At 45.8% G+C, this 57,671-nt stretch carries 50 protein-coding genes and 4 tRNA genes (1 of these 54 cut by a window edge); 23 read left to right on the top strand and 31 right to left on the bottom strand.

The annotated features are described in order from the left end of the window. Nucleotides 1-115 precede the first annotated feature (115 nt). Nucleotides 116-192: transfer RNA gene (locus tag LFX25_RS15680), tRNA-Val, on the bottom strand. Between the two features lie 275 nt (nucleotides 193-467). Between LFX25_RS15680 and LFX25_RS15675 the strand changes: the two genes are divergently transcribed. Next, a complete protein-coding gene (locus LFX25_RS15675; protein ID WP_238731045.1) occupies nucleotides 468-1,298 on the top strand; it encodes a metal-dependent hydrolase in 831 nt (276 codons plus the stop codon). A gap of 100 nt (nucleotides 1,299-1,398) precedes the next feature. Here the strand turns inward: LFX25_RS15675 and LFX25_RS15670 are convergent, their stop codons facing one another. From LFX25_RS15670 to LFX25_RS15635, 8 genes are all read right to left on the bottom strand, one after another. Next, nucleotides 1,399-2,103, bottom strand: coding sequence for a DUF1569 domain-containing protein (locus LFX25_RS15670; RefSeq protein WP_238731044.1), 705 nt, complete (start codon nucleotides 2,101-2,103; stop codon nucleotides 1,399-1,401). 168 nt (nucleotides 2,104-2,271) lie between these two features. After that, nucleotides 2,272-2,763, bottom strand: a complete 492-nt coding sequence (locus LFX25_RS15665; protein ID WP_238731043.1) for an Mpo1 family 2-hydroxy fatty acid dioxygenase — start codon at nucleotides 2,761-2,763, stop codon at nucleotides 2,272-2,274. Nucleotides 2,764-2,814: 51 nt separating this feature from the next. Then, nucleotides 2,815-3,591, bottom strand: a complete 777-nt coding sequence (locus LFX25_RS15660) for a helix-turn-helix domain-containing protein (RefSeq protein ID WP_238731042.1) — start codon at nucleotides 3,589-3,591, stop codon at nucleotides 2,815-2,817. A gap of 94 nt (nucleotides 3,592-3,685) precedes the next feature. Next, nucleotides 3,686-4,093 carry an STAS domain-containing protein gene (locus LFX25_RS15655; RefSeq protein WP_238731041.1) on the bottom strand — a complete coding sequence of 136 codons (408 nt, stop codon included), beginning with the start codon at nucleotides 4,091-4,093 and terminating at the stop codon, nucleotides 3,686-3,688. 13 nt (nucleotides 4,094-4,106) lie between these two features. Then, on the bottom strand, nucleotides 4,107-5,090 hold the full coding sequence (locus LFX25_RS15650) for an LB_137 family protein (RefSeq protein WP_238731040.1): 984 nt from the start codon (nucleotides 5,088-5,090) through the stop codon (nucleotides 4,107-4,109). Then, the gene (locus LFX25_RS15645) at nucleotides 5,087-6,538 is read right to left on the bottom strand and encodes a hypothetical protein (RefSeq protein ID WP_238731039.1); all 1,452 of its coding nucleotides are present in this window, start codon (nucleotides 6,536-6,538) and stop codon (nucleotides 5,087-5,089) included. Before LFX25_RS15645 ends, LFX25_RS15650 begins: the two co-directional genes overlap by 4 nt. Before the next feature lie 5 nt (nucleotides 6,539-6,543). Further along, the gene (locus LFX25_RS15640; protein ID WP_238731038.1) at nucleotides 6,544-8,025 is read right to left on the bottom strand and encodes a SpoIIE family protein phosphatase; all 1,482 of its coding nucleotides are present in this window, start codon (nucleotides 8,023-8,025) and stop codon (nucleotides 6,544-6,546) included. Nucleotides 8,026-8,328: 303 nt separating this feature from the next. After that, nucleotides 8,329-9,312 carry a c-type cytochrome gene (locus LFX25_RS15635; protein ID WP_238731037.1) on the bottom strand — a complete coding sequence of 328 codons (984 nt, stop codon included), beginning with the start codon at nucleotides 9,310-9,312 and terminating at the stop codon, nucleotides 8,329-8,331. A 263-nt stretch (nucleotides 9,313-9,575) separates the two neighbouring features. Between LFX25_RS15635 and LFX25_RS15630 the strand changes: the two genes are divergently transcribed. After that, the gene (locus tag LFX25_RS15630; RefSeq protein WP_238731036.1) at nucleotides 9,576-10,190 is read left to right on the top strand and encodes a hypothetical protein; all 615 of its coding nucleotides are present in this window, start codon (nucleotides 9,576-9,578) and stop codon (nucleotides 10,188-10,190) included. Between the two features lie 102 nt (nucleotides 10,191-10,292). Here LFX25_RS15630 and LFX25_RS15625 read toward each other — a convergent pair whose 3' ends face one another. Continuing rightward, entirely contained in the window at nucleotides 10,293-10,925 is a 633-nt protein-coding gene (locus LFX25_RS15625) for an Lcl C-terminal domain-containing protein (RefSeq protein ID WP_238731035.1), read from the bottom strand. Nucleotides 10,926-10,938: 13 nt separating this feature from the next. Beyond that, nucleotides 10,939-13,119, bottom strand: coding sequence for an Lcl domain-containing protein (locus tag LFX25_RS15620; RefSeq protein WP_238731034.1), 2,181 nt, complete (start codon nucleotides 13,117-13,119; stop codon nucleotides 10,939-10,941). Between the two features lie 696 nt (nucleotides 13,120-13,815). Between LFX25_RS15620 and LFX25_RS15615 the strand changes: the two genes are divergently transcribed. Both LFX25_RS15615 and LFX25_RS15610 read left to right on the top strand, forming a co-directional pair. Beyond that, nucleotides 13,816-14,973, top strand: coding sequence for an AraC family transcriptional regulator (locus LFX25_RS15615; RefSeq protein WP_238731033.1), 1,158 nt, complete (start codon nucleotides 13,816-13,818; stop codon nucleotides 14,971-14,973). Between the two features lie 270 nt (nucleotides 14,974-15,243). Further along, nucleotides 15,244-16,437, top strand: coding sequence for a DUF1554 domain-containing protein (locus LFX25_RS15610; protein ID WP_238731032.1), 1,194 nt, complete (start codon nucleotides 15,244-15,246; stop codon nucleotides 16,435-16,437). Nucleotides 16,438-16,599: 162 nt separating this feature from the next. Here the strand turns inward: LFX25_RS15610 and LFX25_RS15605 are convergent, their stop codons facing one another. Next, nucleotides 16,600-17,574 (bottom strand): hypothetical protein, encoded by a 975-nt coding sequence (locus LFX25_RS15605; protein ID WP_238731031.1) that lies wholly within the window; start codon nucleotides 17,572-17,574, stop codon nucleotides 16,600-16,602. Between the two features lie 66 nt (nucleotides 17,575-17,640). Continuing rightward, nucleotides 17,641-18,144 carry a tellurite resistance TerB family protein gene (locus LFX25_RS15600; RefSeq protein ID WP_406600505.1) on the bottom strand — a complete coding sequence of 168 codons (504 nt, stop codon included), beginning with the start codon at nucleotides 18,142-18,144 and terminating at the stop codon, nucleotides 17,641-17,643. Between the two features lie 116 nt (nucleotides 18,145-18,260). On the opposite strand from LFX25_RS15600, the gene metG reads away from it, so the two are divergent. The 3 genes from metG (at nucleotide 18,261) to LFX25_RS15585 (ending at nucleotide 24,922) form a co-directional block, all read left to right on the top strand. After that, nucleotides 18,261-20,402, top strand: coding sequence for a methionine--tRNA ligase (gene metG / locus LFX25_RS15595; RefSeq protein ID WP_238731029.1), 2,142 nt, complete (start codon nucleotides 18,261-18,263; stop codon nucleotides 20,400-20,402). Nucleotides 20,403-20,479: 77 nt separating this feature from the next. Further along, nucleotides 20,480-23,110, top strand: a complete 2,631-nt coding sequence (locus LFX25_RS15590) for a [protein-PII] uridylyltransferase family protein (protein ID WP_238731028.1) — start codon at nucleotides 20,480-20,482, stop codon at nucleotides 23,108-23,110. A 114-nt stretch (nucleotides 23,111-23,224) separates the two neighbouring features. Beyond that, complete coding sequence (locus tag LFX25_RS15585) at nucleotides 23,225-24,922, top strand: acyl-CoA dehydrogenase family protein (RefSeq protein ID WP_238731625.1); 1,698 nt, start codon at nucleotides 23,225-23,227, stop codon at nucleotides 24,920-24,922. Here LFX25_RS15585 and LFX25_RS15580 read toward each other — a convergent pair. Beyond that, nucleotides 24,919-26,589, bottom strand: a complete 1,671-nt coding sequence (locus tag LFX25_RS15580) for a GGDEF domain-containing phosphodiesterase (protein ID WP_238731027.1) — start codon at nucleotides 26,587-26,589, stop codon at nucleotides 24,919-24,921. The two genes, LFX25_RS15585 and LFX25_RS15580, sit on opposite strands and share 4 nt — an antisense overlap. A gap of 444 nt (nucleotides 26,590-27,033) precedes the next feature. Between LFX25_RS15580 and LFX25_RS15575 the strand changes: the two genes are divergently transcribed. Beyond that, nucleotides 27,034-27,435, top strand: coding sequence for a hemerythrin domain-containing protein (locus LFX25_RS15575; protein WP_238731026.1), 402 nt, complete (start codon nucleotides 27,034-27,036; stop codon nucleotides 27,433-27,435). Between the two features lie 6 nt (nucleotides 27,436-27,441). Here LFX25_RS15575 and LFX25_RS15570 read toward each other — a convergent pair whose 3' ends face one another. Next, nucleotides 27,442-28,308, bottom strand: a complete 867-nt coding sequence (locus LFX25_RS15570; RefSeq protein WP_238731025.1) for an MBL fold metallo-hydrolase — start codon at nucleotides 28,306-28,308, stop codon at nucleotides 27,442-27,444. Between the two features lie 470 nt (nucleotides 28,309-28,778). On the opposite strand from LFX25_RS15570, the gene LFX25_RS15565 reads away from it, so the two are divergent. After that, complete coding sequence (locus LFX25_RS15565; protein WP_238731024.1) at nucleotides 28,779-30,443, top strand: hypothetical protein; 1,665 nt, start codon at nucleotides 28,779-28,781, stop codon at nucleotides 30,441-30,443. Between the two features lie 100 nt (nucleotides 30,444-30,543). Here LFX25_RS15565 and LFX25_RS15560 read toward each other — a convergent pair whose 3' ends face one another. Together LFX25_RS15560 and LFX25_RS15555 are read right to left on the bottom strand one after the other, a co-directional pair. Continuing rightward, the gene (locus tag LFX25_RS15560) at nucleotides 30,544-31,239 is read right to left on the bottom strand and encodes a TetR/AcrR family transcriptional regulator (protein WP_238731023.1); all 696 of its coding nucleotides are present in this window, start codon (nucleotides 31,237-31,239) and stop codon (nucleotides 30,544-30,546) included. A 7-nt stretch (nucleotides 31,240-31,246) separates the two neighbouring features. Then, nucleotides 31,247-34,357: an efflux RND transporter permease subunit gene (locus tag LFX25_RS15555; RefSeq protein ID WP_238731022.1), complete on the bottom strand. Its 3,111-nt coding sequence runs from the start codon at nucleotides 34,355-34,357 to the stop codon at nucleotides 31,247-31,249. 237 nt (nucleotides 34,358-34,594) lie between these two features. On the opposite strand from LFX25_RS15555, the gene sppA reads away from it, so the two are divergent. From sppA to LFX25_RS15520, 7 genes are all read left to right on the top strand, one after another. Beyond that, the gene (gene sppA, locus LFX25_RS15550; protein ID WP_238731021.1) at nucleotides 34,595-35,548 is read left to right on the top strand and encodes a signal peptide peptidase SppA; all 954 of its coding nucleotides are present in this window, start codon (nucleotides 34,595-34,597) and stop codon (nucleotides 35,546-35,548) included. A 5-nt stretch (nucleotides 35,549-35,553) separates the two neighbouring features. Then, nucleotides 35,554-36,153: a hypothetical protein gene (locus tag LFX25_RS15545; protein ID WP_238731020.1), complete on the top strand. Its 600-nt coding sequence runs from the start codon at nucleotides 35,554-35,556 to the stop codon at nucleotides 36,151-36,153. Continuing rightward, nucleotides 36,150-36,899 carry a 5'/3'-nucleotidase SurE gene (gene surE, locus LFX25_RS15540; protein ID WP_238731019.1) on the top strand — a complete coding sequence of 250 codons (750 nt, stop codon included), beginning with the start codon at nucleotides 36,150-36,152 and terminating at the stop codon, nucleotides 36,897-36,899. The genes LFX25_RS15545 and surE overlap by 4 nt, the downstream gene beginning before the upstream one ends. Continuing rightward, a complete protein-coding gene (locus LFX25_RS15535; RefSeq protein ID WP_238731018.1) occupies nucleotides 36,892-37,599 on the top strand; it encodes a tetratricopeptide repeat protein in 708 nt (235 codons plus the stop codon). The genes surE and LFX25_RS15535 overlap by 8 nt, the downstream gene beginning before the upstream one ends. Nucleotides 37,600-37,634: 35 nt before the next feature. Continuing rightward, nucleotides 37,635-37,706: transfer RNA gene (locus LFX25_RS15530), tRNA-Pro, on the top strand. 18 nt (nucleotides 37,707-37,724) lie between these two features. Next, nucleotides 37,725-37,801, top strand: a tRNA-Arg gene (locus tag LFX25_RS15525). A gap of 15 nt (nucleotides 37,802-37,816) precedes the next feature. Next, nucleotides 37,817-37,892, top strand: a tRNA-His gene (locus LFX25_RS15520). Nucleotides 37,893-37,995: 103 nt separating this feature from the next. Here LFX25_RS15520 and LFX25_RS15515 read toward each other — a convergent pair. Next, the gene (locus tag LFX25_RS15515; protein ID WP_238731017.1) at nucleotides 37,996-38,625 is read right to left on the bottom strand and encodes a hypothetical protein; all 630 of its coding nucleotides are present in this window, start codon (nucleotides 38,623-38,625) and stop codon (nucleotides 37,996-37,998) included. Between the two features lie 87 nt (nucleotides 38,626-38,712). Here LFX25_RS15515 and LFX25_RS15510 point away from each other — a divergent pair, with 87 nt between their 5' ends. Then, nucleotides 38,713-39,633, top strand: coding sequence for a TIGR01777 family oxidoreductase (locus LFX25_RS15510; RefSeq protein ID WP_238731016.1), 921 nt, complete (start codon nucleotides 38,713-38,715; stop codon nucleotides 39,631-39,633). Nucleotides 39,634-39,661: 28 nt separating this feature from the next. On the opposite strand, the gene LFX25_RS15505 is transcribed toward LFX25_RS15510, so the two are convergent. Genes LFX25_RS15505 through galK form a run of 3 tightly spaced genes read right to left on the bottom strand, consistent with a single transcriptional unit; the run spans nucleotide 39,662 to nucleotide 41,901 of the window. Then, nucleotides 39,662-40,279 carry a uracil-DNA glycosylase family protein gene (locus tag LFX25_RS15505; RefSeq protein ID WP_238731015.1) on the bottom strand — a complete coding sequence of 206 codons (618 nt, stop codon included), beginning with the start codon at nucleotides 40,277-40,279 and terminating at the stop codon, nucleotides 39,662-39,664. A 12-nt stretch (nucleotides 40,280-40,291) separates the two neighbouring features. Then, on the bottom strand, nucleotides 40,292-40,714 hold the full coding sequence (locus tag LFX25_RS15500; protein ID WP_238731014.1) for an STAS domain-containing protein: 423 nt from the start codon (nucleotides 40,712-40,714) through the stop codon (nucleotides 40,292-40,294). Nucleotides 40,715-40,749: 35 nt separating this feature from the next. Continuing rightward, nucleotides 40,750-41,901: a galactokinase gene (gene galK / locus LFX25_RS15495; RefSeq protein ID WP_238731013.1), complete on the bottom strand. Its 1,152-nt coding sequence runs from the start codon at nucleotides 41,899-41,901 to the stop codon at nucleotides 40,750-40,752. Nucleotides 41,902-42,098: 197 nt separating this feature from the next. Between galK and LFX25_RS15490 the strand changes: the two genes are divergently transcribed. The 3 genes from LFX25_RS15490 (at nucleotide 42,099) to LFX25_RS15480 (ending at nucleotide 45,096) form a co-directional block, all read left to right on the top strand. Continuing rightward, nucleotides 42,099-43,436: a glucose-6-phosphate isomerase gene (locus tag LFX25_RS15490; RefSeq protein ID WP_238731012.1), complete on the top strand. Its 1,338-nt coding sequence runs from the start codon at nucleotides 42,099-42,101 to the stop codon at nucleotides 43,434-43,436. A 124-nt stretch (nucleotides 43,437-43,560) separates the two neighbouring features. Then, on the top strand, nucleotides 43,561-43,896 hold the full coding sequence (locus LFX25_RS15485) for a hypothetical protein (RefSeq protein ID WP_238731011.1): 336 nt from the start codon (nucleotides 43,561-43,563) through the stop codon (nucleotides 43,894-43,896). A gap of 312 nt (nucleotides 43,897-44,208) precedes the next feature. Beyond that, nucleotides 44,209-45,096: a hypothetical protein gene (locus LFX25_RS15480; RefSeq protein ID WP_238731010.1), complete on the top strand. Its 888-nt coding sequence runs from the start codon at nucleotides 44,209-44,211 to the stop codon at nucleotides 45,094-45,096. On the opposite strand, the gene LFX25_RS15475 is transcribed toward LFX25_RS15480, so the two are convergent. The 4 genes from LFX25_RS15475 to LFX25_RS15460 are packed head-to-tail and all read right to left on the bottom strand — an operon-like array spanning nucleotide 45,087 to nucleotide 50,701. Beyond that, nucleotides 45,087-45,815 (bottom strand): NTP transferase domain-containing protein, encoded by a 729-nt coding sequence (locus tag LFX25_RS15475; RefSeq protein ID WP_238731009.1) that lies wholly within the window; start codon nucleotides 45,813-45,815, stop codon nucleotides 45,087-45,089. The two genes, LFX25_RS15480 and LFX25_RS15475, sit on opposite strands and share 10 nt — an antisense overlap. Before the next feature lie 10 nt (nucleotides 45,816-45,825). Continuing rightward, nucleotides 45,826-46,830, bottom strand: a complete 1,005-nt coding sequence (locus LFX25_RS15470) for an aminoglycoside phosphotransferase family protein (RefSeq protein ID WP_238731008.1) — start codon at nucleotides 46,828-46,830, stop codon at nucleotides 45,826-45,828. 6 nt (nucleotides 46,831-46,836) lie between these two features. After that, entirely contained in the window at nucleotides 46,837-48,348 is a 1,512-nt protein-coding gene (locus LFX25_RS15465; protein ID WP_238731007.1) for a hybrid sensor histidine kinase/response regulator, read from the bottom strand. A gap of 31 nt (nucleotides 48,349-48,379) precedes the next feature. Beyond that, on the bottom strand, nucleotides 48,380-50,701 hold the full coding sequence (locus tag LFX25_RS15460; RefSeq protein WP_238731006.1) for a PAS domain S-box protein: 2,322 nt from the start codon (nucleotides 50,699-50,701) through the stop codon (nucleotides 48,380-48,382). A gap of 181 nt (nucleotides 50,702-50,882) precedes the next feature. Between LFX25_RS15460 and LFX25_RS15455 the strand changes: the two genes are divergently transcribed. Beyond that, complete coding sequence (locus LFX25_RS15455; RefSeq protein ID WP_238731005.1) at nucleotides 50,883-51,746, top strand: alpha/beta fold hydrolase; 864 nt, start codon at nucleotides 50,883-50,885, stop codon at nucleotides 51,744-51,746. 12 nt (nucleotides 51,747-51,758) lie between these two features. Here LFX25_RS15455 and LFX25_RS15450 read toward each other — a convergent pair whose 3' ends face one another. Then, a complete protein-coding gene (locus tag LFX25_RS15450) occupies nucleotides 51,759-52,958 on the bottom strand; it encodes a DegT/DnrJ/EryC1/StrS family aminotransferase (protein ID WP_238731004.1) in 1,200 nt (399 codons plus the stop codon). A gap of 108 nt (nucleotides 52,959-53,066) precedes the next feature. Beyond that, nucleotides 53,067-53,243: a hypothetical protein gene (locus LFX25_RS15445; RefSeq protein ID WP_238731003.1), complete on the bottom strand. Its 177-nt coding sequence runs from the start codon at nucleotides 53,241-53,243 to the stop codon at nucleotides 53,067-53,069. 304 nt (nucleotides 53,244-53,547) lie between these two features. Between LFX25_RS15445 and add the strand changes: the two genes are divergently transcribed. Both add and LFX25_RS15435 read left to right on the top strand, forming a co-directional pair. Further along, entirely contained in the window at nucleotides 53,548-54,876 is a 1,329-nt protein-coding gene (add, locus tag LFX25_RS15440; RefSeq protein WP_238731002.1) for an adenosine deaminase, read from the top strand. 171 nt (nucleotides 54,877-55,047) lie between these two features. Further along, nucleotides 55,048-55,458, top strand: coding sequence for a VOC family protein (locus LFX25_RS15435; protein WP_238731001.1), 411 nt, complete (start codon nucleotides 55,048-55,050; stop codon nucleotides 55,456-55,458). 64 nt (nucleotides 55,459-55,522) lie between these two features. On the opposite strand, the gene LFX25_RS15430 is transcribed toward LFX25_RS15435, so the two are convergent. The 4 genes in view from LFX25_RS15430 to LFX25_RS15415 are tightly spaced (at most 7 nt apart) and all read right to left on the bottom strand, a layout consistent with a single transcriptional unit that may run on beyond the window. Further along, complete coding sequence (locus LFX25_RS15430; protein WP_238731000.1) at nucleotides 55,523-55,831, bottom strand: LA_3781 family PerA/PerB upregulated protein; 309 nt, start codon at nucleotides 55,829-55,831, stop codon at nucleotides 55,523-55,525. A 7-nt stretch (nucleotides 55,832-55,838) separates the two neighbouring features. Further along, on the bottom strand, nucleotides 55,839-56,219 hold the full coding sequence (locus LFX25_RS15425; RefSeq protein ID WP_238730999.1) for a Bor family protein: 381 nt from the start codon (nucleotides 56,217-56,219) through the stop codon (nucleotides 55,839-55,841). Continuing rightward, nucleotides 56,194-56,673 (bottom strand): LIC_10463 family lipoprotein, encoded by a 480-nt coding sequence (locus LFX25_RS15420; protein ID WP_238730998.1) that lies wholly within the window; start codon nucleotides 56,671-56,673, stop codon nucleotides 56,194-56,196. The genes LFX25_RS15425 and LFX25_RS15420 overlap by 26 nt, the downstream gene beginning before the upstream one ends. A gap of 1 nt (nucleotide 56,674) precedes the next feature. Then, nucleotides 56,675-57,671, bottom strand: the end of a protein-coding gene (locus tag LFX25_RS15415; RefSeq protein WP_238731624.1) for a beta strand repeat-containing protein. The gene runs 4,682 nt beyond the window's last position; only the last 997 of its 5,679 coding nucleotides appear in the window; its start codon lies off the right edge, out of view — the gene reads right to left on this strand; the stop codon is at nucleotides 56,675-56,677.

Below are 57,671 nucleotides of genomic sequence, written 5' to 3'. Positions count from 1 at the left end.
GGTTCGTCGATCGCCTTACGCGTATGTTCGAAAATTAACGATGAACGGAGCGCTCGAGGAAGACTCAATACAATCGCGAAACTCAGATCTCGCTTCCTACAAGGCGCTCGATAAGTGGTGGGAGATACTGGGATCGAACCAGTGACCTCTACCATGTCAAGGTAGCGCTCTAACCAGCTGAGCTAATCCCCCTTTGCCTTGTATTCCAGAATCTGCGTCGCGCTTTATTCGTAAAGAAGATTCCTTTTCTCCTTCCGGGGAAGAATCAAGGAAGAACGCGTTCGGATCCGAGAATTTCGAACGAAGTCCGCGTCTTTTCCGAAACTTTCTCCGAGAAAATCCTAGCCGATTTCAAAATCCATCAGGTGTTTCGGGATTCGGAAAGAACGAAAACGAAGGATCGGGTATCCTACTCGCCGAAATCGAAAAGAAAAAGAGTTCCGGTAAAAGAAGAAGAGGTTTGGAAAATGAAAAAGCCGTTCGCAAAAACGATTGATGGGCAATCACCTTCGGTCCGCAAAATGGACTTTGAAGGTTTGGAAAATCTTCCCAGACATTATTTCAACGATAACGCGATCATTACGCACGCGTTGAACAGTTTTCACGTGATCTTTCCGGAAGGGGAACGCTATTTTATCCGAAGCGTGAAACCGTTTCAAGACCGACTCAGCGAACCTTTAAAGAATCGCGTGAAGTCTTTTATCGGTCAAGAAGTGCAGCACGGAAAAGAACACGAACGGGTTTGGTTCGCAATCCGCAGATACGGTCTTCCGCTCGATAAGATCGCCAAGTTCTATTACACGACCCTGTATAAAGGAATCTTTCCGTTTTTAAGATTTTTATTCGGACCTAAGATCGATCTTTCGATCACCGCCGCTCTCGAACACTATACGGCCACGTTAGGCGAAATATCGTTAAAATACGATCTGGCCCGCGACGCTCACGGCGATATGAGAAAACTTCTCGTTTGGCACGCTTGTGAAGAGATAGAACACAAATCGGTCGTTTACGACGTTCTTCAGGAAGTCGCTCCGAATTATTTCTTGAGAATTTTCGGTTTTGCGACCGCGACCGTTCTGCTTTGGTCGTATGCGATTCTGTTTCAGTATTGGTTCTTGATCGCGGATAAGGAAGTTTCCTGGAAGAAGTTTCGAGCGGATCGTTTTTATGCCCGCAAACATCTCGGAGCTTCGGTGCCTCCTTTGTTCCAAGGATGTTTGAAATACTTCCGGCCGAATTTTCATCCGGATCAAATGGGCGGCTACGAATTGGCGGAAGCGAGTCTTTCCGCTTTGTAATCATTCATTTTTTTCACTAACGAATCCATCCGAAACACTTGCTCTCGGACTTCGGAGTTCCCCGGAATTCCGAAGTCTATTTTTTTTAACGCCTCTTAACTTAAGAATTGAAAGTCAAAAAACTGAAATGGTTCGCGATATGCATCGCATGCGCCAGATCGTATTCTTCCTTGGATAAACTTCCGTATGCGAAATGGGGTTTGAGTTCCCCGCCGTATGCTTGGAACTTCAAAATCGTTTCTTGTAAAACCCCGAGGCTTGCCTTCCAATCCGTATCGGAATGGATCGGAGCGGCGCCCGGAATCGGAGCCTCCAAGTCGTGCGACATCTTTTGCGAAGAAGCGAACTTTAAGAATACGAGTTTTCCGATCGTGTTTTGAAATAGAGCGCTTTTATTTTCGGGATAACCTTGGATCGAATATTCGATCGATTGAGCGCAGTGAAGAAAAACTTTTCCCGCGTCCCAGGTTCCGTATCCTTGAATCGAATTCGATTTTTTGAATGTTTCCAGTTCGCTTAACACTTGCGATAGGGAAGAAAAAGTCAATCCCTTGTCGACGATCCCTTTCGGACCGGAGCCGCATCCGTTTGCGGAAGAAAGGACCGCCGCACCCGTTCCGCTCAAAATGAAAAACTTCGCGGAAGAACGGAGGAATTCCTTTCTGGAAAAATTTTTGGATGTGAACGTAGTTTGGGTCGTTTTCAATTTTAATTCTCCGTGGAAGGCGAGTTTCGTCGTTTTTAAGGATCGAGTCAACCGTTTTGTAAACGCGCTAAGGATGCGGAGCGTGCGTAGCAGTTGCATCGCCGTTATTCGGCAAAACCTGTCAAACTTTGCTTTTGGTCATCTCGCCTTTACGAATCGCGATGCAACCGAAGGCGGTAGCCGAAGCGCGTAGCGAGCCTGGCCTGCGCCTTCTTAGTTCGTGATTCGTAAATCGTCGTATCGGCGCAGGAGCGCCCTAAATTTTTCTTAGTAGGAGATTCCTACCTTCTTATAGAAATAACTCAGGCACCAAGCGGGCCCGATCAAAAGAAACTGAAGGTCTTTGAAAAAAGAAGGCTTCTTCCCTTCGATCTTATGACCGATGAATTGAAAGATCCACGCAACGACGAACACTCCGACGGATATGCTGATCAAAGTGGAAATCCCGGAAAGAGAAATGAAATAAACGCCCGCGAGCATTACTGCGACCATCGTCATCATTCCGAGAAACATGGGGATGGAAAGTCTGAGATAGAAAATTCCGGTCACTAAAACGAAGATCGTAGCCCAGTTCAAAAACAATCTGCTCTGACCTAGGGATTCGGGAAGAAGGCTCTGAATGGAACCGGAAGGAATGGACCAAAGCATTCCGAGCAACGTAAACATGATGGTCGGCACGGCGATCCAGTGAATTCTTTTGTTAATGATATTTTGGTGACTCTCCGCGTATTCGGTCAACCACTGTTCGATCGTTTTCATATCAACTCCCTTCATCAAAGATTGAAGCCGTGTTTCGATTTTCGGCTCCGTTTAGAGTTGCACATCATCCCCGATTTTGCAGAAGATTACTTGAACGGAACTGCTATTTTTCAAAAAAAGCGAGGGTTTTAAACCGAACATTTCCCGGAAGGTCCGGCTCATGTGGGCCTGGTCCGCAAAGCCCGCCTCGTGGGATGCGACGGTCAGCGAATTTCCTTTTGCCAGGGAAAGCACGCAGGTTTTGATTCGCAGCCATTGAACGTATTTTCGGATCGGAATTCCGACCTCTTCTTTAAACAAATGCATCAGTCTGCTTTCGGACAAACCGGTGGATTGGGTCAATTCTTCGAGCGGAAGATTTTCGGGAATGGATTCGGAAATTTTTTTTAAGGCCTGCTTGATCCGAGGATCCCTTTCTTTGCGATCGGTTCCCTCTTTTCTAAGCACGTCGAGGGTTCTCTTCCAAAGTAGAACCGCTTCCTCTTCGTTAGCGGGAAAGGTTAAGAATTTTAGAATTTGTGAATATACTTCCGGTTTCAGTTCGAGAAAATCGGATCGGAAGTCGAAGATCGTTCCCTGAATTCGAACGCTGTCCGGATCGAAATGGAGAATGAAGATGTCTTTGTTCGGAGCTTCTAACTGCTGTTCGACGTTCGGACGGACGAGGACGGCTTTCGATTCCATCCAATCCGTGACGCCGGTTCTGAAACGGAACGGTTTTCCTTTGCTCAAAAGAAAAGAGGCGCTATAGTGTTCGTGAAGTTCGTTGGAGACCGGGACTCCGCTTAAAAGAACGTTGGACCCGATCAGAAACAGCTTTCCTGCCATCGCAGGAAAGCTTAGGAAGCATTCAACCCGTTGCAACTCATTTTGAGAGCCGGTTTACCGATCTCAAACGGCCGCGAATCGTTCCGCGGCCCGGTTAGGAAGCCATTGCACGGTCGATCGCCGCATCCAGATCGATGGTGATCCCGATGAGTTTGTCGAGTTTTGTAAGCTCGAAAATCTTTTGAAGGTGCATCGGAACGGAGAAGATCACGATCTTTCCCTGAGATTCCTTAAAAAGTCTCGCTTGCGTGCTGATAAAAGCGGCCAATCCGGAAGAATCGATATGAGTAGTGGAGGAAAGATCTACGAGGAAGATGTTTACTCCGTTTTCGATTCTGTCGTTCATCGCTTCCTTGAATTTTTTAGCGGAGAATAAACTGATTTCTCCCGTCGTCTTCAAGATCGCCATGTTCTTTTTGAGAACTCCCTGAACGTGAGAGTCCGTGATTTCCTGAACTAAAAGTTCGTCTTTGGATGCCAGTCCGCCGCCTGTGTTTTGCATAAGTTAATTCTCCCTAAAAGTTATACGTCATTTTAAATTCGATGTTTCGTTCCCTCACCGCCGATGCGTAAGGAATATTTCTTTCGGTCGCGGCGATCGAAAAAACCGCAGGGAAAGAAATCAAAGCCGTGTTGAAAATATAGCTCAACGACAAGGATATTAGAAAAAGATGATTGAGTTGTTTGTGTCTCGAATACTCGGAATTGTCCTGATCGAACAAAAGAAAGGTTCCGTTGTCCTGCGGAAGAAACATCGGCTGTTTCTCCTTTACGTTGATTCCCGAATAGTATTCGTAAGCGGCGCCCAAGGCGAACAATCCGGTGACTCCCATGAGAGCGTAACCGGACTTTGTGTGCTCCTTTCTTGCGAGGTAATAACCCGGAATCAGATAATCCCAGAGAACCAGACCCGTTTCCGGATTTTTCGGAGTTAGATCCTCCAGTTTATATACGATCTTTGAAATATTCTTATTTTCTAAAATAGTGGGAGCTTCGGTTTCTCCGCGCGTCAACATAATCGATTCGTCGTTTAGGATCGAAATCTTGGAAAGGATATCGTCTTCCGTTTCGGAGGAAACGGTGAACTTCAAATTCGTTTTGGAAAGCTGCTGGAGAATTCTCGGGGAAGGCTCGGTGATCTTGGCGTATTTTACCCGTTCGATCGCGACTCGGAGATATTCCCCTTCTTCCGTGACGTAAAACAAGGTTTGTGCGTTGATTCGAGTAAGCTTATGCGTGCAGGTCCGCTTCGGATCTTCGTCCAATTCCAAACAAAGGATGTTTCCGGCCTCTTCGAAACGCATTTCGGAAATTTCACTCTTTTTGATCTTTCGTTCACCGTCTCCGGTTTGGATCGTAATCTCTTCAAGAGCCGGATCGTTATCGGTAACGTTACCCGAAATCTCTTCCCCGGATTTTAAAATGATTCGATGCGCCGAAATCTCGAAGGATAACAACGGTAGAATCGTAATGGAAAGTAGAAAAAGAATTCTGCTCACTGAATAACCTCTATCTTAATCGCAGAATTGATTTGAACTTTCTTCTTGGAAACCTTGTCCATAAGAGTAATCGAATCGTCGTCTACGGAAGCTTTTAAAAAAGATTGCTTGTTTGAGTCCTTGGTCATGATCAGTTTGGAATTCTTCGTCGCGTTCTTATCCATCGAGATCGATTCGATGGAAAACGTGGGAAGGGTGATCGGAAAGTGGGATGAGAAAAGTCTCGCCTTGTCCCCTTCGATCACGACCTGGTTCGCATAAACGGGATCCGAATCGGATACGACGATCTTGATCATCGCTTTCGGAGGCGGAGGCGCTTCCGCTTTTTTCAGAAACTGATTCGATTTCTGAATCACTTCTTCCAGCATCGCTTGATTCTGTTTGGAAAGATCCCGTTCCAAGATTTCGTTTTTCGATTCGAAATCCCCGTTGTCTAAAAGGCGGCTCGGTTGTTTCAATTTTTCGGAAGAGGTTTTGATTTCCTTCGCTTCGGAAGCGTCTCCCAAACGTTCAGCGTTCTTATCGGAAAGAGACGCTATCTCCGAACCGGCGTTGTAATAATATCCGAGCATCAACAATCTTCGGTTAGCCTTGATTGCGATGTCTTTGTTTTTGTCCGAAAAGGCGAGGGCGGCGTATTCCCGGATCGCTTCGGATTGATGTCCCGTTTTTTCCAGAGAATAACCTTTGATATAATTTATTTCCGGGTTGTTGATCTTCGCTCTTTCGATTTCTTCGAGAGCCTTCGCATAATTCCCTTTTGCAAAATACGCCTTGGCCCTTTTTTCGGGATCGTCCAAATTGTTTTCGATTTCTTTTGCGCTCTGTTTCGCTTTCAGAATCAAAGAGATGAGAATTTCCGCGTCGCTGGAAAGCAAGGTGCCCGGATGATTCGCTTTCACCTCGTAGAGAGGACGCAGGGCGGAATCGAATTCTCCTTGAACCGCAAGGCAAAAACCCTGATGCAATTGGATGAATCCGCCTTCCTCCGATTGTTTACCGAATTGATCGAAGGATTCTTCGTAAGTGCGGTAGGCTTCCTTATAGAATTGATTTCTTTCCAAGGCGAACGCGTGTTCCAAAAGACGGATCTTGGATGAATTCATATGAAGATTGATTCCCGCTTTTAAGGAAAGGGAACGGACTGAGTTGATCAATACGGCGCCGGTTTCGTGGATCAAGTTCGGTTCCAAAGAAATGGTTGTGTTCGTGTTGTTGATCATGGAACTTTGCAAGTGATTCAACTTCATTTCCGCCTTGATGTTTTCCTTGTTCGAAATGATTCCTTCGAATTTGGAGCGGAGAATCTCGCTCGAAAAAGAGAAGTTAAGAATTTTACGTCTTTCTAATATGATTCTCAACTCGAAAAGTTTGGTTTCGAGTACGATAAATCCCAAAGGAAGAATCAATAGAAATCCGATTAGGGCTATGAAAACGCTCTTCTTCATGACGATTATTGAATTTCGATGATTCCAAAGGTGACGTCGTCCGGGAAACGGTCCGCGAACGCGTCCATTTCCTTTTTGATTTCGTTGGTGATCTGTTTTGCTTCCTGATGAACGTTCGCTTGGAATACTTCGAGAAGACGATCGTCTCCGAATTGTTCGCCCGTTGGAGCCGTCGCGTCCAAAATTCCGTCCGTATAAATGAGAACCTTATCGCCCGGTTCCGTTTTGATTTTAAGAACCTGATATTCCTCCGGAATACCGATGCCGAGGATATGTCCGGTGGAATTGAGAGTAACGATCTTATTTTTGCTCTTTCTGTAATAGTAGATCGGGTTGTGGCCCGCGCTGCAGAAATAAGCGAATCCTTCCTTATCGAACAACATAAAAATTCCGGTCGCAAAGAACGAACCTTGAAGCGTATCGAAAAGTTTTTCACTCAATCGGGTGAAGATGAAGGAAGGATTCACGGTTTCCTTCATGATGTTTTCGATATTGAAGTGGATGATCGATGTGATAAGAGCCGCTGAAACTCCGTGGCCGGTCGCGTCGGCCAAGAAGAATCCTGTGCGTTCGTCGTTGATCTCGAGAATGTCGTAGATATCCCCGCTGACCTCGCGCATCGGTTTGTAAAAAATATCCGCCGTGATCAGATTGAATTTTCTTCTACGACCGGGAAGCAGACATTCCTGAACGTTCTTGCCGATTTCCAATTCAGTTTGAATCTGTTGATTCTTATGTTCTAAACTTTCAACTTGCGAGGCGATTCTTTCCACCATTCCGTTGAAGGTGCTTCCCAAAAGATCGAGTTCGTCCTTGGAGGAAAAATTCCATCCGGCTCTTACGGTCAAATCTCCCGAAGCCATCGTCTCGCTCACTTCCTTCAGGATGAATAAACGAACGAAAATTTTTCTATAGAGAAAGATCCCGAATAGAATGTGAAAGACCACTCCCCAAAGAAGAAGAAGTGCGAGCTGTATATAAAGGGAATTGAGACGATCGAGGATTTCTTTTACGCGAACCTGCGAAACTAAAAAAGTTTTTTCAGTAAGATAGAAGATGAGATTTACGATGAAGTTTTTCGAATCGAGTTCGATGTCATAGGAACTGTTGATCGCTTCCTTCGCGTTGATGATCGTTGCAAGTTTTCCTTTCAGATAATCGATGGAAATTCTATTTCCGTGTTCGAGATTGATTTTGAATTTTTCGACGGAACGGTCTTCGACCGAGATTACGGAAAAATTTTCGATTCCGATACTGAGCAGTTTACTTTCGATGTCTGCGAGTTTGTCCGGATCCTCGTAGTTTTGAGATTCTAAACCTTCGATTTTTTTGAGAATTTTTCTCGCGATCTGATCCGACTCCAGAGTGAAATTATCGATGAGCAAGTCGGTTTGATTTTCGAAAATCATCACCGCAACAAACGTGAGATTGATCACTGTCAGCAAAGAATAAATGGAAATAATCTGAAGTCTCAGTGATCGTTTCATACTCAAACGAGTATACTCAACTAATCTTCTAATTTCTTCGTTTGTTATAATTTGATAATCGCCGAATATATAGTGCTACTAATGACTGCAAAGAGTGTGATACGGTGATCTTTATTTATAAAAAAATGGATCCACTCTCGAACAAATCGGAACATCACTCATTCAAGCGTGAATTGTTTCATTTTTATGGCATTTGAACTCTTTGCTTTTCTTTTAATACAGAAATTTCTTTCCTGAGCGGTTTCAAGAACGAAAGACGTACGCTTGTACGGTTTTCTTCTTCGTACAAGCAGTATGATTTCTTTATTTTTCGAAAATCGAAACGGAGTTCGAAACTGGTTTCAAACTCATTAAATAATCGAAGATCGCTCCTAAGTCTTGGTCATTCATTCCCGAATATTCCAACCAAGGCATAACGCTGTTGAATTCTCCCGCATGAATGATTGGATTGGTTTTTGCTCTGAGTTGGTTCGCGCGAAATCTTGCGATAAAACTTTCACGAGTCCAGTTGCCGATTCCGGTTTTTCGGTCGGGTGTGATGTTTGCTCCTCTTACTTTCCCTCCGGTCGAGAGCGGAAAGACGGTTCCTCCCGCAAACTCCATTCCTTCGACGACCTTGCCTTCGATTCTTTGCGTATGGCAGTCGTCGCAGCCGGCAAAGGTCGTTAGATATTTTCCGTAGGCAACTGAATCATTCGGATCGGGTCGTTTTTGAAACTCGGGAGATTTCGGAATCGTTCTTACGATGAGATTCATCGGAAATTTCACGTTCGACTTCTCCACTTTGTTTTCGATCGGTTGGAGAGTCCTTATGTATGCGATGATTGCGAAGATATCTTCCTTGTCCATTTGCGCGTAATTCGGATAAGGCATGATCGGAAAAAGAGGACTTCCGTCCTTGGAGACACCCGCCGTAATCGCGTAAAAGATTTCCGTATCGGTCCAATTTCCCAATCCGGTGGAGGCGGGGGTGATGTTTTTAGAATAAAAAGTTCCAGGTAAACCGAAATTATCTTCCGCCATGCGGAGATTTCCCGCGCCCACGTTATGCGTCACCGGATAGAAGAGTTGTTTTGGATCCCGATCACCCGTGTGACATCCCATACAACCCGCCACCGATTTCACGAGATATTCGCCTCGTCGGATTTGTTCCGGGGTATGAGCGATTTTGATTTCTTCCTTTTCACCGATGTCCGGAAATTTTAAAAAGAGAAAACTCAACGCTCCGAGCGCGATTAAGACCGCGGAGAGTAAGGTTCTCTTTATAATAATTCCTAATATTTTCATAATATTCTCCTGTTGATTATTAAACAATCGCAAGAGATGAATTTGAAATTATAAAAAGTAATCCTCCTCCCAGATTATAACTGCTTGCCTACTTGATAATTTTTGAATCTTTCCTAGTAAGAGTTCCTGATTCTCCTTTCGGCTGAGTAAAAGGAAGACATACATATCCGAATTGATTCGAAAGACGGACATTGAATTCGAAAAAAATAAAATGTTCCGCAAAATGTATTCAAAAACGTTGATGTTTCGTTGTTTCGAATTATATGATAAATAGAGTTTCCTACATTTTGCCGGCATTGATTTTATTCTACTGCGCGACCGCGCAGACCCAAGAGCCGGAAAATCAGAATCAAATTGAAAAGATACAGACCGCAAAGTCCGTAGTCGTGGAATCTTTTTCTCCCGCCTCGATCCGCGAAATTTGCGAGAAAGCGCCCGATCCTGCCGCCGCAGACGTAGAAAGCGAATCCTGTATTCACAAGCGACAACAAGAGTTGTGGAAAAAAGTTTTTGCGCCTTCTACGAAAGAGAAAAATCTTACGAAGGCCCTGGAATTGGTTTTAGTGCTGAAAAAAATATTTCCTAAAAAGAAGATGTTGATCGGAAAGGAAGCGGAAATCCACGTTAGACACGTTCAGCAGAGAGTGGAATACTGCGATCAGACCCAGGCCAATTGTGTTCCCGTTATCCACAATCTGATTTCTTTTTCCGATTCGGACATTCACGAAGTCAATAAGACGTATACTTTGATTCCTCAGTTGAGTTATCTCGAAAAGGAAGATAAGGTTCTTCCCGCAACAAAGTGGAACGAGCGTTTGGATTTGATTTCCAAAGAGAATATCGAGTTTATGCTGAACGCCTGTTTTGTCATTGAGTGATCGTTTGAATTTCGTGAAACTCGGCTTCCGCGAAAACGATCGGAAGGGAAGAGATACAGGAGAGCGACGCCCGCGATTTTTACGGACGTCGCTTTAAAAAGATCAGTAAGGTCCGCTCACGCAGCGAACGTATGCGTTGTTCGATTTTCCGTATTCCACCACGCCGCCTACGGTAAATTCCACGATGTAAGCCATTGATCTATAATTGGCGCCTTGCGGAATTTTATAGTGTTGTTCGGTGTTCCCCGGGTTGGTTACGTATTGTTTCGGATCCGTCGTGCCCGTTTCGTCGGTGGGAGTGCTCGGTAAGACAGGACTATTTCCCGCTACGAACGAATTTGTGGATGTCCAGAATCTTCCTTCCGCGGTATTCGGGAAAAAGGTCGGATTGATGATCGGTTTTGTCGATCTGCTGTAATCCACGATCGAGATGAGTTCCTTTACCGTGGGCAATCTCCATTGTCTTCCGTCGCCCAAAGTCGTTCCAAGGCTGCTACAATAAGCGACCGCTGTCGCCCAGTTGCTCGTTTCTGCCGGTCCCGAAACGACGCTACAGTTCGTGTAATTCGATCCCGCAGTTCCGCGTCCTCTGCCGCATTTTCTCCAGAGAAGACGGTTTCCCGTATCGTTGATCGTTCCATCGTTCGGATCCGTATATGGTCCTCCGATGGCGGTTAACGTTTCAATGATTCCGAGTAAAATGGTAAGAAGTATAAACGTTTTCAATAGTTTCATGTGATTCTTCTCCTTAATCCGCGATGCACATCGCAAGCGCCATATATCGGTTCGGCCAGTTCCAGGAAGTGGCTTTCCCTTTGCTGTTGATATGAGTTCCTCCGCCGAAAACGGAAATTTGCCAAGCGCCCCAAGCATTGGAACCGTTTCCTAATTCGCTTCCCGTATAACCGTTCAGAGCGATCGAAGCGCTGACTGCATTCGTAGAGGTCCAATATCTTTGGTAATCGTTTTTAATAAAACCGGGGAAACTCGTATTCTGGATCGTTTCGTTTCCGATAGATCCTTCATACGTAAGAATGCTCATCTGTTCGCTGAGAGTCGGAAGTCTCCACGTTTTCACTCCCGCAAATCCGGCTCCGGAGTTCGCGAGATTGAGTTGCAAACAATATTCCAGAGAATCTCCCCAAGTCAGATCCAAAATTCCCGATCCCATGTTTCTTGCGATGAGAGCGGCGTTGTAAGGATCCACCGCATCCTGAACGCAGGTCGCACCGGACCAAACGTAAGTTGGAGGACAGGTTTTCCAGATCACGTTGTTGACCGTATCTCTTGTAATTCGATCGTTCGGATATCCGGGGTTTGTCGTTGGAACTCCAAGACCGTAAGGCATAACGCTGAGTTCCGAATCTTGACCGGAGCCTGCGCAAGCAATGGCGTTTCCGGAAGAATCGTAACAGTTCGTTTGGGCCGTATCCGTAACAAGAGTGACTTTCGTTTCGGTTAAAGACTTATAGTTGAGTTTGAACACTCCTCCTACGATCGCAACGGGCGTTGTGCCCACTGCGTTTCCTGCTTTATCCTTAAATCCAGTAGCGGTGAATTGCAGATAAAACGTATGCAATTCCGGTAATTTACTGTTCAACGCTAATGAATAGGTTCTTGCATCCGTCCAAGTTCCGGCCATCGTAGGCCAAGCGATTTGAGGGTTGCCGCTTACTCCGCTGTCGTGATGTTCGGGAAGAGGTTTGAGACTTTGATCCATATCCTCGTTGAACGTAAAAACGAAAGTGTTTTGATCTACGCTCAAAGAGGTTGAGTTATTTGCAGGCGTGGCGGAAGAGAGAGTCGGCGCCGTATTATCGATGTTGATCGCGGTCGAGTTCGATCCTACGTTGCTTCCCGCGGTCGTAAGGCAGATTCGAATCGTATTCGCACCGACTGCGAGAGGGGCCGCACCGCTGATCGTAGTGGTGATTTCCGTGTTAGCGGCCGCAGAACCCGTGAGGGACAAAGAGCTTCCGTTTGTGCCGGAGTTACAATCTGTTCCACCGACTCGGATATCGTAATTACCTGCAAGATCCGATTGCCATTTTACGACGCTCGAATCCACGCTTCTCATATCGGCTTTGGAAACGGAATTGATCGTGATCGTAGGATTTCCTACGGCAACGACGTACTGACTTGTACTGACCGCACTTATGTTACCGGCCTTATCCACAGCGATTACTTTCACGTCGGTGGTGGCGTTGTTTGCAACGGCAAACGCGGAAGAATACCCGGTGGATCCGGATGCAACCGTTCCATCCGCGGCTATGCCCGGATTGGTCCCATCGTTTCGAAAAGCCATTCCAAGACAACCGGATGCGCCTGTGTCGGTGCAAGAAAGAGTGATGTTCGGAACGGATGAGCCGTATGTTCCTCCCGCAGGGGAGAATCCGATCGTAGGCGCGACGTCGTCCCGGATTCCGTTAATGCTAACGGTATCCCAAGCCAGAGTTCCGTCCGGACTTTTGAGACAAAGTTTGATTCCGTTACTTCCTGCGCTAAGATCGGATGCATTGATTCGATCGGTGTTGGAAGTGGACGCGGTCACGCTTCCGCTGGTATGAACGCTTCCGTCGCTACAATTGGTCGCGCCTTTGCGAAGCTCATAGGATGCTCCGAGGCTGGAAGACCAAGAAATATCATAATATTGAATTGCCCCTGCGTTGTTACTCACATAAAAAGTGGTCGCGGAACTGTAAGTAATACTTCCTTGAGGGGCGACCGGAGTCGTAAGGATCGGAGTATCTTGAATTCCGCCGCCAGGATTCGAAATGCTGGAACCTGGAAGAAAGAAAAAATTGAACCCTTTTTTTCCTTCACCTACCAAACAATTGGAGAAAGCGATGCCCCAGCAAAGGAAAAGAATGTATAATAAGCAAATTTCTTTTTTTAATTTCGCATGTTGTTTTTTGATTCCCTGACCCATAGAAGACTCCCACAACATTTTAATCCGGAGAATTTGAATTCACTTGAGAGTAATTTACTTCTTTTTTTTAAAGAATACGTCATTGCATATAAGTAAGGAATTCTTTGATTATAAGTTAGAGCTTAGTCCAAAATTTGGGGTGTGAGCCTACGATTTTGTTCGCAATACTCGTGAAAATTCTGTTCGCAACTAAAAAAAATATGGGAAAAGTATGTTCCGTGGGTTCCAAAAATTTCTTTGGAATGGCTTAAAAAGAATCTGCGTTAGGAAAAGATTGACTAACGTGCCTGGAAAAAAAATTTTCAAAAGAGAACGATCGTTTATTTTTTTGACTTCATTTCCGTACTTTGACAAACCCAACTTTCCTATAATTCAGGAGTTCAAAATTCTTTGTCAAAACGTCGATTTAAGGCATTTTAAGACACTCTTTTGTTCATTTGAGTATCAAACAAAAAATTCTAAACTGACTAGCTAATAAATTTTTTTCAGGAAATTACGAATTATAATTCTAAAAAAAATAAAAAATGAGCAAAAGCTCGGAAACCTTTTGTTGAGTAATCAAGGAAGCTGTGTATATGCATCTTGATTGCAGAATAAAAAAAGAGATTCTTCTTCGATCGAAAGGCAAGGGCTTTCTTACCGAAATAAAAAGCTGATCTGGTAAAAATACAAACAAAACGACAAAAGGATTCGGATGTGGAAGAGGTTAAATATTATTCATTAGCGGCAATGTTATACTTTATGATTGCCGCATTCGGAGTTTTCAAAAGGGATCGGCAAAAGAATTTAAGCGCCCCCGTGCTGTTTTTTCTGATGGCCTGTGTTTTTTGGTCGTTTACGGCCACGATGTTTATCACGGAAAACACTCTCGCAAAAAAATTAGCCCAATATTTTTACGCTTACTTTTCGGTAACAGTCGCGTTCTTTTTTATGAATCTCGCTTCAAACGTAAAGAGCGGTAGCTTTCAGTATATCGATTCTTTGAGCGCGTTCCGAAAATTGCTTCTTAGAAGTTTTGCGGCTACTGCGGCAATCGTGGTGCTTTGGGATCTGCTTGACGAATTCAAAATTCCGAATCTTTCGGAAATGGTTTCATTGGGAACCTTTCTGTTTTTTGTTTATCTGCTTTTTCAGATTCTGATTCCCTTGCGTTCCGCTAAAAACAAGGCGAATCTGGTAAGAATTCTTCCTTCCGTTTGCGTGTTGCTGATCATCAAGTTAACGGAAGTGTTCCGATATTTTGAAGGCGCGAAAATTATCGAGCCGATCAACACGATCAATTATTATTTTCTAATTCTTTCGCCGATTATCCTGAGCGAATTTATTCCGATCATTTCCGATTTGCAGAGAACGCAGAGCGAATTCCTGCTTGGCGATTCCGAAAACGAAGAAACGGATAAGAATCTTACCAATCGAGATTCCAGTCAGGAAAAACGATCCCTTTTGGAAGATCTTAACATCGAGAAGGTGGAGAGCAAGCTGACCGAGTTGATGCAAAACGAAAAAATCCATCTGGATGAAGAACTTCGACTTCCTTCTTTGGCTTCGGAAATGGGACTTTCGGTGCACCACCTTTCCGCTTTTTTAAACGAGCACATGGGAATGAATTTTAATTCCTTTATCAATCACCATCGGGTAAAAGAAGCAAAGGTCATGTTGCTTGAAGAACCGGATCGTTCGATTCTTTCGATCGGAATGGCGGTCGGTTTTAGTTCTTCATCTGCGTTTCATCGGGCCTTTTTGAAAGAGACAAAAAAATCTCCGAAAGCGTTCCGGGAAGAAAATCTTACGAACTACAAAAGTAAAGAAGACGAGATGGAAGATTTTGATTCTCGATATTCTCACACGATCTAAGATATTAAATCCCTGTTTTGTGCTATGGGCAAGACAGGGATTTTTTATCCCTTCAAGACATTGGATTCGGTGAGAACTTTGGAAAATTGTGGGAACTCCTACTTAAATCGAAACGTTTCGACAAGGATCATCCGCCAAAAAGCCTTGCAAAAAGAAAGAATTTCCTTTGATTTTGAATTCAAAAGAATGAAATCCCAATAAAAAGGAATCAAAAAATTTTTGAATCAGTTGTCTCTTGAATAGACCCAACGAATTCAATTCGCTGACGATATGAAGCCAATTGCTTTTTATAAATATACCGCAATCTTACTGACGATTCTCTTTTTTGCAGCGTGTGCCGAAGCGAGTCGTTTTGCTTTAGACGGTCAAAGCGGTGCGTTGATCAGCATTGTGGAAGACGTTTCCGAATCTGCGTCCCTTGGTGGGAACTCCTCAGGATTTCGAATCGGGGGGGCTGTTCAAGGATTGAAATCCGGAACTGTCCAACTCAAGTTAAACGACGAAATTCTTCCTATCTCGGCAAATGGAACATTTCAATTCAATTCTTCCGTTGCTCCAAATAAGAATTACCAGATCAGTGTGGCAAGCCCCGCAGCGAACCATTCCTGCAAAGTCTACTCCGATTCCACCGAAAATCCTTCGGGGACGGCGACTGCGAACGTTTCCAACTTAATCGTTTATTGCACGACGATTTTGATCAACGGTAAGGTTGCCGGCGACACGATCGAAATCAAAGAAGACGGAACCGCGTTGAACGTTCAGATTTCTTTGAGCGGTCCATGGGGGCCGAACGATCCGGTGACGCATATCGGGCTTTCAACGAACGCAACGATCGATCATTTTAGTCCCGGGCCGGAAAACTTCGACACGAACTTTGCCAATCCTGATACGGTTTCCGTGACCGCTTCGGATCTGACCCCTGCAAATGTGAGCGACTTCGGAGACAAGGTTCATACGTTATCCGTAACTGCGACTCCGATCGGACTTTCTTTGAGTTTTACGATGAAGATCTTGGACAACGATCGAAGAGTTCGGGAAGTCGTTCGGAACAGCGGCGGAAACATGCAGTACGGCGGAGCCACTTTCGGAGTGGATGGTGCGGATTCTTCTTGTTCCGGCAATGCGGGATTTGCTTCAAAAGCGTTGCTCGGTGTCGCGTCCCGCGTGCCTGGAAGCGCCGGTTGGCCGATCAAACCGAACACCCGCTATTACAATTACGATACTCTAAACGCGATCGCAACTTCGGACGTGAACGGTCTGATCCCGTATGCCACGATCTATGGAAGCACCGCGAATCCGGCTAATAATTTCTGGTCCGGATTTCTTACAAACTGGACCGTAGATACGCTGCAAAATTGCGGAGATTGGACGAATAATGCGACCGGAACCGGTTTATCGGGCGACGGTATGACGGGATATTTGTGTACTACGGCTCCGCGTTTGATTCTTTGTATCGAACAATGATAAAACGTCGCATAGGAAAAGAAGCCGCATAGCATATTTCGGACAAATTGAAAGTATTTGCGGTTTGAATCGCGATCTCTTCGTTTAACAATTCGTTTTAAAAAATCGGAATACGATTTTTGCGATTCGGTTTCGACGTTCTTGTGCGGAACAATTAGAATTCTATTTGTGATGATGGTGATGCGATCTGTTTCTTCCTATGATCGCGTATAATCCTTTGGCGACCGTCTGAAGGGCTCTGGTCATCACACCTTTCAATTTGATCTTCAGAAATAATTCCAAGACGAGTTCACGTAGAGCGAGATCGAAAGGAAGATTGTAATTCTTCCAGTCGATCGTAAAGTGAAACGGATAACTCTGTTCGGGTTTATCTTGAGAATGCGGTCCGAAATGAATCAGAGTTCCTTCGACCGCGGTTTGATCCGAATTGATATGTTTGAATTCCACGTAGATCTGCACCCTGTTTTTTAAAAACGGAAGGGGAATCACCTGCAGGCCCGCGAGTTCGGACCAAGTGATGTCGCTTAACGATAAGAATCCTCTCGTTTCTCCGCCTAAAACGCCGATCTTTAAATTCCCTCTTTTGCCGAGCCTGCACGATCCGCTTTTGGTTCTGAAAAGAATCTCGAGAGGCGATCCCGAGTCCATATATCCGCCGTCGATCGCGATGTCGTGAAGCTGAATCGAATACGTGGGCGTCAGCGTTTTGTCCACGATCGAAATCGATCCGTTTTCTATTTTCATATTTTGGAATACGATTCTTCCGCGTTTGGGCATAAGTCCGATTTTTTTATGCGGACTGATGATGTTCGTATAATCCATGTGAAAATTTTTAAAGAGAGAGGAGGGGATTCTCAACTGACCCTTGAAGAGAGAAAGAAAATCGATCTTGAAATTCAAGGACGAAACTCTGGCGTAAACCTGATCCGTTTTTAAAATTCCCGGAAATTCGATCGTGCAGTTCTTGGAAATGACGTAAAAGATCGGCAGAAGAACTCCTGAAGAAATCCAGCGAAACTTGAAGTGACGGAAGGAGAAAAAATTAACGAGAAGCTGCAGGATCGGGCCGGAAAACAAAAACTGAAGTCCGGCATACAGGATGAGAAGATAGAATAACGTTTCCCAAACCCAGTTCATGGAATCGATTCCTCAAAACGGGAAGATCGGAACTTTGGAAAGAAATTATTTCTCAAAAAGATGGATTTACTTCTTTTTCTCGAGAATTCTGTTCTCGATATTCTTCTTATCCATGGAAGAAATTTCGAGTTCTTTGGCGAGATCGTCCAGGAATTCCCTTTCCTTTTTCGTAAGGCCTCCGTCCATCGACACGATCACGCACGCGTCTTCGTAAAATCCGGCGGCCATAATCGGATTGCCTTCCGAAAAGTTACGAACCGTTTTTACGGGAAGAGGATTTTCGAAAACGTCCGATAACTCGCTGATGATGGAAGTTTTTTCTTCCTGATGATCGAAGAAAATACAACCTTCTTCGAAAAGAGCTTTGACCATCTGACCGACAAGACTTCCTTCTTTTTGATGAAAGATTCCATCGGCCATGCAGGAATAAGACCAGATGCTGACGAGAACCTTCGCGTAGTTCATCTTCAGATGGAATATCTCTTGTTCGGGGTTCATTTCTTCTCTGAACTTTTCATAGAATTCATGCCCCGGCAGGACTTTACTTGCAAGGGATGAAAGATTCTCCATTGGCATCGGGAGTTCCTCCAGGTTTTCAGAAAATTCTATCCGAACCATTGATTTTGCAATGAAAATCTGAAAAGAAAGACGTTGATTTTGACCTAAATTTTAGGAACCTGACTTTTGTGAACTCTTCTCTTAAAAGAATCCCAAGAAAGATACTGGTTACATCGGCGCTTCCCTATGCGAACGGTCCGATTCACTTAGGACATGTGTTGGAAGGAATACAAACGGACATCTGGGTTCGTTTTCAAAAGGCGAACGGAAACGAATGTTATTTCTTCTGTGCGGACGACACGCACGGCACTCCGGTAATGTTAGCGGCGCGTAAGGAAGGAATTACTCCGGAACAACTCATCGAGAGAGTTCAACAGGAACATTATAGAGACTTAACTTCTTTCGGAATTCGATACGATAACTATTATTCCACGAATTCGAACGAAAACAAGAGTATCTCCGAAGAAATTTATTTGAAACTCAAAGAGAGAGGACATATTTCGAGAAGAAACATCGAACAGGCTTACTGTGAAAACGATAAGATGTTTCTTCCCGATCGATTTATCAAAGGAACTTGTCCGAATTGTAAATCCAAGGATCAATACGGAGATAACTGCGAAGTTTGCGGCGCGACTTATAGTCCGAAAGATTTGATCGATTCTCATTGCGCTTTGTGCGGAACTTCTCCCGTTCGTAAGGATTCGGAGCATATCTTTTTCGAACTCGGAAACTTTCACAGAAAAAAAGTCGAAACTGCAACCGCCGAGGATCAAAAGAAGCGAACCGATGAGTTCTATTTGGAAGATTGGATTCGAAGCGGGACCGTCGAAGGCGTTCAAAAAAAATTGAGCGAATGGCTCGATAGCGAAGACGGTCTGCAGGCTTGGGATATTTCCAGAGACGGGCCTTATTTCGGTTTTGAAATTCCGGGCGAAAAGAATAAATACTTTTACGTTTGGCTCGACGCTCCGATCGGTTATATGGCTTCTTCCTTGAACTTTTTCAAAGGCGATCGAAAGAAGTTCGATTCTTTTTGGAAAGAACGCGACGCTGAAATCGTTCACTTTATCGGAAAAGATATATTATATTTTCATACTTTGTTTTGGCCCGCGATGTTGGAAGGAAGCGCTTATCGAGCGCCTTCCAAAGTTCACGTCCACGGTTTTATCACCGTAAACGGGGAGAAGATGTCGAAGTCGAGAGGAACGTTCATCAATGCGAACACGTACGTAAAACACCTCGATCCCGAACATCTTCGGTTTTATCTCGCAGGCAAGTTGGGTTCGGGAATGGACGACTTGGATCTTTCGTTCGACGATTACACTTCGAAAGTCAACGCAGATCTGGTCGGAAACCTCGTAAACTTGGTTTCTAGAATTTCAACGAGCATTTTGGATCAGTTGGATCGCACTCTTGGAGTTTTACCGGTCGACGGAAAGGAATTGTTAAACGAACTGCTCAATCAACCGATCAAACAAGGAACGGGCGAAGTCTCGGTTCAGGATATTATAAAAACCGCATACGAACAAAAGAACTACGCGAGAGTGATGCGGGAAATCGCGCGTCTCGGCGATACGGTCAATCGTTATGTGAACGACAACGCTCCTTGGAAACTCATCAAGGAGAATCCGGAAAAAGCGAGAGAGGTCGTAACTACGACCTTGAACGCAAGTCGTTTTCTTGCGGTTTACTTATATCCGGTCGTGCCTCAAATCTCGGAAAAAATTTATAAACTCCTGAATCTGGAAGGAGCTCCGAAGTTCGACGACCTGGATCTTGCAAACGTATTAGAAAAAACGAAAGTAAATCCCTACGAAATGATCACAAAACGTGTGGATGAAAAGGCAATCGACGCTATGTTAGAAGAAAACAAACAATCCGTGGAAGCTTCCAAAAAAGCGGAACCCGCAAAAACTGCCGAAACTTCTTCCCAAGAAGAACGACTTGAAATTTCGATCGAGGATCTCGCGAAAGTGGAACTGCGGGTCGGTCGGATCGTGGAAGCCGGACCGGTGGAAGGCGCGGATAAACTAGTGAACGTCAAGGTCGATCTCGGCGAACTCGGAATCAAGAACGTATTCGCCGGAATCAAAGTCGCTTATCAACCGGAAGATCTGAAAGGTCTAAAGGTTGTGGTCGTCGCCAATCTCAAACCGAGAAAGATGAAATTCGGCGTTTCGGAGGCGATGCTGCTCGCTTCCGGCGAGGGAGAAACGTTGAGTTTGTTTGTTCCTCACAAGGACGCGAAGCCGGGCGATAAGCTGAAATAAGATTTCGGTCGCTTCTGTTGTTAAGTCGGATTAAAATGTAAACAAAGTCGTTCGGACGAACTTTCAATTTTTATAATATGCCTCTGCAACTGGATATCACATACAGCTTTCAAAGACTTTTGGAAAAGAGCAAGAACGTGGGAGGTCGTCTCGTATCCAGACAGCTTACGCATATCGTGGATTCCTTTATTCTTTCCAAGTTCGAAAACTCGGGAGTCGAATTCAAATCCGGGGACGAACTTTGTATCATCGCGATGGGCGGCTACGGAAGAATGGAAATGGCTCCCCATTCTGACATCGATCTTTTATATCTTCACAACGGGATCAAGGTGCAAAGACTAGAGTCCGTAATCGGAAAGATCAACACCTATCTCTATGATTCGGGAAAGGAAGTCGGACATTCCTGCAGAACGATCAAGGAATGTTTTCAATATCTGGACGATATGTCCTCCTATCACGCGTTTCTGGACGCACGCTTCTTGGCGGGTTCGAGGGCTTTATTCGAAAAGTTTAAATCCGACTTTCTTGAAAAACTTCCCGCTAAATGGACGAAACGTTACAACGAGGCGAAAGAGGAGATTCTTTCCTCCCGCTTTCTCAACGAAGAACGCCCGATTTTGTTAAGCGAACCGAATCTTAAAACGGATCTCTGCGGTCTTCGGGACATTCAATATATGTTCTGGATGGAAAAGTCGGTCCGCAATCTTCCTTCTCTCGGCGGTTTATCGATTCTGCCCGTGTTTCAAAGAGGGGAAATCCAGCTTTTGCAGGAAGCGTATGATTTCATTCTTCGGACTAGGATCGCGATGCATAGGATCACTTCCCGTAAAACGGACCGTCTCGATCTCAATCTGCAGCAGGACGTCGCGGAGTCTCTGGGCTTCGGCAAAAAAGAGGAACTTTCCTCCGTGGAAAAGTTCATGCACGCTCTGTATCGTCATCAAAAGAACATCTACTTTATCATCCGTACGTATCTGGATTCCATCATCGAAAAAAGAAAAAGTTCCGAAGGCGAAAGTTTTCCGTACGAGGACCTTCACTTCTTTAAGATCGGGGACACGGTTTTTCCGCCGGTAATCGGCACTCTGTTTACGAATCCGCATACGATTTACAGAGACGTTATGCGCTCTTTTCGGATGATTCAGGAAAAGAATCTTCAGATTTCAGGCACGTTGCTGAACGAATTCCGATTCGCCTCCAATTTTTTGGACGACGACTTCAAATATTCTTCCGAAGTGAACGAGGAATTTTTGAAGATCCTGCGAACTCCCTCTCAAAGAGGACGAGTTCTCAAGCTGATGCACGAATCCGGCGTCTTGGCCGCGATTCTTCCCGAGTTCGGCGCCTGCACGAACTTTCCTTTGTTCAGTTATCATCACGAATACACCGTCGACGAACATACATTATTGATTTTGCATGAACTGGATCTTCTCGACGAGGGTAAGTTTCAGGATGCGGAAGTGCAGAAGGCGTATCGGGAATGTTCCAAGATCGAATTGCTCGCGCTCGCGATTCTTTTGCACGACGCGGGAAAAGTAAAGGAAGGCGATCATTCCGAATACGGGGCCGAACTCGTCGTGTCCGTCGGAGATCGTCTCGGATTAAGCGAAGAAGACACGGAGCTTTGCCGTTTTCTCGTGGAAAAACACACTCTCATGTCAGAGCTGAGTTCCAAACGGGACATCGGCGATCCGAAACTCCTTTTTGATTTTGCGAGAATCGTGGGAAGCAGAGAAAGATTAAGAAAACTGTATATTCTTACCGTAATCGACACGAAGTCCGTCGGAACGGGCGTTCTTACGAATTGGAAGAGTTCGATCTTGAACACTCTCTATCGGAATACGATTCCGTATCTCGTAAGCGATTCGGCGGATAACTTCGGCGAGACCGGTCCGGTTCGCGACGTTCAACTCGAGGACCTGAAAAATTATCTCGTAACAAAGGAGGGTTTGGACGAATCGATCGCGAAGTCCGTGGTTCAATTCGCGAACGAGGTCGTTCCAAACACCTATCTTCACACCGCTTCCAATCGAAAGATATTAAGAAATTTTAAAGCGATCGGAACGCTCGCACAGGATTCTTCCTTGCGGACGATCTTTGAAACGGAACAAGATCCCGCATTCGTAACGATCGACGTGGTAACGGTAAATCAACCTGAGATCCTTTTGGATTTATCCTGCGCGATTTCTTCCGAGGGTTTGAGCCTTTTGGGAATGAAGAGTTATACGATCGGAGAATATTGGATCACTTCGGTTCAACTGACGGATTCCGCGGGCGGCGGAAACTTACCGCAGGACAAACTTGATCGTGTCGAAGCGAAACTCAAATCGATCGCCTCCGGAAATTTGAAACGGGAAAGCATCGCCTTTCAACGAACGGGCTGGAATCCGCGCAAACCGACGCCGGAAAGCATCGTCAATCGTTCGGTGATGTTTTACAACGGCGATCTTCCGGACGTTACGATCATGGAAGTGAGAATGCCCGACGTAGTCGGCTTGGTGTATCGGATTCTTCAGGTGATTCTTCATTCGGATTTGAAAGTGCGTTATCTGAGAGTTTCGACAAGCGCCGATTATGCGTATGATTCTTTTTATCTGCAGACTGGAGACGGTTCCAAGCTGGAAGATCCGAATCTTCTTTTTAAACTGAGAGAAAAAATTCTCACCCTTCCTTTGGGGGAACAAATCCCCGAAGAAATTTCGATCTGATTGCGGATCTTTTTCGTTTTGTCGAACAAAAGTTCACGTTAGTTCGTTCGATTCTTTTTTGCTCGCTTGAAAACGCGGGTGGACTTATACTTTCCAAAGAATCAGGAGAGAATGATGCAGTATCCTTTAAACCAAGCCGCAAACCCGGCTCTCGCTCCGTTTGATATTTCCGATTACCGCGGAAATCGGGGAAAGAATTTTTACGATGAAGACAGAGTTTTGCAGACTCTCGTGGAAAAATATTCCAAAGGATACGATGCCGCGCATAAGAAAGCGATGATCGAACATCTGACGGGTTACGGTTCCTTGGTGGGAGGAATCTTGGACGAACTCACCGACGCTTCTCATAAGGAAGGAAAATACGGAGAGGTCGTCAAATACGATCGAACCGGAAACAGAATCGACGCGGTAGTTTATTCGAACGAACAAAAACTTTCCAGAAAACTTTCCTATGATTACGGAATCGTAAACTTAAACTATCATTCTTCCTGGAAACATCCTTTTACCGATCTGCATCGTTACTCGCTCGCATATCTCGCCAATCAAAACGGAGAAGGCGGAGTCACTTGTCCTCTCGCGATGACCGAAGGGATGATCAAGGTTCTCGAAGCGCTCGGAACTCCCGAACAAAAAGAAAAGTATCTTCGTCTCGTGGCGGGCGAAGGAAGCGAATCCCACTTTATGGCGGGTCAATACGTGACCGAAAGAGTGGGCGGTTCCAACGTAAGCGCGAACAGAACGATCGCGAGAAAACAGGAAAACGGAAAGTGGATTCTCACCGGAGAAAAATGGTTCTGTTCCAATCCCGGAGATCTTTGGGTCACGACCGCAAGAGTCGAAGACACGAACACGATCGGGATGTTTTTGGTTCCGCGCATCAAAGACGACGGTACGTTAAACGGACATCATATTCTCCGTAAAAAAGACATCATCGGTTCCAGGGGAAAACTCACCGTGGAAATCATCTACGACGGAGTGGAAGCGGAAGCGCTCGGACGTCCCGCGCACGGAATCGTGAATCTTATGAAATACGTGATCGGGATTTCCAGATTGCACGTATCGCTTGCGGCTTCCGGTATTTCGAGAAGGGCTTGGATGGAAGCCTACGAATACGCGAAGTTTAGAACGGCTTACGGAAGCAAAATATTAGAATTTTCTTCTTTACTAAAACAGTTGAGCGACCAAAGACTCAAACACACGGCGATGTTGACCTCCGTCTTCCGTCACGTTCATACGCCCGAACCTCTCAAACTCGCGGGAGAAGTGTTGGCTCCTCTGTTGAAATACAAATGTTCCTCCACTTCCACCGAGATCACGTACAACTCGATTTTGGTGTTGGGAGGAAACGGAATCGTAGGGGATTTTTCCGCGCTTCCGAGACTGCACAACGATTCCATCATCAACGAAACCTGGGAAGGAACGCATCTTTTGTTAAGCGAACACGTTTTGCGCGCGTTTAAACGGGAGAAGGTGGCAAAGACGTTTTTTAAATACGTGGAGGAAATCACCGATGCGAACAGCGAGGCCGCTGCAACGATCGGGAAAAAATCCAAACACTTGCAAAGTCTTTTGGACAACTCCGCTTCGGAAGAATTGGATTTGAATCGGATTTACATCGCCGATCTTGCTTTCGAGACGTTCGCACTGGCGGCGCTTTCCGACATTTCCGGTAAGAACGCTCCGAACGCACAAAAGGATTTGTCCCTATTCCGAGACGGTTATTTGGATCTTGTGAATTCTTCCCGTGAGTTCGCGCCTTCCGGAAGTTTTTCGGGAAACAACGAACGTTTAAAGTCGGTGATTCACTTTTAAGCTACGGGAAACGATTCGTTCTGCGCGATTTTCTCGGCGAGTTCGATTTCGACCGGATGAGAGTAGTAGTATCCTTGTCCGAAGTCGCAGTTGAGCTCCTTGAGAAGATCGTGCTGCATTTCGTTTTCCACACCTTCCACGATGATCGATTTGCCCATCGCCTGCACTAAGTTTACCATCGAAGTGATGACCGCGCGCGTGGAAGTCTGAAAGTAATTAAAAAGAAACATCTTGTCGAGTTTGATGTAATCGATCGGAAGGTGGATCAATCTTCCCAAGGAAGAATATCCCTTTCCGAAATCGTCGATCGCGAATTTAAAACCGTAATCCTTCAGTGAAGCGACAACCTTGCCGATCTGTCTTTCTTTCGCGTCGAAAGAATCCTCTACGATCTCCAGAATGATATGACCCGGTTGAATCTTATAAAAGTCGCTCGCTTCCTTCAGCAAAGGAAAGATATTCTTGTCGCTCAATTGTTTCGGAGAAATGTTCAGAGAAAGAGAAACGTTCTTGGATTTTAAGATCGAGTTTTCGTAATAACGAAACGTTTCCCAGATCATCCATTCTCCGATCGTTTTGATAAAACTGGAACTTTCCGCGATGGAGATAAAACTTCCGGGCAACAGCTTTCCTTTTTGGGGATGATTCCAACGAACCAGCGTTTCCATCGAGAAGATTCGATTCTCTTTGAGATCGATGATCGGTTGAAAATGAATTTCCAACTCGTTCCGATTCAGCACCTTTCTCAGATCGATTTCGATTTTGGCCTTTTCGGAAGAACGGCGGATCGCGCTGTGATCGTAGTAAAACAGGGAATTCGGCCCGATCAGACAGGACCGATGAAGCGCTTCCTTTAAAATTCGCAGACCGTTCATATCGGCTCCGGCCTCGGAATCGAAACGAGTATACCCGATGTTTACGTTTAAATGAAATTCCCGGTTTTCGTATGTGAACGGGAAATCGAAGAGCATTCGAAGGCATTCCGCAAACCATTCCGCTTTGACGTCTGAATCGACGATCGGAGAAGAAATCAGAAATTTATCGCTTTCGATTCGGAACAGATGATCGGTCGGATTCAGATATTTTTTCAAACGATCCGTGACTTTTACGGAAATCTCCTCAAAGTAGGAATTGTTTGCGCTGGATGCGATCGCGTCCGGATTGGATGCGGAAAGAAGGAAGGAAAAATGACCTTCGGACACCGATTCATCTTCCGCTAGAAGATTGCCGAAATGATGCAAATAGTATTTTTGATTGGGAAGGTTCGTATTACGATCCCAATGGCCGGCCTCGTAATCCTTGCGGGGCTGAACGCCGAGTTGCGGTTTGAAACGAATCATGTAAGAATCGTCGAAGTCGTGAACGCTCAGTTGCAGTTGAAAGTTGGTTTCGTTCAAAAAAGAATCTTCGGGTTCTTCCGTTTCCTGCAAAAGATGGGAGATGTTCGTATCGCTTTCTAATTTCTGTTTTTTTGATTTTAGAACCGGTATTATCTTTTCGTAAAGTATTTGGAAATTGGGAAACGACCAAAAATTTTGAAACTTATGATTTGCGTATACTTTCTTCCATTCGCGATCAACAACAACGATTCCTTCCGCAGACTGATCCGAAAAATACAGTAGCGATTTCTGTAAAGACGGAGATAGATTTTGTATTTGCGTTCCCATATTAAAATATTAACGTCAAACCGTAATAATGAAATCCGTACTATAATTCAAAATGTTCGCTATTATAACTATGCATCGAGAAACATTCTTTGCCTCGATGATTTCGCTGGTAAAAACAAACACAAATTGGAACGTTCAACGAGATTGTTTCGAATTTGTAAAATTTGTGATAGAAGCAAACGATCTTTTCTTACGCTCAAATGAAGAATTCAAGGAATAAACACTTGGCCTATAACCGGGTTTCGTCTTTTTGGATTTAGGATTCTTGCTTTCAATGTTTATATTGAACAAGTTGTAGAATAAGAACCTGTTCCCAAGGAAACGGATGACACCGCTCTTTACGGATCGCAATGTCAGGGACAGAACCTTGCAGCCTAATCTTTCTGATAAAGTACAGTCAGTTTGAGACCACGCTGTAAATTTTCTAAGTGAAGGAAAACGATTTTGAACATAGAATTCTATAAAGTTCAATACGCGGAAATTCAAAAACTTCTCACCGATCTTGAAAAAAGATTATACGGCGAAATTTCGGAAAGTATGGACGGATTGCTTCACGAACTTGCTAGCTTCTGCGCTCGATTGAAACTTCATATCAATGTGGAAGAAAGCGTGATCTATCCGAAAATCAAAGAAAGCGACGTGGAAAATTCCTCATCCATTGCGGAGGAATATAAAAAGCGTACGATGGAATTAAAGAGTTCTTTTAAAACATATCATTCCAAATGGTTATTGCCTTCTTCCATTTTAAAAAACGAATCTCAGTTTCGGGAAGATACCGAAAAACTAATCCTCGCTTTGCGAGAGAGAATTCGAAAGGAAGAAAACGAGATTTACATTCTCTTTTAAAGATGTCTAACGTTTCTCCATCCAAGAAACACAATCCTGCAACATTCTCCGCATCGTCTCGTATCCCTTGTTTGCGGGATAACCGTGACCGGGCAAAACCCATTCGAAAGAAGTATCCAACAAACGTTTCATCGACTTCGTTTGTTCCGGCCAGGAAAACCAGCAAACGCTTCGAAACGCGATCAATCGATCGCGGTTTGGATCGTATGCGAGATGATCTCCGGTAAATAAAAATCGATCGTCCAAAAGAAGAACCGCGTGCCCTTTCGTATGACCGGGAGTCGGAATGATCTTTACGTCCTCCGCCAACGTATAAACCGAATTTCCCGAAAGGAAAATTTCAGCGTTCGGAACAGCGCTTCTCTCGTCTTCGTGAATGATCCGTTCGCATCCGAAACGTTCATGAAATTTTTGATGATCGGCGACGTCGTCTCGATGCGTGAGAAAGTGATAACGGATACCGCCGAGACTTTCGATCTTATCGGCAAGTGACGGAACGAATCGGGGAGAATCCACGAGAATGTTTCCGTCCTTTCGAACAATCAGATAGGAAAACGCACCGTAAGAATCCTTGGAATGATAACCGCAATGATATACGTTCTTTTCTATCAACGACGGAAAGCCTTCTTTCGCTTCTTTTAGATCGGTTCGGTCTTCGGTTCCGATCGAGGTCGTCGGACAGGCGATTAAAGCCCGTAGGGCCGCATTCTTTTCGAGCACCGTTTCCGGTTGGCGTCGGACATACGAGGCTCCGTTTTTTTCGGAAAATGTCGAAGGTGCGAGAATCCTACAGGTTTCGCAGTCGATGCAGGTCGAATCTACGTAAAAGTTTCCCGGCGAGTTTTCAAGGCGCTTTTTTTGCAGAGTTGCCATGTGTTAGTTAGACCTTTCTTTTGTGAAATGCCGCATTCTTCCTTTGGAAGATCGTTTGTTCCGATCAACGTCTTTTTAACGGCGACGGAGATGCGAAATAAATTTCCCGCTTCTCGAACTGATTGGGTTGTAAAGACTTTCTTTTTCCGTCGTATCCTATCGTACTTTCCGGTCTTGCCGGATTCTTTACAGGTAAGGAATAGGCCGGTTGATTCTCCCGTAACGTTTTTTGAAGCCGAAAAACGTCCATACAAAGTCCGCGGATTTGTTTCCCGGACCATTCCTAAAAGAAAATATCTGGGCAAGCCGCCGTCTGAATCCTGCATGGGGCGTTTTATCGGATTTGAGCATTGTAATCAAAATGAAATAATTCTCTCATCTGATTGTAACGTAAATGAAATATAGATTTCGATTAAATTACAAAAAGGTTCAAACAGAGAAGGGGACGGATCTTGATCCGGTATCTTGAAATGGAAAAGAAAAAGAAACGTAATATAAGGGTTAGAAAATTACAAATCGGTTTTCAGATAATCGGGTTGGTTTTGTTAACCGAAGTCGGTTTATTCGCTCAGGATAAGCCCGTGGGAGACAAATCGGCCGAAAAAGCGAAGAAGGAATTTTACGAAGACAACGATACGGGTCTGATTTATACGAAACCCGGTCCGAACCGAACTAAGATCGATTCCTTGAACAAAGAAGGGGCTTTTCCGGAACGCAAGGATATGCAGCTCCCCAATCATTACAAACACAGACCCGACAACATCAATGAAGAGAAACTCGTGATCGCCGCAAGAACGCAGTTCCGCGCGGTCAGCGGGGATCGCCAATCTCCCTTTTCCGGGAACGAGGACTTTCATACCGCCGATGCGAACTTTCGAAGACTTCGTCTCGGATTCTTTTACCAAGGTGCGAAGTGGTGGGGTTTTGCGACCCAGCTTCGTCTCGAAAACGCGATCAACAGCCAATTCTTAAGAGTTACGAAGGATAAAACTACCGGAGACGTTCAGGATGTAACCTTGAACGACGCGAGAGGTTTGATTCACGAAGCTGTCGTCTGGCTGAACATTCCGTTTATGCATTCCCGTTTTACGATCGGTCAGATCAACGTTCCGTTCAACCGGGAATACATCCAGAGTTCGGCGAACTTCGTTTCCTTGGAACGATCGATCGTAACCAATATGCTTCCTCAGTTCGACACGGGCGCGATGATCGCGGTTCACCCTCTCAGCGTCGTCGATAAAAAATACACGAGATATTTATCTTTGCACGGTTTTATCGGGAACGGTCACGGAGGCGGCGGGGACTACGGGTACGGTAGAAGACAAGACAATACTGCGGCTCGTCAAAATCTTCCTCAGCTACTCGCTCCGATTTATTACGGAAGAATTCAATACAACGCTTTCGGCGGTTTGGTGAAGAAGGACAACGATATCGGCTGGGTGGAAGGAGACGAGATCTTTCAGGACGATGCGAAGTTGTCTTTCGGAGCGGCCGTCGCGCAAACGACTCAGTTGAAAACCGCACAACCCGTTCCCGTTGAATATCTGTTTAAAGAAATCAATCCTACAACGGCTCTTGCGATTCAGCAGACTACTCCTACCGGAGGTACGGATCCGACGGGACTTCGTTCGGATTATCTCGCGGCCAGAACAATCACTACGCCGGGACGTCCGAATTTCGGAATTGTCGGTCATACTTACGATATGACGTTTACATGGAAGGGGTTTTACTTAAACGGAGCTTGGAGCAAATTTTCCGGCTCGGCCGCAAATCAAGTGATGGGATATCACGGGATGATCGGCTACAACTTCCATCTTTACGATTCCAAATACATCATGCCCGTTCTTAAAGCGGAGTTTATGAAAGGGGATTGGAATCAGAATCAGATGTTCGAACCCGGCGAGGCGTATTACATCTATTGGGCCGGAATCAACTTGATGGGAGATTATCATCTCTTCAAGGTTCAACTTTTCTATCAGGTCATTCATACGAACGTCGCGAAGAATTATTTCTGGAACACTCCGGACAATCGGGACGCGAGAAACGTCTATCTTCAGTTCCAAGCGAATTTTTGGACGGGAACGACTTCTCCCGAGAATATTTCCGGCGGTGCGATTTACAGACAGGACTATTGATCCAAGTCGGACGAAGGGACGGATCATCCGATCGACGCGATGTCCGTTCCGGTTTGTTTCCGTTTCAGAAACTCGGCGAAATGTTTTTTACGAAAACATTTCAAGTTACGAGAAGGGATCGGTCGTAGAGTTTCAAAAGAGATCCGATTTCCACGTCTCCCCCCAATGTGCAAAAAAAAGAATATGCCTGATTGATGGTAAACCCTTCGATCAGGTATCGAAAGATCAGAAAGATCTCCTCTTTTTCGAAATCCATCCGAATATACCCGAGCTTTTGCGCGCGTTTGATATTGCTCAGATGATACCGCTGATACAATCGATTGTAGTAGTTTATTTTTTTCTGAAGTTTTTCGTTCGTGAGAATTTCGTTCGTGAGGAATTGGTAACAGACACGGTTGAGTTCCTTTTTGGAATGGATCTCCAGCAGGATCGGTTTGAGATATTCTTCGCGGATCGCGAGAGAACTCGTGCATTTCTGAAACAAGGACTGCGTGATTTCCAGATCTTTTCGAGCCGCGTAGTCGATCAGAATATAGATCAGATCGTCCTTGCTTTTGAAGTGTTCGTAAAACGTTCCTTTGGCGAATCCCGCTTGCGCGGTAATGTCCTCCACTCTCGCTTCGTGAAACCCCTTGCTTCCGAAAATCATCAAGGTCGCTTCTAAAAGTTTGTCCCTTGTTTCGACTGATTTTTTCGATTCTTTCTTTGCGGAAGTGGGGTAATGCGCTCCGAATCCGGGAAAGTTTTCCTTTTTCCCGGATTCGTTTTTGAGATCTTCTTTTGGGTTCGAAGTCAACGCCTTATTACTTCTTGGATTTTTTACCGCTGAATTTCATAGAAAGATCGTTGAACACGGATAAGGTGATCGGAACGTATAAAAGGCTGCCAAGCGTACCGAAACCCAATCCCCAACCTAAGGCCAAGGTCATCGGAATCAAAACCGGATCGGAACCTCCGAGACTGTATGCGGTCGGCAAAAGACCGGCCACCGTGGTAAGAGTAGTCAAAAGGATCGGCCTGAATCTCCGTTGGCTCGCTTCGATCAGAATTTCGTCCATCGTCGCTTTCGAATCTTTTCGAATCGAATCGATACAATCCACAAGAACGATCGATGCGTTTACGAGAACTCCCGCGAGACCGATGATACCGATCATCGCCAAGAAGCTGATGGATTTGCCGGAAAGAGGAAAGCCGATCACGATTCCTATGATTCCCAACGGAATGGTGCTTAGGATCAACACGGGTTTCCAGAAGCTTCGGATCGTTAACGCAAGAATTCCGAAAATACCGAAGATCGCGATCAGTCCCGCCTTTGCGAGAGAAGCCATCGATCTTTGTGTGTCTTTTTCTTCTCCGCCGAAGCTGATCGAAATGCCGGGATATTGTCTTTCGATCAGCGGTTTGAATTCGTCGATCACTCTTTGATTCGCGTCGTGCGCCGTGATTTCGTCTAACTTAACGTCGCCGTTGACGGTGATCGCTCTTTCGAAATCCTTATGCGCGAGAAGTTCGGGGGATTCGATCAGATCCATCTTGGAAATCTTTGCAAGATTCGTAATGTTTCCGGCCTTGTTGCGGAGAGGGATCGATTTGATCTCGTTCGGATTTTTGCGGAAGTCCTTGTCGTAAAGAACCCTCAGATATATTTTCGTTCTTCCTTTGCGGACTGTTCCCGCTCTTTCCCCGTCGTAAGCGGCGCGAAGACTGTTCGCTGCGGACAACGTGGAAACCCCCGTAAAACTTTCCAAACCTTCGTCGAGTTGGATATACATCTGCTTTCTTCCGTAACGATAATCGTCTCGAACGGAGAAAACTCCCGGAATCGATTTTAAAAACGCCTGAAGTTCGTTCGAAATCTTCTTTAGAGTTTCGTAATCTCTTCCTTGAATGGAAATCGTGATCGGCGCACCGATCGGAGGAGCGTTACCGAATTCCTCCAAAAAGATTTCGTTCACTCCCGGAGTTTTTCTTAAGTCGGGTTCGATGCTGCGGAGAATTTCCGAGGCCTTTCGATCCCGTTTCACTTCCGGCGTAAGATAAATCAGAATCACCGCGAGATTCTCGCCGAAACGAGACAACGGATCGTCGGGATCGGTTTGTTGAACTCCGATTTTCGTGGAATAACTGACCAACTCTTCCTTAGGAATTCGTTGAACGATGCTCTCCATATACTTCATCTTCTCTCTCGTTTGGAAGATTCTCGAAGTGGGGGGAAACTCCGCTTTGATCATGATGATCTCGATGTCTTCTTTCGGGAAAAGAATGAAGTCCATCTGAGACATCGCTCCGCAGGAACCGAATACGAGAAGAAGGATCACCGCAAACGAAGACTTCTTATGTTTGATGTTGAACGAAACGAACTTAGAAAACTTCGCTTCGATCGATTGGAAGATGGAATCCATCTTTTGACGGAATCGGCTTTTGATCTTCATCTGATCCGGAGTTTTTGCGAACGCGGCGATTCTCGCGGGAAGAAAGAGAAAGGATTCGATCAAACTCGCGGTAAGCGCGACGATCACGACCAGAGGAATTTCCCAGACGAATTTTCCCATGATTCCCGACATGAACAACATCGGTAAGAATGCGGTCACTGTCGTGAGGTACGAACCGAAAATCGGAACGATCATCTCCACGGTTCCGCGTAAGGAAGCGGTAAACGAATCGTTCTTTTCCGCGAGATACGTGTAGATGTTTTCCGAGATGACGATCGAGTTGTCGACGAGCATCCCCAAAGAGATGATTAGACCCATCATCGAAATCATGTTGAACGAAACGTCGAAAAACGGTAGAACCGCAAAGGTCATCAACATCGAAAACGGCAGGGAAAGGGAGGTCAATGTCGCCGTTCTAAAATCCAAAAACAGAAACAGAATTCCGAAGACGATCGCAAATCCGATCAACGCGTTAGACGAAACTACGTTCAAACGGTTCTTGGTCCGTTTTGCCTCGTCGTTTAACACGAACGTTTTCATGCCGGAAGGATAGGTTTTGGAAAGTTCGCCGAGTCGTTTGTGGACGTTATCCGCAACTTCGATCGCATCCGCTCTTTCCTTTTTGATCACGGAAAGAATCAAACCCTGTTTTCCGTTTGCGATCGCGAGAAATCTAGGATATTCGAACGTGTCCTCTACTCGCGCGAGATCGCGGAGTTTAACGGTGGAAAATATCTCGTTCGTTCTCGCGGGAATCTTTCCGATTTCCGAAGGATCCTTGAATTCACCGTCGATTCTCAAATCGAACGCGGTATCGGAGTCCACCGAACCCGCCGGAAGATTGATGTTCCGATTGCGGATCGTATTGGTGATATCCGTAAGATCGAGGGAATACTGCTTTAGTTTATTAGCATTGACTAATATTTGCCATTCTCTGTCGCGTTTTCCGAAGACGTCCACGCGTGCGACGCCTTGGATCTTTTCGAGTTCTCGTTCGACGAATTCCGCGGTGGTATGGAGTTCGATTTCGTCCTTACCTCCGAAGATCGAGAATTCGAGAATCGGAAATGAGCCCGATTTCCGTTCGGTCATTTTCGGTTTTTCGGTGACTTGAACCGGGAATTCGGACATCGCGTTGTCCACGGCTCTTCGGATTTCGTTCAAAACTTTTTCGGGGTCTTTTTCTTCCAGACTAACGCGAACGTCGATATCCGAGAGCGAATTACGCGAAAACGAACGGATCTCGTCGATTCCGTCGATTTCTTTGAGTCGTTCTTCGATCGGATACGTGACTCGAAGTTCCACATCCGCGGGAGAAGCCCCCGGGAATTTCGTGGAAATGACCATTTGTTTCATGTCCACGTTCGGAAAAGCGTCTCGTCGCAATCCCAAGAGGGATACGACTCCGGACAAGAAGATGAAAGTCATCCCCAAATACATGAAAAGGCGGTTTTTGATAAAGGATTCGATTAAGGATCTCATATATATTTCTGACTGACTGGTCAGTTTCTCAAAGGGTTTGTTTTGCTGTCAAACTTGAAAATGTGGGAACTCCCAAAAAACCGAAGAATTTTGTTTCGCGGAGGTGTAAGTGAGGAATGGAAAATGTGGGAACTCCTGCAAAATCCCCGATTTTCGGGGAAACTGGGACGGAACTCCGTCTAAATTCTCCTCTTATTTCATTTGACACCGCTAAAAGGGAAGAATCTGATCTCAAGAGTGGAAAGAAACCGCCTTGCATTAGCAATTACATTCGTATTAACCATTTTGTCCGTTCTCATCGGACTTGTGAACATCTCACTCGCGACTACGACCTCGAAATACTCCCGAACCACAGGAGGAACCTTCTTCAGTACGGCTCCGATCGGCGCGGCGTTGATCAAAATCGAAGGGGAGATTCATTCCGGACATTCCACCTTCGAATCGACGGGCTCCGAAAGTATTCTCCAGAAGCTGCGGGATATAGAAGGAAATCCGAATATTAAAGGAATCTTAATCGAAATCAATTCACCCGGCGGAACGGTCGGAGCTTCTCAGGAAGTTTACAACGAATTGATGCGTCTCCGCAAAACGAGAAAGATCGTCGTGTCGATGAAGGACATGGCGGCTTCGGGCGGATATTATATCGCCGCTTCCGCGGATAAAATCTTCGCGTTATCCGGAACGATCACCGGATCGATCGGTGTGATCGCGATGGCTCCGAACATCAAAGGACTTCTGGATCGTTACGGAGTGAAGATGAAAGTCTACAAGGAAGGAAAGTATAAGGATTCCTTGTCCTTGTTTCGCGATTCCACTTCCGAAGAAGACGAGATGATCCAGAAGATGCTTTCCGACACGTACAACGAATTCGTGCAGGACGTCGCCAAAGGAAGAAATCAAACCGTAAAGTCCGTACAAAATCTTGCGGAAGGACGCATCTATTCCGGGCAAGACGCGTTCCGCAATAAACTCGTGGATGAAATCGGAGGGAGAAAAGAAGCCCTCGAAGAATTATCCAGACTTTGTCAATACGACGGAGAAATCCCTCTTTACGAAGAGGAAGAATCTCCGTTCGACAGATTGTTTATGATGCTCGGTTCCAAGATGAATTCCTTTTCGGGCGAAAAGATCTTCTTCAAAGAATTTAAGAATTCTCCCGTGCTTGTGATTCTTCCTCAGGCGATCAGGTAAGTTCCTTGAAAGATTTATTGAATTCCATTCTCGAAGTTTTGGAAGCTTCCTTATACGAGCCGGTCCGTTTGGAAGCGGCACTTGCAAATTTAACGGATAAGAATCTGAATCTGTTTTCTTGGATCGTTTTGATTCCGAGCGCACTCAGCATTTCCGTCGGCGCGACGTATCTTTCGCCTCCTTATACGAGCGGTTCCATGGGTTTAATTTTCCTCGCGTTTGCGGCGAACCTTTCGATGATTTCCATTCTTCCTACGATGTTGGGCGCTGTGATCGATTTTTACGCCCAGAGAAAACAAAGAACAGGAAACGTCCATTATTCGTATAATCTTTGCCGTTTCGGTATGGCGATCTTCGTTTTCTTTACCCCGCTTGCGATTCTTTTGCGGGAAACCGGTTTGACCGGAGGAATCGGCTACTTTCTGATTCTTCTCTTTTTGATCGGATATTACGTCGCGATTTTATCCAGAGGAATTCAATACATCTACGATTTGAAAACCTCCGATGCGGTTCGTTTTGCGATCACCGCGGCCGTGATTTCGGGTGCGTTCCCGTTCGTGTTTTACTTCTATATTTCCGGTTCCATTCTCCATTTGATTTTATGAATATTCTGATTACCAACGACGACGGAATCGCTTCCTCCGGCATCAAGGCTCTGGAAGCGGTCCTTCAAAAAGAACACAATACGTATTTGATCGCGCCGCTGCGCGAACGATCCGCGACTTCTATGGCTTTGTCGATTTACGATTCGATGCGCGTGGAACGGATCAACGACAATCATTATATCGTGGACGGTTATCCGGCCGATTGTGTGAACATCGGCCTGCACGGCGAAATTTTTCCGAAGATCGATCTCGTTTTATCGGGAATCAACCGAGGCGTAAATATGGGACACGACGTTCATTATTCGGGAACGGTGGGCGCGGCGAGACACGGTGCGATTCACAATCGTCTTTCCTTGGCGGTGAGTTCGGGAAATATAAATAAAGAATACGATTATATTCGAGAAGCTGAATTTATCAAACATTTCATCCGTGAATACCTTTCGTTTTTGAAGATAGGAACGGTATACAACATGAACATCCCCGCCGATTTCGAACCTTCGATGGAGAATCTTAAAATTACGAAACTTGGCAAGCGAACCTACGAGGACACGTATTCCAAAAAGAATATCATCGGAGGAATCGCGGACTTTTATCTCGGCGGTTCCGAACTCGGACATTCCACGGACGAGGGCACGGATTTTACCGCGTTTTTTGCGGGAAAAGTCTCTCTAACTCCGTTGTCTCTCGATCAGACCGACGCGTCTTTGTTAAACGAACTTTCCGCTTCCTTGGGTAAGAATGTCTGATAAGGACAAGAATAAAAAATCCGCGTCCGCCAAAAAACGGATTCTTCAGGAAATCAATAAGGAGAATTTTCTTTTCGCGCTGACTCTGATCGACCGAGAAATCTCCTCCGGCAACGAAGACCCGGAACTATATTACAATTTTGCGATCTGTTGTGCGAGAACCGATAATCACAAAAAATGCGTTTCGATTCTCGAACAACTTTTGGAAAAATTTCCGCGTTTCGGGGAACGCGAAAATTCGATCTTGATGATCGTGTATTCTCTGATTCAAAACAAGGAATACGGCAAGGCTCTGGAAAAATGCGAGGAACGTCTCAAGGTGCAAGTCGACGACTTGAGAATTCTCTCCATGAAGGCTTTCGCTTTGGAAAAGTCGGGGCGTATCGAAGACGCGATCGAAATTCACAAAAGAATTCTCCGCTTGCGTCCCGATTATAAAAACAGTTTGAATTCTCTCGGTTATCTTTTGCTGAACCAAAGGGAGCCGAGTCCGGAAGAATGGAAATTGGCCGCCGATTGTCTGAAAACGGTTCTGAAAAACGAACCGGATCATCCCGCGTATTTGGATTCGTTCGGCGTTCTTCTTTCCAAGAGCGGCAAAAAAGAAGAAGCCATTCTCGCTTTCAAAAAGGCTCTCTTAAAAGCTCCTACACATCCTGAGATCTTACGACATATTGAAAAAGTAGAAGACTCTACTTGACAGTGCGGCTGTTTTTAAAAACATGGAGTCGGAAACGGGATGTAGCGCAGGGGTAGCGCATCTGCCTTGGGAGCAGAGGGTCGTAGGTTCAAATCCTATCATCCCGATTTTCCAAATCCTCCCAAGACTCGGTAGCTCAGTTGGATAGAGCAACTGCCTTCTAAGCAGTGGGTCGGGGGTTCGAATCCCTCTCGGGTCACCAGGATGAGCAGAGACGGAGAACGTAGCTCAGTTGGTAGAGCTCCAGTTTGTGGTACTGGCCGTCGCGGGTTCGATTCCCGTCGTTCTCCCCAGTTTTTGCGGGAACTCCTTCAAAACGTTTCGCGCTTTTTCCGGCTTTCCTCGCAGACTTTCTCATTCTCAAGTTTCACCGAAAATCGTTTTCAGCTTCGGTTTTCAATCTTCGCCGAGCCAAATGTCTTCGAGACAAAGTGTTTTGCTTTTGTCGGAGCTTTTCGGAGATTTCTCCAACCAAGTTCCGCCGACCGTCCAGAGAAACATGTTTTGTGGGAACTCCTCGCTTTTCCCCGGCCGATAGTATTGCCCAAGCGGGATTTCGAAATGTTTGGATTCGGAAAAACGGAGAACTTGTTCGCCGAGGATTTGATCCTTCGGCAATCGCAATTCTTTGTCCATGTCGATGGATTCTCGCAAGATAATTTCCAACTTTAGTTCGCCGACGGTTTCCGGACAACCGACAACATGAAGAGTCTTCCAGTTGGAAATTTCGGGCTTTCCATTTTGGAGATGATGCGTTTGTCTGAGTTCCACGAGAAAATCCTGTTTCAGGTCGGAACCCCGTAGCTTTGTCCACGTGGTCGCCTTGTTACGATCCAACAAATGAGAAATTCTCGAGTTCCGATCCGAAAGATACGAGTTCGTAAAATCGAATGCCAAAAACGGAGGACGTTCGGTATACGTCTCGATTCGATTCTTAGTGGTATTCCATAAATAAAGATTTCCGGATAGGATTGCGATTGGGAAAATTAAGGTTAAACTTTTGAAGAGAACGTTTTTAGGAATCACAGGATCAAAATTGCGGGAACTCCTCCGTTTGGGCAATCAGGATTCTTGCGTTTTCAAAAACCGAACAATAGAAGAAAGGAATCAACTATGAAAGTAGGAATTGCCGGCGGAACCGGTTTGATCGGAAGAACATTGGCGCATCGTTTGCTTCAAACCGGAAATTTCGTGAGAATTTTCAGCCGTTTTTCCGATATTCCCCCGTTGCTTCGCGGCCAAAAAAATCTGGAAATCGTCGCGGGAACTTTTCCTAAGTCCAAGGATCTGCAGGGATTGGACGCCGTCGTAAATCTTGCGGGCTTTCCGATCGCGGGTGTTCGCTGGACGGAAAAAGTAAAACAGGAAATCCGATCTTCCCGAGTCGATTATACGAAGAACTTAGCCGCTTCTTTGCAAACGGTCGTGGATATTCCCCCGGAAGTTTTGATTCAAGGTTCGGCTATCGGTTATTACGGTTCGTATGAGGACGATGCGAACACATTTTCGGAAGAATCTCCTTTGGGCCGCGATTCTCTCGCAACGTTATGCGCTGATTGGGAAGCGGCCGCGCAACCCGTAACGAACATAGGAATTCGTCTCGTAAAAATTAGAACGGGGATCGTCTTGAGTCCGTTCGACGGCGCTTTGAAAAGTATGCTTTCTCCGTTTCGGCTCGGGATGGGCGGCCCGATCGGTTCGGGAAAACAAATTCTCAGTTGGATTCATATCGAAGACATGGTGAGCGCGATTCTTCATTTGATCGAAAACAAGGAACTTAGCGGGGCTTTCAATTTGGTTTCTCCTCATCCCGTTAACAACGAGACGTTCACCAAAACGCTTGCAAGCGTGTTAAGACGACCCGCGTTTTTTCGAGTTCCCGCGAGCGTGTTGAAGTTTCTGTTCGAGGACGGAGCGGACGTGATTCTTCAGGGACAGAAGGTCGTTCCGCAACGACTTTCCAAATCCGGTTTTACGTTTCGATATCCGAATCTGGAGGAAGCTTTGCGGGAGCTTCTGCAGGCGCATTCGTGAAAGTTATTTATTCTTTTTGAATATAGTTTTAAAGGGAGAATTCCTCCCGGATGACCGGATGTTTTTTGAGTTTGTTCAGAGCCTGTTCTATCAGCCTTTTGCCGATTTCCGTATGATTCCAGACGTTGAGTCCGGACGGATGGGGCAACGGAATCCAATCCACGTTGATTCCGTGGAATTCTCTCGTAAATCGCTGACCGATTACATCTTCCAGTTTGTATTTTTTGATTTCGATCAACTGATCGATCGCGAGTTTTCCGATAGGAATTAAAAGTTCCGGTTTGTGAAAACGAACCTCGAACTCCAGAAACTCCGAACAGTTCGAAACTTCGTCCGAGTCCGGTTTACGATCTCCGCTCTTGGCCTTTCCTGGAAAACAACGGCAAACCGCGGACATGTTCACCTTGGTACGAAAGGTTTCCTCTTCGATTCCGATTTTCCTGAACCAACCGAAGAGAGTTTTTCCGGCGGTATAAGCGAAGGGTTTGCCGAACCGTTCCTCGTGAACCCCGGGCGCCTGACCTAAACTGATGATTCTCGCGGAAGGAACACAACCGTGAACCGGATTGCCTTCCATTTTGGGACATTTTCTGCAGCTTAAAAGATGATTTATGTGATTTGAATATTCTAATTTTCTGTTTTTCATTCAAAGGGGAAATCAATTCATAATAATGTTCATCGCGTCCGTCAGAGTTCCGGTCACGCGGATCAGCGATTTTAATTTCGTAAGTTCCAGGATTTTATTCACCTGGGAAGAAGGAGAGAATATCGCGATTCCTCCCTTTCCGTTTTTGACCAGCTTTGCGTGGGTGCTCATAAAAACTGCAAGACCGGAGGAATCGATATAACGGATGTCTTCCATGTTCACGAAAATAAAAACAAAACCTTTATCGATCAGATCGAAGATTTTCTCCTTTAAAGCGTGTGCGGAATAGAGATTGATTTCGCCGCTGATTTTCAGGACGACCGCGTCCTTCGGAAAATTTCCGGGAACGTCCTCCTTTTGAAGAGCCACCTTGAGTTCGTTGATTGAAAAATCCACTTCGTCGCCGTCGAGGCTAAGAGAATCGTCTGCTCCCATTTCGTTTATCTCCAGTTCTATTTAAAATCGGATTTTTAGAATTCTTTGACTCCGTCCGAAATTCGGAACGTATACAACTCGGGGTTGCTTTCAAATTTCTTAAAGTAACGGCTTTTTATTTTCTCGAACAGTATATCTTTTCTTCCCGCTTTGTCCAGTATCAAAACGCAACCGCCGAAACCGCCTCCGATCATTCTCGCGCCGAGGACACCTTCGGCCTTGAGTTCTTCGACTATAAAATCCGTCTCTTCACACGAAACTTCGTAGTCTTTGGAGAGGGAATCGTGACATTCGAATAGGATTTTTCCCGCTTCTTCCGCATTACCCGACTTCAAATTCCCGATCATGTTGCGGGTTCGATATCGTTCCGAGGTGACATGTCTTGCTCGTCGGATTTCGGTTTCGTTCAGACCGAAGGAAGAATTCTCCGCATCCTCCGGTTCCGCTTGATATAAGGTCGCGAGTTCCGGTCTGTGTTTTTTGATTTTCTGAAACGCCGATTCGACTTCCTTTCTGCGATCGTTGTAAGCGCTGTCTTTAAGAGAATGTTTCACTTTGGAATCGATCAGATAGAATTCATAACCGTCGAGACGCATTTCGTAGAATTCATATCGGAGATTTTCCGTATTCAATGCGATGCAGAAACCTTCCTTTGCGGTCGCGATCGCGAATTGATCCATGATTCCGCAGTTCACTCCGACAAAACGGTTCTCCGCCCTTTGACTGAGCAGAGCGATTTCTTCTCTGGAAAAATTCCAACCGTGAATTTCCGAAAGCGCGAATGCAACCGCGACCTCGAACGCAGCGGAGGAAGAAAGTCCCGCTCCTTGCGGAATATTTCCCCAAACGACCAAATCGAAAAAGTCCGGGACGAGACCGAGCTTTTGAAACTCGTCGATCACTCCATAAACGTAATTCACCCAAGAATGTTTCGAATCGTAAGCGGCGGACGGGGATTCGATTTTTTCACCCGTTGAAACGGAGAAGATTCTGAACTTGCGGACTTCGTTCTTACGGATCGCGATCCGAATCGAAAAATCGATCGCCGCCGGCAACACGATTCCTCCCGCGTAGTCCACGTGTTCGCCGATGATGTTGATTCTTCCCGGCGCTGAAAAAAATCGGATCGTTTCACTGCTCGGGGAGAATTCTTTCCGGAGAATTTTCGCTAATTCATCTTGATTCATTTTGGTAAATACGGTTTGAAAATCCCGGAAACATTGATGGACGCTCGGATTCCGTCAATCCTTCTCCGTCGCGAAGACTTGGTTTTTTCTTGCCCCTCGATTCCATTTTTCTAAACTGTTCCAGCGTTCGTTTTTCGGTAGAATTTTCGCGGCCGTTTCCGAAATCATAACGTAAAAAAGATACTTCGTAATAATTTATGATTCGATTGGAAACCAGATTCGCTTCTTCGTTTGTTCCTTCCGGGGAATTCGAACCCTTTTTGGCAAAGGCGGAATCCGCAAGAAAGACGCTTCATTCCCTTCAAGGAAAGGGAAACGAATATTTGGGTTGGTTGGATCTTCCGAAACGAATCCAAGAATCGGAAATCGAAAAAATCATCCAAGCGGCACAAAGACTTCGTGCCTCTTCCGAAGTGGTGGTCGTTATCGGAATCGGCGGTTCGTATTTGGGATCGCGCGCCGTTCTGGAGGCGACTCTTCCTTTTTTTCAAAGACCTTCCCAAGGAAATCCGGGAGTCGTCTTTGCGGGACATCATCTCGAATCCAGATATTTGTCCGAGTTGATGGAATATTTGGAGGATAAGGATTTTTCGGTAAACGTAATTTCCAAATCGGGAACGACCACCGAACCTGCGATCGCATTCCGTCTTTTCTGGGAACTTCTCCGTAAAAAATACGGAAACGCGGCCGCTTCGAGAGTCGTAGCCACCACCGATTCCTCCAAGGGCGCTTTGAAGACTTTCGCCGACTCGGAAGGTTTCGAAACGTTTACGATCCCCGACGACGTGGGAGGAAGATATTCCGTTTTGACGCCGGTCGGGCTGTTTCCGCTCGCCGTAGCCGGAATCCAGATTCGAAATTTTATATTAGGATTTCAGAATATTCTGGAAGTTTTACATTCGGAGTCGAATCCGCTGCTTAATCCGGCCACGCATTACTCCGCTCTCAGAAATTATTTTTTATCCTCCGGAAGACATGTGGAAGTATTAGCGAATTTTAATCCTTCTTTGCGTTATCTCTCCGAATGGTGGAAACAGCTTTTCGGAGAAAGCGAAGGTAAGGAGAATAAGGGAATTTTTCCGGCTTCCATGGACTTTACCACCGATCTTCATTCCCTCGGTCAATACGTTCAGGAAGGGAAACGGATTCTGTTTGAGACCGTTTTAAGTCCGGTCGAAATCCGCTCCGATCTGACTTTAAAACCTACACCCGACAATCTGGATTCTCTCAATTTCTTGGCCGGAAATACGCTTGGTCACGTGAACGAACAAGCGCGTCTTGGAACTCTTCTCGCGCACGCGGACGGCGGTGTTCCTTGTTTGGAATTGATCTTTTCCGATATTTCGCCGAAGTCCTTGGGGGAGTTAATGTATTTCTTCGAGTATTCTTGCGCGATTTCCGGTTATTCCCTCGGAGTCAATCCGTTCGATCAGCCCGGAGTCGAGACCTATAAAAAGAATATGTTCGCCCTTTTGAATAAGAACGGTTTTGAGAAAGAGGGAGAATCGCTTCGCAAAAGAATTCTCGGAAACTGAAGGATTCGTTCGGATAACACTATCGTTTAGCGTTTCTTCCCGTATACATCCCGATCATTCTATCTTTTCGATGAAAATTATTTTACTGCTTGACATGTTTTAAAATTCAGCACGCTATGAAGGCATGAAAGGGCTTAGAAACAAAATCAGCATTTCGCTGACGGGCGTCCTCGCTTTGGCGTTTCTGTTTCTTACGTTTTCTACCCCTTTTTCCAGCAATCTTCCTGGGAAGTTGCCTACCCAAAAACAGATCATAGACGGGATTGAATCCGAATATAAAGAGCCGGTCCAATTGGAAGAGGAATCCGAATTCCTTTTCAGTTTCCTCTCTTTAACCCACAAAAACATTCTATTCGTATTCAAGGGCAAAATAACTTCCCTCCAGGATAGGTTCCAATTCCATTTCTGTAACATCCAAACTCTAAATCTGCTGAATTTACCGCCTCCTTCTCTCGTATAACTAGTCCTTACGTTTTCTAGTTTTGTCCTTACGGGGGAAATATGTCTTACCATTCTCTGTTCGTTATTTTCGTAATATACAGCGCCGTGCTTTTGACCTTTGAGGTTGCTGGTTCGTTATTATCATCGATTTTATCTTTGTCCTTATTACTGTTTGCAACTTACGGATCTCCAAATTGTGCCAATCCCGGTTTTTGGGAATTTACTCGTTCCCGAAACCGGGGTTGGCATATTTTTTTTCCGGCCTAAAAATAGGTTTCTTTTATCTCGAAGTTGAGGTAGTTTTGCCGGGGAATTTTTCCCCGAAGCAAAAATGGACCAAGAATTCAAAAGATGGACCCGCCTTCTGCGGGCGATCGAATCCGGAACCCGGATCGAGCTTACCGGTTATATCCTCAACGATTCGTTTCGGACCAACTTGGAAAAGTTCGTAAAGCTCTGTCTCGAAAATTATAATAAGAACGATTTGGCGCCTGTCGTATATTCCGTGATTCAGGAAATGCTTTTGCGAGCCGCCATGTCCAACCTGCGCGAATATTTTTCCTTCGAAAAGGGGATCGATCCTTTTGATCAAAGCGTCTTCGATGCCAGCGAGGAAGAATTTAGGAAATTCTTACATACGTTCGACGCCAAGGCTGTGCGAAACGCTCTCAAAACGAAAGGATTGTTTCTAAAAGTGATCATTCGTCACAACGATACGGGCCTTGCCGCGGAAGTATTACACAATTCTAAACTGATTCCGTTTATGGAAGAGCGCCTAAGAAAGTATCTTTCGGCCGCGATGGAATTTAAGAATTTGATGGACTACTACGATTGTTATCCGGCGGACCGTGAAGGACGGGACATCGGACTTGCACTTTCGATATTGATGCTCAGGGAAACCGGATTGAAACCGGAACTGCTTCGTATCGGTTCGGGAGAAGAAGTTCATACTTCGCGTTTGGAAGTTCCTTTCGGAGAGGAATATCGGAGCATCCGCAAAAAAATCCTGAACGACGAGGAGATTCTTCCGTTTCCGAAAGAAAGCCACGAAGAAGCCGAACTTCCTTGGAAAACGAGTCGTTGCAGTTTTTGCGGGAGAACGGTGGACGATCGGATTTTCTTTTCCAAAATTCCGGACGACATCCCCGTAATGGGAATTCCGGAACCGATTCGCGCCGGAAATGGAATCTGCGCCTGGTGCCTTTCTTCCTATCTCTGAATCCTTAAACTGCAGAGATCCAAAAATTCCGGCCACCGTTCTCCGAGGTTCGGTGAAAAGTCCCGATTCTTTAGAGAAAGATAATATTCTTTTTCACCGAGGTCGATCGCCTCGCCCGGAAAAATTTCTCCGGCTAATCTTCGTTTTGCGGAAAGCCCGCGGAACGTATTGGAAAGATCGAAAAACGTTTCGGGTTGAATGTCGCTTAACACCGCGCTGTTCAACACAGAGATTCCGATGTAAAATAGGTTTCCGCTTCCGAACGTGACCTTCCCTTCATCGAGTCCTAGTCCCGTATAACTCGCATTTGACGGTTGAGACATTAAATACAAAAGACAATCGTTTCCCGGAAGCGAGGTCGGGAGTCGAAAACCTGTTTCGGGAAAATAAAGGAAATCGGGATTTACGATTCCGATCGTTTCACCCATCCAACCGGCTCGCGTAAGTCCGGTTACGATTCCGCCCGCGGTCCCTAAGATCTTTTCGGTTTCGTCCGAAAAAAACAGAGGAAAAGGTCGAAAGTCTTTCAGTTCCTTTCTGATCTTCCCTCCGAGATAATGCGTGTTGACGACCGCAGCCTCGGCGTTTTGCATCCAGGCTTGAAAGAGAGAATAATAAATCAGAGGAATTCCGTTCACAGGAAGCAGAGGTTTAGGAAGGTCTTTGGTCAGCTCCTTCATTCTCGTTCCGAAACCGGCGGCGGGGATAAAAAATTTCAAAACGTTTCTCTCAAGGTTTGAGTCCTTTTTTAAAGGAGGAATTCTCCAGAAGTTCTTCCTTTAATAGATGAAAGAAGACATACAACTGATCCGGGAACAAACCCGCTTGTACGATTTCCAATAGATTATCGAGCGCGCTCAAAATGCTGGGTCTGTATTTATCCATCTTCTTGTCCGCGACTAGATAAAAATAAGAACCTAACGCCTTATACGAACGCTGCAGACATTGAATGTAATAACATTCCTTGGATCTAGGAAAATTGTGTTCGCTCAATTTTAGAAAAAGCTGATAGAGTCCCTGCCGCATCGCGAAAGGAATCGGTCTGTATGCGTCGTAGAGAATGCTGGAAAGATCGTAGAACGGAGTTCCCATTCTCGCGTCCTGAAAATCGATCATGCAGATTTCATTTTGCGGATTGATCAGAAGATTTCTTCCGTGAAAATCCCTGTGACAAAACACCTTGACCGGATATTCGGCGAGAAACGCCGAACATTCCTCGATGAATATCTTTACTTCGCTTCGAAGCTGCGTCTTGAGATTGAATTGTTTCTGAAGCTTTAGGTAATTTGAATACGTGAACTTGCTTTCGAACCCGAGTTTTTCCACGTCGAATTCCCGGGAACTTACGGGAGGAATCGGATGCGTCTTTTGCAGTTTTACCAAAATCTCGATCGACTTTACGAGCCATTCCCGGTATTCCACGTCGTCCGTGATCGAAGTGAGATCCTTTTCGCCTCCGTCCGTCATTAGGATCAAAAAGTGAATCAGATCCTTTTTTAGAATTTCGGGAACGTGAAAGTGTTCGTGCGATAAGAACTCCGCGACGTCGATGAAGTCGTGTTGAAAACGAACGTCTTTACAGAGTATCAACGTTCGATCCGCGTATTGGACCCGGAAATACTTCCGATCGGAAGCTTCCAATGTGATCGGTGAAATCTTTTCGGGGAATTTACCGGCGTATTCCAAAAATTTCAGTTCTTGTTCGGTAAGGGTCGTTGCGGCAGCGTTGCTCATGGATGCTTATACCTTATCCGGAAAGACCAAACGGAATTCCGTTCCCGAGTTCGGTTCCGACTCGATTTCGATTCTGATTCCGTATTGATCGGCGATTTCTTTTGCGACGAACATTCCGAGTCCCGTTCCTTTTCCGATTCCCTTGGTCGTAAAATAGGGTTGATAGATTTTTTGAATCACTTCTTCGTTCATGCCGACCCCGTCGTCCAAAATCGAGACGACGGGGTGATGATTTCTAATATATACGGAAATACTAATATTTCCCCGATTGCCCGTCGCGTCCGCGGAATTCAGCATGATGTTGGAAAGTAACAGAGAGAGCTGATCCTGATTCGATTCGACCAGCACCGGATTGGGTTCCGGCTTAAAATGAATCACACAGTGTTTGAGCCGCGAAGTTTTCTGAAAAACGTCGATCACGCTTTCTACCGAATCGTTTAGGTTGATCGGTTCGGAAGACTTTCTTAAGTTGTCGCCCGGTTTACCGAGTTGAAGCAGGTTGTTCGTAAGCGTTTTGAGTTTGATCAACTGACTCCAAGTAATCTGAATCGCCTTTTGACGCGTCTGTTCCGTAGAATCGGGAAGTCTTGCGATTTCGATATGTCCTTGAATGGCCGTCAGAGAGTTGTTGATTTCGTGTCCGATGCTCGACGCGAGCGTGGAAAGGAATGCGCGCCTTTCCGCGTCGATGAGTTTTTCCGAAATCAGAAGTTTGCTCGTGATGTCCCGCGCGATTCCGGTATAATAGGTCTGACCTTCGATGTCGTAATAACAGATCGAGATGTCGTATGTCCGCACTTCTCCGTTTTTACTTTTGAGATCGGATCGGTTGATTCTCGCGATTTGTTTTTTGACCTTACGCTTGAGGAGCTGTGCAACCTTTTCCATGTATACGTTTTCTCTGCCGGGAGGGATCAGGATGTTGAAGTGTTTTCCGATGATTTCCTCCTCCGGATAACCGAATGCGTCTAACGCGGCTTGATTCATGCTGGAGAAGTTGAGGTTCTGGTCGAGGGTGATGACGCAGTCGCTCGTTGCGCTGAGAATATTATAATTTTGTAAATAAAGATCCTTGGCTCTCTGTGCGAGTTTCGTATTCTCCGTCGCCGACTTGATGAGGGTTTCGGCGTGTTGATCGCGGGTTTCCTTTTCCACTTTGGCTTTTTCGAGAACTTCCAAGATGCTCGTTCTTCGGATCGGCTTGGAGATGTAATCGAAAGCTCGGTTGCGGACTGCTTCCTCGGCGGTGGTGAGATCGGGATTTCCGGTCATTAAGATGACGGGAATGTTTTCGTTGATTTTGCGGATTTCCTTCGTGACTTCGATTCCGTTTTTGCCGTTCATCACGATATCGGAGATCACGATGTCGATGTTTTGACTTTTGATGATTTCAAGAGCGGAATCGTAATCCTTTGCAAGGAACACGCGATACCCTTCTCTGGAAATGACTCTTTCCAGAACCGTGCGGATTTCGGATTCGTCGTCGATCACGAGTACTGATGTTGACTTGGATTCCATAGGACAACGCTATTTTACCAGAAAAACCGATCTATATGGGAAGGCGAATCAAAACCCTAGTCCCGTTTCCGGGAGAAGAGTCCAAAGAAATCGTTCCGTTGTGTTCGGAAATGATCCTTTGTGAAATGGCAAGACCCAATCCCGTTCCTTGTTTTCCTCTTCGAGTCGTAAACAAAGGTAGAAACGCCTTATCTCGAACTTCTTTCGTCATTCCCGGACCGTTATCTGAAATTGTAAAAAGAATCGAATCCCGATTCAAATGAAATTCTTTTCTGGCGTTGATCGTAATTTTGGGAGAAGCCGGTTTTACATCCATTTCGGAGATTGCGTTGATCGCATTGACCATACAGTTGATCAAAACCTGTTCGATTTCCTGCCATGCAACGCGGATTTTAGGAAGATCGGGGCTTGCGATCCGTTTGAGTTCGATTCCGTTCTTTCTACAGGAAACTTCGATCAACTCGCAGGCTCGAAGAAGAATATAATACGGAGAAACGAGTTCCTTTTCCCGCGTTACCGTCCTTCCCAAATCCAAAAGGGATTTGATTAGGTCGCGTATGCGTATGCTCGCAGCCTCGATGCGTTTGTAAATTTTTTGCCGTTCAATAGGATCGGCTTCTTCGGTTTCGATTAAGTCTTCCAGATACAAAAGACTCGCTTGCAGAGGGTTGTTGACTTCGTGCGCGATCCCGGCGGCGAGTTCTCCGATGGAGGCGAATCTTGCGGTTTCGTAGAGTTGTTTGTCGAGGAGTTTGGTCTGAGTGACGTCCGAGAAAATCAGCATCACCGCTTCCCCTTCTTCCCTGTATTTTTTTAAAGGGAGAATCTTGATCGAGAAGAAGTTTTCCTCTTCCGCGATGAATTGGATCGGAAGATCCAAAAAGACCGCTCTTTGCGAATCGAGACAGCTTTTGATTCCGGCTTTGAGTTCGTCCGAAACGTTCTCGGCAAATAACGAAAAGAAATCCTCTCCGGGATTTACATTCAAAATTTGGAATAAAAGAAATTTGAGAATCGGCGCGACTTCGAGAACGATTCCTTCGGGGGTCAAAATCACGATTCCGTTGTTCATCGCTGAAAAAAGATTTCTGAGTTTGATCTCCGAAGAACGGATCAGTTCCTCGTTTTTCTTTTGTTCGGTGATATCGAGCAGGAGAAGGATCGTTCCGATCGAATTTCCGTATTCGTCCCGGATTCGCGAGGAAGCGAGGAGCATCGGCGCTTCTATTCCCGGAAAAATTTTCATCTTGATTTCGGTTCTGAATTCTTCCTTGGAAAGACGATCCAAAACCGAAGGAGTGAGATTTAAGAATTCCTCGATGGGAAGATCGATGAAATCTTCTTTATAAACTCCTAATATTTTTTCGAGACTTCGGTTTCCGTACGTGATGTAACCTTCGTCGTCGGTCGAAATCAGCGGAACTTCGATCGAATTGAGAAGGGCGCCTTGAAACTGAAGTTTTTTCGAGTTTTCGATACGAGTTCGTTCCGTTTTCGCGTTTTGAAGCGAGCTGTGGACGTCGGAGATGATCTCCTCGTAAAGAAAATTCTCTCCGGAATCGAAGGCCATCCCTTCCAAAGAAAGAATTTCGATTCCTCCTAGGAGTTGTCCTTTTTCCCGGATTCCGATCGAAAGACTTCTGCGGAATTTGTGATCCGCAAAAAGGGATTCCCATTCGGCGTATTTTCCGTTTCCGAACTCGTGGATGATGAAATTCTCCTTCGTTTCGATCAGGTTGCGCATCGGAAAGAGAGCATTAGAAGAAATGAATGAATGAATCTGCTGCTTGAGGACCGGATTCATATCCCGTTGACCGATGACCTGCAATTCTCCTTCTTTAAAGTAGAACGCCCAGACCAAAAAGTAATGCGGATTCTCCTTTAAAGTGTCGCAGAGTTTTTGAAAGACGGAACTTTCCGAAGTCAAGTATCTCAGGTTTTGTCTCAAGAGCCGTAGGGTTCTTAAGATACTTTGCATATAATAAAGTCTGAGTTCGGTCTGTTGGATCTCGGATCGATCCGTGAAGTAAAAAAGAAAGACGTCTTTTCCCCCGAAGCTGGAAGTGTTGATGGTAAAGTTGACGAGCTTTCTTTGTCCGTGCTTGTCCCTTAACTGCCAATAGACTTTGAGAGGTTCGTTGCGTTTGATCGTGAACGTTTCTCTCGGATTGTTCGGACTGGGAAGAATGAAATCGAGAGGTTTGCCTCTGAGTTCTTCTCCGGAATAACCGAGCAGGTTTTCGAGAGTCGGATTGACGTATAAAATTTTCTCCGTTTCCGTGTCTAAGGCGAGAATTCCTTCCTTAACCGGATAGAAGAAGGAATGAAGCACGGAGAGTAAAGAGTCGGGCATGCTGATCCGGGAAAACCTATATTGTATTTCGGCTTTCTTTCGATTCTTTGCAAGAATTAAATCGGGAAACTTGCAAGCGGAAGGATTTACAGCGAGAGCAGGGATGGAATTTTTGAAATCGACCGGCTCTTTTTCCCGTTCGCCGGAACTCTGCTACTTTTAACATAGAGAATATGCAATCATGAAATCGATGTACGGATTGTTCCTGCGCTACTATCACTGGAAAAAGAAAAAATATATGAAGGAGATCCTAGGGTTCGAGGATCTTAAAGCGGATATCGGGGGCAATTCCGTTTATTTTTTGGAGAAGAATCCGGACAGGAATAAGACGATTCTGTTGATCCACGGGTTGCTCGATTCGGCTACGGGACTTCGCAGGGTCGCTCCCAAGCTGCGGCAGGATTATCGTATTTTAATTCCGGACATTCCGGGGTTCGGAAAGAGCAAACTTCCTCCTCTGAAATATCTCTATCAAGTTGACGTGTTCGGTGATTTGATCTACGAGGCGATTCGCAAACTGGACCTCGATAATCTTGTGTTAGGCGGACATTCGATGGGCGCATTGATCGCGATGCATATCGCGCTGCGGGATCGGGAGAAACGGATTTCCAAATTGGTTTTGATTTCTCCCGGAGGAATTCCTCATCCCAAACGGGACGAGATGAAGGAACTTCTGTTTCCGAAAAACGAAAACGATCTCGTTAAGCTGATCGAAGCGTTGTATTACGAAACTCCCGAGCTTCCGGGAAGAATTGCAAGAAAGGCTTTGATTCAATCTTGGAACGAACTGCCGAATCAATTTCTGACGATCAATACCCTTGAACGGGAAGCGGAAATCTTTTTAGGCAAAAAACTCGGTGATATAAAAATTCCGGCGTTGATCGTATCCGGCAAAGAAGATCCGATCACGGACGTAGCGATGACGAAGAAGCTGCATTCTTACCTGAAGAAGAGCAAGCTCGTCCTGATTCCCGATGCGAAACACGCCATCCACATGGAAAAACCGGAAGAGCTTTCGCTGGAAATCAATCGTTATCTGGATTAAAAGCGCTCCGTTTCAGAGCGCGTTGAAAATTTCTTTGACCGCTTTGATCACGTCCTGAACGTCTCCGTCCTTCATTCCCGGAAACAAAGGAATCGAAAGCGATCTCGAATACATCGCGTTCGCGTTCGGGAAATGTTCCTTTTTAAATCCGAAACGGGAACCGTAAAACGGATGTTCGTAAAGAGGAATAAAATGAAGGCTCGAACCTATATTCCGTTTTTTTAATTCGGCCGCGAAGATGTCCCGATCCATTTTGGAGGAAGCGCGGTCGACTTCCACGCGGAAGAGATGCCAGGAATGTTCTCCGTCCGGAGCGGAAAGAGGCAGATGTAAAAACGGAAGATCGGCGAATTCTTTTTTGTACAATTCGGCGATTGCAATTCTACGTTTCCAGAGATCGTCCGCTTCGGAAAGCTGAACGATGCCAAGCGCTGCGGCGACGTCGGTCATATTGTATTTAAAACCGGGGGAAACGACTTCGTAATACCAACCCGGACGATCGTATGTTTCCCGGTTGATTCCGTGAAGACGCATCAATTTGATCCGATCCGCAAAGTGAGAATGGTTGGTCGTCACCATTCCTCCTTCGCCGGTCGTGATTCCTTTGGTGGCATAAAAACTGAAAACGGTAAAATCGCCGAAGGTGCCGATCTTTCTTCCTTTGTGAACGGCGGGGAACGCGTGGGCCGCGTCTTCGATCACGTAGAGATGATATTCTTTAGCGATTTCTAATATACCTTCCATGTCGCAGATCACTCCCGCAAGATGTACGGGAAGAATCGCCCGTACCGTTTTGCCGGTTTTTTTATGGAAGAGGGTTCCGTTTTGATAGATACATTCTCTTTCGATTGTGGCGCGGAGAGTTTCCGGTGTCATCAGGTTGAAGATCGGATCGACGTCCGTAAGAATCGGTTCCGCGTCGAAGTAACAGATGACTTCCGCGGTCGCGGTAAACGTAACCGCGGGGCAAATGGCCGCATCTTCCCGGCTCATTCCGATTGCCTCCAAAGCGAGATGAAGACCTGCGGTCGCGGAGTTGAGAGCCAGCGCGTATTCGGCTCCGGTGTAACGCGCAAATTCTTCCTCGAATTCTTTCACCTTAGGACCGGAGGTGATCCAGCCGGATCGGAGAACTGCGGAAACTTCTTCGATAGCCCTTTCCGAAATGCAAGGTAGGGCGAATGGGAGAAAGGTTTTGCGTGCTGTAATCATAAATCGGACATAACCCCCGGTGCTTTTTTAAGCTTCGGCAGATTTCGATTTTTCCTGAGTTGTAAATCGATCGGCGATCCGGAAAAATGTAGGAACTCATACGAAAACTTACGGCCGCATCCCCGCAAGCGGGGTCGGGCCGCTCCAGACTCGCGGAGTCCCGCTCGGTCCGAGGCGTCGGTCGAAAAAAAAGCGTGCTCTTTCTTCTACAGGAACCGCAAAATCGGACCAAGTCTTGCGCGTCCCTTGCGGGCTGTGTGTGGGAACTCCAATTGTAACCGCCATTGAGAATTTCTGGACTCAGAAGTTACGGGGGCGCTCTCTTTTCCACCTTCGTTGGAAACCACTCGCATCGCTCCGCTGCTCGCCGGCTATCTCGCTTCCTACGGGGCGCTCTCTTTTCCACCTTCGTTGGAAACCACTCGCGTCGCTCCGCTGCTCGTTGGCTATCTCGCTTCCTACGGGGCGCTCTCTTTTCCACCTTCGTTGGAAACCACTCGCATCGCTCCGCTGCTCGTTGGCTATCTCGCTTCCTACGGGTCGCTCGATAAGAATTGAAATCTTTTCCGAGGAAATATATTTTGCCTTAGTGGCGTTAACTTTTGGAGAGATTTTAGAACGAATTCGGATCATCGATCGCGATGTAACCGAATTGAACCGCCTGAAATCCAGGCTTCCCGCCGACCGTCCTTATTCTTCTTCCTTACAGATTTCTTTCGACAAACAGATCAACGAACTTTTGAACGAAAGGGTCGGACTCATGGAACTCGAGGTTCTGGACCCTCCTTCTTGGATTTTAGGAGTTCCCACGGCCGGCATTCCTCAAGAAACTCCGGTTCCGATCAAAGGGCTTTTTCCTTCCGGAGATCTTTCCAAAGAGAAGCCGGACGACCAAGATGTAATCAACTTCCTGCGGGAACTCCCCAAGACCGAAATCCATCTTCATCTCGAGGCCTGCGTCAACAAAGACACGATGAAACAGTTGATGGAAAAGAACGGGATCAGCGTTTCGGACGAAGAATTCGAAGCGAAGTTCAACTTCAAGGACTTGAACGGGTTCATCCAAGTATTCTTTTTTATACAATCGCTCGTGAAAGAACCCGCTGACTTTTCCTACTTTGTAGGGAGTTTGGCGGAATACATGCGGGCCAACAACATCGTTTACACCGAAGTGTTCTTCGCTCCTTCCAAATTCATCCAAAACGGACTCGATTTCGAGGAGATGATCGACTTTCTCGTGAACCGTATCCGTGAAGAAAAGGAAAACGACGGAATCACCATACGCTTGTTAGTCGATGTGTCGCGTTCCTTCGGACCGGAAAACGCGATGAACAACTTAAACCGCGTTTTAAAACTCAGACATCCCGAAGTGATCGGGATCGGTTTGGGCGGCGCGGAACTGATGGGGCCTGCGCGGGATTATCAGGAAGTTTTCAAAAAAGCGAGAGAAGCGGGACTCCGCGTGGTCGCTCACTCCGGAGAGGACGACGGTCCTTGGGCGATCTGGGAAGCGGTCGAACTTCTCAAAGCGGAACGGATCGGACACGGAACCTCCGCGATCCAAGATCCCGAACTCGTAAAATATCTCAGAGAGAATCATATCCCCATCGAGATTTGTGTGACGTCTAACGTATTTACGGGGAAATACGTCCGCAAGGAGCAGAATCACCCGGTTCGATACTATTACGATCAGGGACTTCCTCTCAGCGTGAACACGGACGATCCTGAAATATTCAACGTAAATCTTACATACGAATATTATAAACTTTGGAGATTCTTGGATTTCTCTTTGGACGAAATCGTGGACCTGATCCGGCAGGGAGTTTTCGCCTCCTTTCATCCGAACAAAGAATCCCTTTGGGCTGAGATGGAAAAGAAAATCCAAACGGTCAAAGCGCGATACGGTCTGAAGAGGTAGAAAGATCTTTCCGAATTCTCCTAAGTTCTCCGTTTCAAATTCTCTCCGAAACCGATTGTTCGGATTTTACCCCGAAACGAACTTTACCCGATCGATAAATTCTACGTTTCGAAATCTCTTTCGACAGGAAAATTCTTTTCTAAATTCCTTGTCGTATTAAAAATCGGCCCCATGCAACCCAGAATCAACATCATCACCTTAGGCGTAAAAAACTTCGATCAAGCGGTTCGCTTCTACGAGGAAGGACTCGGTTTTCCTAAAATGAAGTTCGAAGGAAATATCGCCTTCTTTACGTTAAACGGAACCTGGTTCGCTTTGTATCCGCTCGAAGCTCTCGCCGAGGACGTCGGAGTTCCCGCAAAAGGAAACGGTTTTCGGGGATTTACGCTCGCTTACAACGGACATTCCAAAGAGGAAGTCAACGAAGTGATCGGAAAGGCGGAAAAGGCGGGAGCAAAAATTGTTAAGCGACCACAGGACGTTTTCTGGGGCGGATATTCGAGTTACTTCGAGGATCCCGAAGGATATTATTGGGAAGTCGCTTGGAATCCTGCCTTTTATCCGGGACCGAAAGAAGTCTAAACGGTACTTTCACAGATTCGAAATCCTTCGACGACGCCGGAGGATTTCCTGTTTTAACTCCGCCTTACTTTTTACAAAACACCTGCACTGTCCTTCGTGTGTAAATTCCGCCGATCGTCCAGTGAATCACGTTATCCCAAAAGTTTCTTTGGATGAGAATCCGCGGTTTTCCTTCCTGGCATTTCACCTCGGGAGTATCGAAAGATTCGATCAAGCCCACGGCGTAGCCGCCTTGTTTATAGGTCTGATCCGCTTTGGTTTCGTCCGGAAATGAGGCCGCTCCGGGAGAATTATAGATTTGTAATGTGGTATTGTGACATCCCGTCGCCGTTCCGATCGTAATCGTCAACAGTATGGTTTTTAAAATTCTCATATACTTCTCAGTTGTAGCAGATCAGATCCAAAGTCCTCGGTGAATAGATTCCGAGCGTAAGCTGTTCGTAGAGCGCGTCGAAAAAAGTCGAATACTGATGCGCTTCCTTCACTCCGTTCGTACAATAGTCGGCCGCGTTTATCGGATAGTTTTTCGGGCTCATTCCCCAGAAATAAAAGGACTGAGGAATCACGTGCATCTGCGAAGGTTCCGCGTTCAATCGTTCCCTGTCTTCCAGCGCGGCCTTACACTGCCTCTGCGTGGACGGATTTAAACAGGATTTAGGCGGGTCCTGCGGAAATCGGACGCGCGCGTGCTGGCAGGCGACGAAGATTCCCATGAATAAAAACGCGATCGCCGCTTTAACGATCGGATGTTGAGTCGACATCTATATAACCCTTTCCGAATATTCCCGCAAATAGATTGAAATCGGATTCTTTTTTGTTTGTGCCCCGGAAAACGGTCAGTCGATACTTTCCTTTTTCCAGGGATTGGATTTCGATTTTGCAGGAGAACGTGTTTCCTGAATTCGTGTTTGCACAGGAAGTCTTTGAGTCGAAGGGAAATTCTTTTTTGATCAATTCGAGTTTTAGATCGGAGCTTACGGAATCGATTTGAAAGATTCCTCGCATATTCTCCGATTGTTTGAGGATAAATTCGTAATTTTGAACGTTGTTTCCCGATTCCATTCTTCCGTGAACGAAGGATTGGAGCCGGATCATTTCGTTCCGATCGTTTTTCGTAAACGTGAGTCGTTCCGAATTTCCTTCTTCTCCGAAGAGAACGAAACCGATTAGAATCAGCACGGTAACGATCAGTGATAAGGTTTGTCGATGTCGCATATCAATTATTCTGTTGTCTGTAAACTCGTACCGGTTGATTGTTCTTTCCGACGCTGACGTAGATGTAGTTTACACCCGCGTCCGATCCGGCAATGGCCGAGTAAATTTGACGATTGGTCGCGTCTCCTAAGCCGCTTCCGCCGACTTGTTCCCAAACATTCGACGCGCTTCCCGGATTTGCGATATTGGTTCTCCAAATTTGGATTCCGCTTTCGTTGTCAAAGCCGACGTAGAGATACGATCCGTTTGCGACCGCCATCGTCATACTATGGTTGGAAACGTTTCCGAAATTCGTAAAACCGCTTCCGTCGTCCCCGACCACGGACCAATCACCCGCATCGCACAAAGTCGAGTTTCCGCTCAGACTCGGATCGCATTTCCAAAGCTGCGGTCTTCGATTCGTATAGGATCCGTTCGTGCAACCTGCGGTCGTTTGAACCGATCCACGTAAACCGGAGTTGTCCTGAGGAGTCACGCAGATCGTTCTTGTGACGTACATTCTTCCGTTAAACTCGGCGAACTGAGAAAACGCCTTATCGCCCGGAACCATATCGTAGTATTTCGTAAGTTCGAGAGAGAACCAATTGTTGTTCGATCCGTTATGCCACTTTGCGTCGCTTCTCGGAGCGGCATCGACCCAACCCGGACAACTGTCGGTCCCGTCGCAAGGAGTCGGATTTCCGCTCGTGGAACGTATTATACTTCCATTATGTAAGGAATTTGGAAAGCCTCCGTTTGCGGCGTAGATTCTTCCGTTAAAAACGAAGAGCGAATCGATTCCGACGTAGTAAGCCCAGTTGATCGAGGAGTTGTTCCCTTCCTGAGAACCGCCTCCGAAGTAAGGCATTCTATCGATTCTAAAACGATCTCCGCGCGAACCGTCGTTTGCGTTGCAGTTAGAGCCGACCGTACATCGAGAAGAGTCCGCGGCATTGAAAGTGATTTTTCCGAAGTCCGGAGAATTAGAACCTTGATTTCGCTTAGCAAAACCGGCGTAG

The organism is Leptospira sanjuanensis, assembly GCF_022267325.1.
GTDB lineage: Bacteria > Spirochaetota > Leptospiria > Leptospirales > Leptospiraceae > Leptospira > Leptospira sanjuanensis.
The sequence above is the reverse complement of the archived record's forward strand: the minus strand, read 5'-3'. Positions and strand labels throughout refer to the sequence as shown.

Excerpts from the sequence above, each read along its gene's own strand:
- LFX25_RS15605 (WP_238731031.1), bottom strand. The coding sequence starts at position 17,574 with ATGAACTGGGTTTGGGAAACGTTATTCTATCTTCTCATCCTGTATGCC.
- LFX25_RS15470 (WP_238731008.1), bottom strand. The coding sequence starts at position 46,830 with ATGAGCAACGCTGCCGCAACGACCCTTACCGAACAAGAACTGAAATTT.
- LFX25_RS15600 (WP_406600505.1), bottom strand. The coding sequence starts at position 18,144 with ATGGAGAATCTTTCATCCCTTGCAAGTAAAGTCCTGCCGGGGCATGAA.
- LFX25_RS15490 (WP_238731012.1), top strand. The coding sequence starts at position 42,099 with ATGATTCGATTGGAAACCAGATTCGCTTCTTCGTTTGTTCCTTCCGGG.
- LFX25_RS15665 (WP_238731043.1), bottom strand. The coding sequence starts at position 2,763 with ATGAAAACGATCGAACAGTGGTTGACCGAATACGCGGAGAGTCACCAA.
- LFX25_RS15625 (WP_238731035.1), bottom strand. The coding sequence starts at position 10,925 with ATGAAACTATTGAAAACGTTTATACTTCTTACCATTTTACTCGGAATC.
- LFX25_RS15460 (WP_238731006.1), bottom strand. The coding sequence starts at position 50,701 with ATGCCCGACTCTTTACTCTCCGTGCTTCATTCCTTCTTCTATCCGGTT.
- LFX25_RS15585 (WP_238731625.1), top strand. The coding sequence starts at position 23,225 with ATGCAGTATCCTTTAAACCAAGCCGCAAACCCGGCTCTCGCTCCGTTT.
- LFX25_RS15435 (WP_238731001.1), top strand. The coding sequence starts at position 55,048 with ATGCAACCCAGAATCAACATCATCACCTTAGGCGTAAAAAACTTCGAT.
- galK (WP_238731013.1), bottom strand. The coding sequence starts at position 41,901 with ATGAATCAAGATGAATTAGCGAAAATTCTCCGGAAAGAATTCTCCCCG.
- LFX25_RS15425 (WP_238730999.1), bottom strand. The coding sequence starts at position 56,219 with ATGTCGACTCAACATCCGATCGTTAAAGCGGCGATCGCGTTTTTATTC.
- LFX25_RS15510 (WP_238731016.1), top strand. The coding sequence starts at position 38,713 with ATGAAAGTAGGAATTGCCGGCGGAACCGGTTTGATCGGAAGAACATTG.
- LFX25_RS15620 (WP_238731034.1), bottom strand. The coding sequence starts at position 13,119 with ATGGGTCAGGGAATCAAAAAACAACATGCGAAATTAAAAAAAGAAATT.
- LFX25_RS15450 (WP_238731004.1), bottom strand. The coding sequence starts at position 52,958 with ATGATTACAGCACGCAAAACCTTTCTCCCATTCGCCCTACCTTGCATT.
- LFX25_RS15455 (WP_238731005.1), top strand. The coding sequence starts at position 50,883 with ATGAAATCGATGTACGGATTGTTCCTGCGCTACTATCACTGGAAAAAG.
- LFX25_RS15635 (WP_238731037.1), bottom strand. The coding sequence starts at position 9,312 with ATGAAAATATTAGGAATTATTATAAAGAGAACCTTACTCTCCGCGGTC.
- LFX25_RS15670 (WP_238731044.1), bottom strand. The coding sequence starts at position 2,103 with ATGCAACTGCTACGCACGCTCCGCATCCTTAGCGCGTTTACAAAACGG.
- LFX25_RS15445 (WP_238731003.1), bottom strand. The coding sequence starts at position 53,243 with ATGGCGGTTACAATTGGAGTTCCCACACACAGCCCGCAAGGGACGCGC.
- LFX25_RS15675 (WP_238731045.1), top strand. The coding sequence starts at position 468 with ATGAAAAAGCCGTTCGCAAAAACGATTGATGGGCAATCACCTTCGGTC.
- LFX25_RS15610 (WP_238731032.1), top strand. The coding sequence starts at position 15,244 with ATGAAGCCAATTGCTTTTTATAAATATACCGCAATCTTACTGACGATT.
- LFX25_RS15505 (WP_238731015.1), bottom strand. The coding sequence starts at position 40,279 with ATGAAAAACAGAAAATTAGAATATTCAAATCACATAAATCATCTTTTA.
- LFX25_RS15640 (WP_238731038.1), bottom strand. The coding sequence starts at position 8,025 with ATGAAACGATCACTGAGACTTCAGATTATTTCCATTTATTCTTTGCTG.
- LFX25_RS15500 (WP_238731014.1), bottom strand. The coding sequence starts at position 40,714 with ATGGGAGCAGACGATTCTCTTAGCCTCGACGGCGACGAAGTGGATTTT.
- surE (WP_238731019.1), top strand. The coding sequence starts at position 36,150 with ATGAATATTCTGATTACCAACGACGACGGAATCGCTTCCTCCGGCATC.
- LFX25_RS15555 (WP_238731022.1), bottom strand. The coding sequence starts at position 34,357 with ATGAGATCCTTAATCGAATCCTTTATCAAAAACCGCCTTTTCATGTAT.
- LFX25_RS15655 (WP_238731041.1), bottom strand. The coding sequence starts at position 4,093 with ATGCAAAACACAGGCGGCGGACTGGCATCCAAAGACGAACTTTTAGTT.
- LFX25_RS15535 (WP_238731018.1), top strand. The coding sequence starts at position 36,892 with ATGTCTGATAAGGACAAGAATAAAAAATCCGCGTCCGCCAAAAAACGG.
- LFX25_RS15570 (WP_238731025.1), bottom strand. The coding sequence starts at position 28,308 with ATGGCAACTCTGCAAAAAAAGCGCCTTGAAAACTCGCCGGGAAACTTT.
- LFX25_RS15580 (WP_238731027.1), bottom strand. The coding sequence starts at position 26,589 with ATGGGAACGCAAATACAAAATCTATCTCCGTCTTTACAGAAATCGCTA.
- LFX25_RS15485 (WP_238731011.1), top strand. The coding sequence starts at position 43,561 with ATGAAAGGGCTTAGAAACAAAATCAGCATTTCGCTGACGGGCGTCCTC.
- LFX25_RS15645 (WP_238731039.1), bottom strand. The coding sequence starts at position 6,538 with ATGAAGAAGAGCGTTTTCATAGCCCTAATCGGATTTCTATTGATTCTT.
- LFX25_RS15480 (WP_238731010.1), top strand. The coding sequence starts at position 44,209 with ATGGACCAAGAATTCAAAAGATGGACCCGCCTTCTGCGGGCGATCGAA.
- LFX25_RS15430 (WP_238731000.1), bottom strand. The coding sequence starts at position 55,831 with ATGAGAATTTTAAAAACCATACTGTTGACGATTACGATCGGAACGGCG.
- LFX25_RS15630 (WP_238731036.1), top strand. The coding sequence starts at position 9,576 with ATGATAAATAGAGTTTCCTACATTTTGCCGGCATTGATTTTATTCTAC.
- LFX25_RS15420 (WP_238730998.1), bottom strand. The coding sequence starts at position 56,673 with ATGCGACATCGACAAACCTTATCACTGATCGTTACCGTGCTGATTCTA.
- LFX25_RS15590 (WP_238731028.1), top strand. The coding sequence starts at position 20,480 with ATGCCTCTGCAACTGGATATCACATACAGCTTTCAAAGACTTTTGGAA.
- LFX25_RS15660 (WP_238731042.1), bottom strand. The coding sequence starts at position 3,591 with ATGGCAGGAAAGCTGTTTCTGATCGGGTCCAACGTTCTTTTAAGCGGA.
- LFX25_RS15465 (WP_238731007.1), bottom strand. The coding sequence starts at position 48,348 with ATGGAATCCAAGTCAACATCAGTACTCGTGATCGACGACGAATCCGAA.
- LFX25_RS15565 (WP_238731024.1), top strand. The coding sequence starts at position 28,779 with ATGGAAAAGAAAAAGAAACGTAATATAAGGGTTAGAAAATTACAAATC.